Raw genomic sequence first — 54,991 nt, 5'->3', positions numbered from 1 at the left:
CACGCAGTCGCGGGGCAGTTCGTACGTTTCCAGGGGCACCGAGTCCGGGAAGATATCGATCCCGATGATCGCCAGCCCTTCCCCCTGCGCCCACTGGACAAAGTCCTCGACGGTGGGGTGGTGGCGAACATGCTGGTAGCGGTCGGTGACCATGGCGCCGCGCCGGTTCCACCGCCGTCGACCGATGATGTGAACTTCCTTGGCGAGGAAGGCGTTGGCGGTGCGGACCACGGTGCCGATGTTCAGGTCGTGCTGCCAGTTCTCGATGGCCACGTGGAAGTTGTGCCGCCGGGAGTCCAGTTCCGCGACGATCGCCTCGTGCTTCCAGTAGCGGTATTTGTCCAGGACGTTGCGCCGGTCGCCGTCGGCAAGGAGGTCGGGGTCCCAGTGGTCGCCTTCGGGCAGTTCCCCTTCCCAGGGCCCGACGCCGACCTCCGCCTTTGCGGGTTCGGCCTCCCCGGGCGCGTGGTCGGGTTCGTCTGTCATGCCGGGCGTTTGGTTCACCCTTCAACACTAGACTGGACTCTTCGGGCAACCATCACAGGCGGAGGCAGGCATGGCAGAAGCAGACGAGGTAACAGGCAACCCGGCGGTATACCGCAGCGGCCAGGAGATCGAGTGCTGGCTGACGGACATGGACGGCGTCCTGGTCCACGAAAACCAGCCCATCCCGGGAGCCGCGGAACTGATCCAGCGCTGGGTGGATACCTCAAAGCGCTTCCTGGTGCTGACCAACAACTCCATCTTCACTCCCCGCGACCTTGCCGCCCGCCTCCGCTCTTCCGGCCTGGAGATTCCGGAAGAGAACATCTGGACGTCGGCCCTTGCCACGGCCCAGTTCCTGAAGGACCAGGTGTCCGCCGGGGGCTCGGAATCCGGGAACCGCGCCTACACGATCGGCGAGGCAGGGCTGACGACGGCGCTGCACGAGGCGGGCTTCATCCTGACCGACCAGAACCCGGACTTCGTGGTGCTCGGCGAGACCCGCACGTACTCCTTCGAAGCGATCACCATGGCTATCCGCCTGATCCTCGCCGGTGCCCGGTTCATCGCCACCAACCCCGATGCCACGGGCCCTTCCAAGGACGGCCCGATGCCCGCCACCGGCGCCATCGCGGCCCTGATCACCAAGGCGACGGGCCGCGAGCCGTACATCGTGGGCAAGCCGAACCCCATGATGTTCCGCTCAGCGATGAACCAGATCGACGCCCATTCCGAAACCACCGCCATGATTGGTGACCGGATGGATACGGACATCATTGCCGGCATGGAGGCAGGGCTGCACACGGTCCTGGTCCTGAGCGGCATCACGCACAAGGACGACATCGCTGCATACCCGTTCCGGCCCAACCAGGTGCTGAACTCGGTGGCGGACCTGAAGAACCAGATCTAGAAGATGCTGACCCGGGAACCGCCCCGGGGCAAGGGGAAGTACTCGTCCAGCAGTTCCGTCAACAGGGGCCGGTAGATCTGCGGATTCCAGCCCGGGCTGGCGTGCGCGGGGGCAGCCCCGATGGTCTGCAGGTTGCTGGAAACCATGTTGTCCTTGAACACCACGGCCCAGGTTTCGGACGCGGTCTCGTAGTCCACTGTGCCGTCCTTGGGGTTGCCGATGTAGGCCATCTTGGCTGTGCCAAGATGGCCGGCAAACTGGCTTCCCTCGAAGTGGTAGATGTAGGCGGACTCCGTCTGGACCAGGACATTGGACGGGGCGATCGGCGACAACTGCTCCAGCGTCTGGTTCAGGATCTGGCGCCAGCTCCGTTCGTCCTTGTGGATGATCCGTTCCCCCAGTTCATACCCGCCACGGAGGGTGGACGGGAACCTGACACCGCTCTCATAGAGGAACACCACGCCGTCGAACCAGCTCTGGTCCAGGACGTCGTGCGCGCTGTAAGGGCTGGAGTCCAGGAGGATGAACTGTACCTGGATTTCCTGCAAGGCCAGCAGCCGCGCAGCCACCTGCGTTGCCAGCATGCCGCCAAAGCTGTGTCCGTAAAAGAACAGCTTGGTGATCTTCTCCGCGGCAACGTAGTCGGTGATGGCGTTGACCACCTCGGTGATGTTCAGGCCCAGGTTGGAATATCCGACGGCGGCGAGCCGGGCCCGCTTGTTCAGCGAGCCCCGCATGGTGTTGAGGATCCACTGAGCCTCTTCCCAGCTGGTTTTGTAGCCCGGGAACAAGAACCAGCTGGCGTCCGGATAGTAGGCGTCGGCGAAGTCGTCGGCCACCGTGAGGATCCTGGTGCTGCGGCGCTGCGACTGCACTTGGCGGGTTACCAGCATGTCCGCCGCCAGCAGTCCGGACGCCCCCGCACCGGCCAGGAAGCTGCGCCGCGAAAAGCGCTTCAGGGCAGCCGCGTCCGCCAGCAGCCGGGCGTCTGAGACCCAGCGCCGGCCCTGCGGACCAACCTCCCCCTCATACGGCACACTCCTACCGTAAGCCCAGGGAAAGTTACCGCCGCAACGGGCGGAGGTAAACGTTTAGTGACGGGAGGTCAGCTGGCAGCTCGCCCTTCCGCAGCGGGGAACGGCGCGTGGGGTTCCTGCCGGCGGCGGAGGATTTCCAGGCCGATGTCGTTGTAGCGGCCCAGCAGGTCCGCGCCGTCGAGGGCTCCCGGGGTGTCCAGGAGCGCGAAGACCGCGTCACTCCCCTGGAGCAGTTCCTCGTCCGTGTATTCGGCCAGCGGGCGGCCGTACAGTTCCTCGATCCACATGACGGGCAGCTGGGGGAACTCGCCGGCAAAATCGCCGCCGGGGAAAAGCTCACGGACGTCGTCGTCCATCAGGAGCGGCTGGCGGCTGCCGGCGTCCTCCGGGGCCCAGTCATGCGCGGCGGGCGCGAGCTGAAGTCCCACTGAGGCGGAAGGAGCCCCCAGCAATGAGTTGGTGGCAATAGCGTTGAGATCTGTCCGAAGCCCTGCCAGTGCGGAGGACTCAATAAGCTCGGCCTGCGAAAGGTCAACGCAGATGCGGCAGCGGATGCCCATCCTCCGGACACGGCGGATGATGCGGACCAGTTCAGCACGGGTGTCGTGGTGAAGGGCCCCCCGGACTTCAATCCGGACGATGTCGGCAGGGACATCCAGGTTAACGAGTGCGTCTAATGCGCGGTCCATAGGTACTCCAAAAGAGGTCTATGGCCGACGGCTCAACCTCCGCAAGCGTAACCCCCGTGGGAGCCCCCGCACAACCCGCCCTCACGCGCCGGGGCCCGACCCGACCTTTCCCGGCTCCTGGTAGTAGGTGCGCGTTCCGGCGCCGCCCACCGAATCAACCAACGACTTGGCGATGTCCCGCAGCTTGGTGTTGCTGTTGCTTGACGCCTCGGTGAGGATTTCCACGGCGGCCTCCTGGCTGCAGCGGTTCTGCGCCATGACGATGCCCACTGCGATGTCGATGATGGTGCGCGATTCGAGGGTGGCTTTGAGGTTGGTCGCGCTGTCCGCGTGCAGGGAGAACCTGACGGCCAGGCGCAGGGCCTGCGAGATCTCCCGGGTGAAGTCCCTGGCCCTCTCCGCCGCCTGCCCGTCGAACTTGTGGTCGACGTCTGAGTAGAGGTTCAGGGCTGCCCTGGCTTCCCCCTGCAGGTTGAAGGGCAGGGAAAAGACGGAACGCAGCCCATAGGAGGCAACCGCCGTCGCGTAATCGGGGCCCCAGCGGTCCTCCTGCAGCAGGTCCGGAACGTAGACTTCCCGTTCTTCCTTCGCGGCAGTCAGGCACGGACCCTGGGATAGCGAGTACTGGATTTCGTCCACTTCCCGTGCGGAGGGGCTGCTCCAGCCAATGGTGGCTGCCTTGCGGTCGCGGAGCAAAGTGATGCCGCACAGGGCATCGTCACCGTCCCCTGCCATCTGGTGGGCAGAGAACCGGGCAAGTTCGTTAAGGAAATCCTCAAAATCAGCGCTTTCCAGGATCAGGTTCTGCACCTGGTCGGTCGCGCTCAAGGGCTGTTCTGGGGGGAGCAAGATGCGTGGTCTCCAAGCAACTGAAAAGTGTTAACGCACATCATAAATCAGCGCCAACACAGCAGCCAATGGCTGGCAGCGTGCGCCCACGCCTCTGGCTAGTCCAGACCCAGTTCGTCCTTGCCGAACGCGAACAGGTAGGGCACACCGGTCTCGGCTTCAATCTTTTCCTTGGCGCCGGTGTCGCGGTCCACAATCACGGCTACCGCCACGACATTGCCGCCGGCTTTCCGGACGCCTTCCACCGCCGTCAGCGCGGACCCGCCCGTGGTGGAGGTGTCCTCCAGGACCAGCACTTTGCGGCCCTCGACGGACGGGCCTTCAACCTGGCGGCCCATGCCGTAGGACTTCTGCGCCTTGCGGACCACGAACGCGTCAACGGTGCGGCCGGCGTCGGCGGCGGCGTGCATCACGGCGGTGCCCACGGGGTCCGCGCCCATGGTCAGCCCGCCGGCGCACTCAAAGTCGATCCCGGCGTCGTCCGCCAGCGCCAGCATGACCTGGCCCACCAGCTTGGACGCCTCGTGGTGCAGCGTGATGCGGCGAAGATCGATGTAGTAATCGGCCTCGGCCCCGCTGGAGAGGATCACCTTGCCGCGGACCACGGCGAGTTCCTTGATCAGTTCGAGCAGTCGGGCGCGGGCAGCTGCGGTGTCTACCGCAGTGTCAGTGGGCGAAGTCATGGCTTCAAGTTTAGTGGGTGGCCGGGCCGTGAGCGGGCGCGCGAAGGCCGGCGCATGCTCCGGTCGCGGTCCGAACGCGATGACGCGCGGGAGGAGACGCTTCACTACGGGGTTGTGGCGCAGGATAAAGAAGATCGCACGCTGGATCAGGAACCTGGCGCCCGACCCCTTGCCGGCCAGCATGTCGCCGGACAGCTTCCCGTCGAAGAGCGGAACGAACACCACCCGGTGCATGATGCGCTGCACGGTCTGCACCACCACCGTGGGCATGCGGCGGCGGCGCTGGATGGCTGCCAGGGTTTTGGTGCGCACATAACCCCGACGAAGGTCCGGGGCCAGCCGCTCCGCTGCCGCCACCGCATCCTGGATGGCGAGGTTGATGCCCACTCCTCCGGCTGGGGACATCGCGTGCGCGGCGTCCCCAATGCACAGGAAGCCGTCCACGTACCAGCGCCGCAGTCGGTTCAGTTTCACGTCCAACCAATGCAGGTCCTCCACGCTGCTGATGGAATCGACGCGGTCGGCAAGGTCCGGGCGGAGAGCCGCCACCCGCTGCCGGAACCGGTCCACCCCGTCAGCCCTGATCCTGGCATCAGAACCCTTCGGGGCAAGGTATCCCATCTGGTAATAGTTGGTGCGGTTGAGGGCAATCATGGCATCCCGGTTACCCAGCGAGGGCACCACTCCCGCCACTTCGCCCCTTTCTGAGGCGTGGCGCGGGAGCCTGAACCACCAGGTGTCAAAAGGCACCGGGTATTCCCGGGGGCGCATTCCCGCCGCCTGGCGCAGCACCGAATGCCGGCCGTCCGCCGCCACCACCACGTCCGCGTGCAGGACGTGCTCACTGGAAGTACCGACCTCCCGGTAGCGCACTCCGGTGACCCGCCCGCCGTCGAACTCCAAACCTGTTGCCTCGCTCTCCATGAGCAGCGTGAACGTTGGTTCCTCGGCGGCTGCTGAGGCGAGGAAATCCAGGAAGTCCCACTGGGGCATCATGGCCACGTAGTTGTACGGGGGCTTCAGGGAGTCAAAGGCCGCAAGGGTGACCAGTCCGGCGCCGGGCACCGGGACGGCGACATTGCTCAGGCGGCTTTGCGGCAAGCTGCGGAATCCTGCCCCCAAACCCAGTTCGTCGATCAGCCGGACGGTGGACGCGTGCACCGTGTCGCCGCGGAAATCCCGCAGGAAGTCACGGTGCTTCTCCATGACCGTCACGTTCACTCCGGCCCGCGCCAGCAGCAGGCCCAGCACCATTCCCGCCGGGCCGCCGCCCACCACGGCACACCCCGTCCGCTCCATGCGATTACGCTACGCCGCACGGGACCTTCCTGGAACAGTTGAGGGTTGTTGACAGTGCTGGCTAGGCTGGACCACATGCGCGAACTCCAGGCCAAGATCATTGAAGAAATGGGCGTTCAGCCCCGGATCGATCCCGCAGGGGAGGTGCGCAAACGCGTCACGTTCCTCAAGGAATACCTCAAGGCCACGGGCACCAAGGGCTTTGTCCTGGGCATCTCGGGCGGCCTGGATTCATCCCTTGCCGGGAAGCTTGCGCAGCTGGCAGTGGATGAACTCGAGGCTGAAGGTGTTGAGGCCAACTTCGTGGCCGTCCGCCTGCCCTACGGGGTCCAGCACGACGAGGAAGACGCCCAGGCGGCCCTGGACTTCATCAAGGCCAAGACGGAGTGGACCTTCAACATCTCCGCGGCGGTGGATGGTTTCGAGGACGAGTTCGAGAAGACCGTGGGCTCGGAGATTTCCGACTTCCACAAGGGCAACACCAAGGCCCGCACCCGGATGATCGCCCAGTATGCGCTGGCCGGGGAGTTCAACTACCTGGTGCTCGGCACGGACCACGGCGCCGAGTCCGTCACGGGGTTCTTCACCAAGTACGGCGACGGCGGCGCGGACATCCTGCCCCTGTTCGGCCTCAACAAGCGGCAGAACCGGGCCCTGCTGGCCGAGCTGGGAGCGCCGGCGCGGGTCTGGGAGAAGGTCCCCACGGCCGACCTGCTCGATGACCGGCCGGGCCGCACGGACGAGGACGAACTGGGCCTCAGCTACGACCAGATCGACGACTACCTTGAAGGCCGCGAGGTTCCGGACGCCGTGGCCGAGTCCATCGAGCAGAAGTACCTGCGCACGCGCCACAAGCGCACGGTGCCGGTGACCATCTTTGACACCTGGTGGAAGGAAGAAGGCCCGGAGGAGCCCCGCGCGGGACTGTAACCATCCCCCGGCACTGAATTTTCACCACCTTTGGGGAGTACGACGGCGGGCCGCGCCGAAAAAGTGCGGCCCGCCGTCGTCGTTCGCTGCCATAGTTGGGAAGACTCAGCGGGTGCGCCGGCCGCCGTCGCCCCCGCCCAACTGTTGGGTAATCCGGTGCGCCTCCGCCATCAGCAGGCCACCCAGCTCCTCCTGCCGCTCGGGCTTAAACCTAGGCTCGATGCCGGTCAGGGACAGCGCCCAGGCCGGCTTCCCGGACCGGTCGAACACCGCGGCGCCCATACCCCAGCTGCCCTCCAGGACCAGCCCGGGGTTCACCGAGTAGCCGGCCAGCCGGGTGCGGGCCAGGTTTTCCCGCACCAGCTGCGGAGTGTGGTGCGCGGCGAAGGCGCCGGCGTGTTCGCTCCAGCGGCCCAGCAATTCCTCCTGTTCGGCTTTCGGCAGGAAGGCCAGGATGGCCGTCCCCGCCGACGCTACTCCCAGCGGGAACCGCACCCCCTCGTGCAGGACGAAGGACCGGACCGGGAAGGTGCCTTCCTCACGCAGCAGGCATACCGTCTCCGCCCCGCGGCGGATCGAGAAAAAGGCGCTCTCGCCCGTTGCCTGTGCCAGCCGGCGCAGGCTGGGCCGGGCAATGTCCTCCATGGGAAAGCGCGCCGAAGCCACCGAACCCATCAGCAGTATTTCCGGCCCCAGCACCCAGTTGCCCGTCACGGGGTCGTGGTCCAGGAGGCCTTCCGCGGCGAGGGATGCCAGGAGCCGGTGGACCGTGGGTCGGGTGAGGCCCGATTCGCGGACCAGGCCTGCCAGCGGCATACCTTCGGCGCTGCGGCCCACCAGCCGCAGCAGCCCAGCAACGCGCGCCACCACCTGGGCACCCTGTACCGGCGTGCCAGCCATCAATCCTCCTTGTTGTCCACAATATGGATGCTTTTCATTCTAGTGTCCATACTGTAAGGCCGCAGCCAGTGATTCTTGACACTCTCGGCCAACCGCCCGTAGTCTCCAAACTCAGATCCCAGGCGTCCACTTAGTGGACGACCGCCGCGCTCAACGAGGAGACGTCATGAAGAAACTCCAGGCTTCTGCTGCCACCGCCCTGGAAGGAGCCCTGCAGGACGGCATCACCCTCGCCGTCGGCGGGTTTGGCCTGAGCGGCATTCCCGCCGACCTGATCGAAGCCGTCCGGGACTCCGGTGTCCGGGACCTCACCGTGGTGTCCAACAACATGGGCGTGGACGGCAAGGGCCTGGGCATCCTGATCGAGGCAGGCCAGGTCCACAAGGTGATCGCCTCCTATGTCGGCGAAAACAAGCTGTTCGCCGAGCAGTACCTCGCCGGCAAGCTCGAGGTGGAGTTCACCCCGCAGGGCACCCTCGCCGAGCGGCTCCGCGCCGGCGGCGCCGGTATCCCGGCCTTCTACACCAAGACCGGCGTGGGCACCCTCGTGGCAGAAGGCAAGCCGCACGAGGTGTTCGACGGCGAAACGTACGTCCAGGAGCGCGCCATCCGGGCCGACGTCGCACTTGTCCACGCCCACACCGCGGACACGGACGGCAACCTGACCTACCGCTACACTGCCCGGAACTTCAACCCCGTTGTGGCGACCGCCGGAATCCTCACCGTCGCCGAGGCGGAAGTGATTGTGGAGTCCGGCCGACTGGACCCCAACCTCATCGTCACGCCCGGCGTCTTTGTCCAGCGGCTGGTGCAGGCAACGGACCGGGTCAAGGACATCGAGCAGCGGACCGTCCGGCAGCGCGCCGGGCTCATCCCGGCCTGACCGCCGTCTAAAGCGCGCCGCGCGCCCCACACCACGACTCGATGGAGAGAATCACCCTCATGACCGCCGTGCAATTCAACGACCAGGATGTCCGCCAGAAGGGCTTGGCCCGGATGGCTGAGAAGCTGGCCGGGTGGACACAGAAGTGGTTCCCTGACGCGTACATCTTTGCCCTGGCAGGCGTACTGCTGGTGGCCATCGCGGCGCTGGCCATCGGCGCCTCACCCAAAGCCGTGGTGGATTCCTTCGGCAACGGGTTCTGGGACCTCACCGCCTTCACCCTGCAGATGGCCATGGTGGTGCTGACCGGCTACGTTGTGGCCACGTCCCCGCCGGTGGCCCGGCTGATCGAGCGGCTGGCACAAGTTCCGAACTCGGCACGTTCGGCCGTCAGCTTCGTAGCCGTCCTGTCCATGTCCGTTTCCTTCGTCAACTGGGGATTGAGCCTGATCTTTGGCGGGCTCCTGGCGCGCGCGGTGGCCCGGCGGGCGGATCTGCATGTCGATTATCGGGCCCTTGGTGCCGCGGCCTTCATGGGGCTGGGCGCAGTCTGGGCGCTGGGCATGTCCTCCTCCGCCGCCCAGCTGCAGGCGACCAAGGCCTCCATCCCGCCGGCGCTGCTGAAGATCACCGGCGTCCTGGACTTCGGAACCACCATCTTCACCTGGCAGTCCCTGCTGACCCTGGCCATCCTGATGCTGCTGACCACCGTCATTGCGCACTTCTCCGCCCCAACGGGAGCCGGCGTCAAAACGGCAGCCGACCTCGGCGTCGACCTTGATGACCAGCCCGAACCGCCGGCCGAAAAGTCCCGGCCAGGCGAATGGCTCGAATACAGCAGGGTCCTGCCCATCCTGGCCGGCGTGCTGACCCTGGGCTGGCTGGTGTCCCAGCTGCTCACCCTGCCCATCCTGAGCGTTGTCAGTTCACTCAACGGATACCTGCTGGTCTTCCTGATGCTGGGACTGGTGCTGCACGGAACGCCGCGCAAGTTCCTCCAGTCAGTGACCAAAGCCGTCCCCGCCACTGCAGGAATCCTGGTGCAGTTCCCGCTCTACGCGGCAATGGCCGCCATCCTGACCAAAGCCACCGGCGCCGGCGGCCTCTCGGTGTCAGAACACCTGGCCCACTTCTTCACCAGCATCGGCGGCAACGGGGCATTCGCCGTCATCATCGCCATCTACACCGCCCTCTTGGGGATGTTCGTCCCCTCCGGCGGCGGAAAGTGGCTGGTGGAGGCACCCTACGTCATGCAGTCCGCCACGGACGTGAACATGAACCTCGGCTGGACCGTACAGATCTACAACATGGCCGAGGCGCTGCCCAACCTCATCAACCCGTTCTTCATGCTGCCGCTGCTGGCCGTCCTGGGCCTGCGCGCCCGGGACCTGGTGGGCTTCACCTTCCAGCAGTTCCTCTTCCACCTTCCGGTGGTCCTGCTGCTGGCCTGGCTGCTGGGGATGACGTTCGAGTTCGTGCCACCGGTAATACCCAACTGAGTACAGCTAACAAGACTAAGGAGAAACCCCATGGGATGGACCAGGGATGAAATGGCCGCCATCGCGGCGGAGGAACTGAACGACGGCGACTACGTGAACCTGGGAATCGGCATCCCCACGCTGGTGGCCAACAACCTGCCCGAGGGCGTGCGGGTGGTGCTGCAGAGCGAGAACGGCCTGTTGGGCATGGGCCCCTTTCCCTTTGAGGGCGAGGAGGACGCTGACCTGATCAACGCCGGCAAGCAAACCGTCACGGTCCTGCCCGGCGGGAGCATCTTCGACTCGGCCACCTCCTTCGGCATGATCCGCGGCGGGCACGTCAAGGTGGCCATCCTGGGCGCCATGCAGGTCTCCGGAAACGGCGACCTGGCCAACTGGACCATCCCGGGCAAGATGGTCAAGGGCATGGGCGGTGCCATGGACCTGGTGGCCGGCACCCCGCGCGTCGTGGTCCTCACCGAACACAACGCCAAGGATGGCACGGCCAAGATCGTGCGCGAATGCACGCTTCCGCTGACCGGGCTCAGCTGCGTGGACAGGATCATCAGCGACCTCGCCGTCTTCGACCTGAACAAGACGGACGACGGCGGGCGGCAGCTCACGCTGACCCGGCTGGCTCCGGGGGTCACGGTAGAGGAGATCCGGGAAAAGACCGAAGCCGGCTTCGAAGTCCGGCTCGATGAGAAGGAAGTGGCGGCATGAGCCTCAAGGAACAATTCGGCAAGGATGTCCTGCTTACCGGCTGGGGCCACAGCCGGTTTGGCAAGCTGACGGAGGAAACCCTGGAGTCCCTGATCGTGCAGGTGGCTACCGAGGCCATCAGCACCGCCGGGATTGAGCCCGGCCAGATCGACGAAGTCTACGTGGGCCAGTTCAACTCCGGCATGATGCCACTGGCGTTCCCGTCCTCGCTGGCGCTGCAGGTCTCACCGGACCTGGCCAACGTCCCCGCCACCCGGGTGGAGAACGCCTGCGCCTCGGGTTCAGCCGCGTTCCAGCAGGGCACCAAGTCCCTCCTTGCCGGCACAGCAAAGACTGTCCTGGTCATTGGCGCGGAGAAGATGACCCACGCCGGCGCCGACGTGGTGGGCGCCGGACTGCTGGGCGCGGACTACGACATGGCCGGCAAGCCCTCCACCACAGGTTTTACCGGCCTCTTCGCGGAGGTCGCGAAGCACTACGAGAAGCGTTACGACACCGACGGGAAACTGGGCGACGTCCTGGGCAGTATCGCTGCCAAGAACCACCGCAACGGCGTGGACAACCCGTACGCGCAGCTTCGGAAGGACCTTGGCGAGGAGTTCTGCCGGACTGTTTCGGACAAGAATCCCATGGTGGCCGATCCCCTGCGCCGCACCGACTGCTCCCCCGTGTCCGACGGCGCTGCCGCCGTCGTCCTCTCTACGTCCGCCACCGGCGGCACCAACCCTGCCGTGCGGCTCGCCGGCTTTGGCCAGGCGAATGACTTCTTCCCTGCCGCCCGCCGGGACCCCACCGCCTTCGAAGCCACCCGGGTTTCTTGGCAGCGCGCCCTGGCGATGGCCGGTGTTGGCATCCATGACCTGGACCTCGCAGAGGTCCACGACTGCTTCACGATCGCCGAACTGCTGATGTATGAGGCCATGGGCCTGGCAGAACCCGGCCAGGGCGCCCGTGCGCTGGAGGAAGGCTGGGTTTTCAAGGACGGAAAGCTGCCCGTCAACGTGTCCGGCGGCCTCAAATCCAAGGGCCACCCGGTTGGCGCAACCGGGGTATCCCAGCATGTCCTGGCAGCCATGCAGCTCACGGGGACCGCCGGCGACATGCAGCTGGCGGCTCCACGGCGGGCAGCCGTGCAGAACATGGGCGGCGCGGGTATCGCCAACTACGTCAGCATCCTCGAAGCCGTCTAGCTGGGGATATCCGCCCGTCGCGGGGCACTTTGATGCGGTACACCGGCCGTCCGGGGAATTACGACGGCGTGTCCGCGCCAAAGTGCCCCGACTCGGCATGGGAAGGGGCGGGTCAGGCGGAAGGCTGCGATTGACTTCCGCCTGAACTGCCGCATCCCTGCAGCCTACTTTCCTGCAGCCTACTTCCCTGCGCCAGCGATGGCTTCCGCGCCGGCGGTGGCGCAGGCTTCATCCAACGCGCCATCGGGAGCACCACCGACGCCGATGCCGGCCACCGAAACTCCGTTGACCTTCAGCGGGACACCTCCCGCCAGGAACAGGGTGCCTGGCAGGTCTGTGATGGACGGGCCGTTCCCATTGATCCGCTTGGCCAGTTCGCTCGTGGGCGCACCGAACGCCGCGGCGGTGTATGCCTTCTGCTTTGCGGCTTCGATGGTGTGCTCCGCCGCGTTGTCCCCCCGGAGCAGGGCCTGGATGGTGCCGAACCGGTCCACGAGGGCCACGGTGACAAACGGGAGCTTATCCGCCTGGCATTTGGCGAGGGCGGCGTTCACCGCGGTGAAGGAGGCGCCAACGGAAATACGGTTCTGCTGGACAACAATCCCGGGCGCAGGCTGGACGTCGACGGCGGGAACGGCCGCGGGCGCGGGTCCCGGCCCGGCGTTGGCGGCCGCCGTGGCCCCTGCGGTCAGGACGAGCGCGCCTGCTGCTGCGGCGGCGAATACTTTGTGGGACTTCTTCACGGTGACTCCCTGGGATCGGATTGGCTGGAGGATACGCATCAATCCTTCCGGGGGCGGCGTCGCCTGCCATCGGGCCTTGGGCTGCTTCCCGTTCAGACCAAAGGCCAGCCGTATCAGCCAAAAGGCTGAGGACCAGCAGGGGCGGGGGCAATAGCATGGAGACAGCGTTCCCACCACGAAGAACAGGCGGCGTCCCATGCCTACCGGAGTTCCCACCGCCACGCCTGCTGAAGACATCGGGCAAGGGGTCCGGCCCCACCGTGCCGCCGGCACCAGCCTGGGCAGCATCGGTACAGCGGTGCACCTCGGGTTCGCGGTGCTCCTGGTTGCATCCCTGGTCAGGTACATCATGCGTCACAGCCCGCGGATAACCTGCTGGTCCTGGGCCTGGCGGCCGCGGCAAGCCTGCTGTATGCCGCCGTCGCAGTCCTGGCCAGGCGGGGCAGGCCAGGGCTGCCGTGGATGTTCACCCTGGTGGCTGTATGGGCGGTGCTGGTGGTGCGGCACCGAGCTTCGCCTGGTGCTCGTTCGCGCTCTTCTTTCTGTGCCGCAGTGCCCTTGCCGGAACGGCTGCGTACGTTGCGGCGGGGACAACGGCGGCTGCTACGGCGGCAGGCCTCTTCAGGTTGAGCGGTGGCACCGATCTGGCGATGCTTCTGGGGCCGGTTGCGGTGGGCCTCATGCTCACACTGGTGTACGACCGTATCCAACACGATGCGGAGGAGCAGCGGCGCCTCAACGCCGAGGTTTCGCTCGCCCAGGACCAGCTGGCGGCCAGCGAGCGTCGGGCCGGCACCATCGCCGAGCGTGAGCGCGTGTCCCGGGAAATCCACGACATCGTCACCCAGGGCCTGGCCAGCAGCCTGCTCCTGCTCGAAGCGGCGGACCGTTCCTGGCCTGCCCCTGGCGCACAGGCGGATCTCAGGCAGGCCACCGCCCTGCTGCGCATCAACCTGTCCGAGACCCGCAGCCTGGTGCACGACCTGGCCTCACCGGGAATTGACGCGACACCCCTGCCGGACGCACTGTGCCTCGCCGCCCGGCAGTACGTGCCCGGAGCCACCCTGCTGGTGACGGGCGAGCCACGGCAAGTCCCACCAGAGGTCCGCCACGGCTTGCTTCGGGTGGCGCAAAGCGCAGCGTCAAACATTGCGCTCCATGCGGACGCCAGGACAGCAGCGGTGACCGTGGGCTTCCTGCCGGACTCCGTCACTTTGGATATCTACGACGACGGCGCCGGCTTTGATCCGTCAGCGGCAACTCCGCCATCGAATGCAGGAGGGTACGGCCTGCGGGCCATGCGGCAGCGGGCAGAGCAGCTGGGTGGAAGCTTCTCGGTGCAAAGTGCCCCGGGCGAAGGAACCATAGTGGCGGCGCAACTGCCGGTGGAAGGAGGCAGATGAGCACCATCACGGTCCTGCTGGTGGACGACCATCTGGTGGTGAGGAGCGGCCTGCGCGCGCTGCTGTCCACCCAGCCCGACATCGAGGTGGTGGGTGAGGCTGCGTCCGGCGAGGCAGCCGTGCAGCTGGCCCAGATCCACTCCCCCGCCGTGGTGGTGATGGACCTGGCCATGGGGCCGGGCATGGACGGGCTCGAAGCGATCAGGCGGATCAGGGACCTTAACGGCCGGCAGGCCATCCTGGTGTTCACCACCTACGATTCCGACGCCGACATTGTCCGTGCAGTGGACGCCGGCGCGATGGGTTACCTGTTGAAGGATGCTGCCCCGGAAGAAATCTTCGCCGCCATTCGGGGCGCCGTCCAAGGCAAAAGCGTCATGAGCCCGCCGGTGGCATCCCGGTTGTTTCAGCAGCTCCGCAACCCGGACGAAGTCCTGACACCGCGCGAAGCCGAGCTGCTGAGCCTGCTCACCGAGGGGCTCAGCAACCGCGAACTGGGCCGCCGGCTTTTCATCTCCGAGGCCACGGTAAAAACCCATCTGGCACACATCTACGCCAAGCTTGGAGTTGATACCCGGGCGGCAGCCATTGCCACCGCAATCCGCCGCGAAGGCATGCGTTGAGGTGGCTTTATCGCGAATACCCTTGCACCCAGGCCCTCCGCCCCGTACGTTTGGGGACAGTGGGGGATTACCTCCCGCGCACTCCGGGACGATCCCCGGGGAGAGAATCAGAGTCACATGAAGGAATGCAGCCATGGCAACAGGCACAGTTAAATGGTTCAACGCCGAAAAGGGTTTTGGCTTCATTGCCCCCGATGACGGGTCCGCTGACGTTTTCGCCCACTACTCGGCAATCGCCACCAGCGGTTACCGCTCCCTGGACGAGAACCAGAAGGTCGAATTCGATGTGACCCAGGGCCCCAAGGGCCCGCAGGCAGAGAATATCCGCCCGCTCTAAGTCTTCGGCGGCCTCCGGCAGCTGCCGGGACCCCATTCAGCGGCCCCTCCACCCCAGGGTGGAGCGGCCGCTGTTTTCATGCACCGCCTTGGCTGCCCAGCCCCCCCTCCGCTTCTACAGTTTGGGATAATGGGGGCATGACGGGACAGGACCAGGACCGGGATCCGTGGGAGGAGTTCGACTCCCTCGGACCTGCCGCGCAGGACCGCGTCCCCGGCCAGCCCGGCGGGGAGCCGCACGGGTTCGGGTTCCGGACCGGCGTACGCAGCGCGCGGGTTGCGGTCGGCTTCGCCGTTTACGCGCTCGCCCTGGGAACCATCCTGGCCTTGACCGGGTGCATAGTCTTCATCACCCGGCAGCAGTGGCTGCTGATGGGCCTCATGCTGCTGTTCGAGGCAATCTTTGTTTTTGCGTTCACGCGCCTGGTTGCCCAGGCCAGGCACCGTACACCCCGGGACCGGCACGCCAGGTGACTCCGCTGGCGCCTGCCGGCCATTGCAGGGTTCAGGCTGCGGGGTGCGTCAGCTGCCTCCGGCTCCAAAGCACGACGACGGCCCCCGCCACCGTGCCTGCGGCCACCATCCTGCGCCGCGCCGTCCGCCGCCTCCCCTGCCAGCCGCCGCTGACTGAAGCCTTGCGGCTGTGGCCTGACGGCTCGTAGAGGGTTCCCGTCGTGGCAGCTGCCGGCTTCTTCCGTGACAAGTGGGTCTTATCCACCTGCGCGGCCATGGCGGCTTCCACCTTGGCCGGCGTGAGCTTGTGCTGAAGGACCATCAGCCGTCCGGCGGGGCCCACCACTGCCTCGCGCCGGGGCTTGGCGGCCAGGCTGACGATGGTTCCTGCCACGCGTTCCGGGGTGTAGACCGGCGGCATCGCTACCACTTTCCGTCCGGTGTAGTTTGCCGCATGTTGGAAGAAGGGCGTGTCGATGGCCGCGGGCAGCACCGTGCAGACCTTCACTTTCCGCACTCCGTCCAGCCGCAGTTCGGACCGGATGCTGACGCTCAGGGCCCGCACCGCAGCTTTGGACATGGAGTACGCGGCCGTGTAGGGCTGGGATTTCTCGCCCACGATGGATGCGACGTTGATCAGCACCCCTGATCCCTGTGCACGAAGCCGGGGCAGCGCGGCGCGGGCACCATGGATGTAGCCCCCGATGTTGACGTCCAGCACGCGCCTGATGTCTGCAAGAGGAATATCGGTGAGGCGGCCAAAAACTCCGACGGCGGCGTTGTTCACCCAGATGTCCAGCCGCCCAAACTCCTTCACGGCCCGGTCCGCAAGTGCTTCAACGCTTGCGGCGTCCGTGACATCCGTCGGGACGGCAATGGCCTTGCCTCCCCGCCTCCTCACCTCATGAGCCAGGCTTTCCAGGGCAGCGGCGCTTCGTGCGGCGAGGACCAGCCGGGCACCCTTGTCCGCGAAGGCCAGCGCCGTTGCACGGCCGATGCCGCTTGAGGCTCCGGTGATGACCACAACTGCCTTTTTGACCCGCATCCCGACTCCGTTCCGTGCCCCCGCAGACACGGCCATCAACACTAAGTATGCTTACCAGTGCGATGGTACCGAGAGGCCCCAGTCGCTGACAACCTTTCAGACGCCAGTTGTCAGCGCCTGGCCTTGGCGCGTTTGGTCCGCCGGACGACGAGCAGGACCACGGCAACGGCCAGCGCGGCGTAGACGGCGTAGTTGAGGTAGTGCGAGTACTCCTCGATGAGCCTGTACTGAGTGCCCAAAAGGTAGCCCAGGCCGATGAGGGCGCCGTTCCAGAGGCCGCTGCCGGCGAGGGTGAAGAGGCTGAAGGTTCCCACGGGCATGGCTGCCGCTCCCGCCGGCAGGGAAATGAGGCTGCGTACCCCGGGCAGCAGGCGGCCGAAGAAGATGGAGGACCTGCCGTGGCGGCGGAACCAGCCCGCCGCGTGCTCAAAGTCCTCCCGGTCCACCAGCGGCAGCTTGGACAACCATCGGATGGATCTGTCCAAACCCAGTTTGGCGCCCAGCCAGTAGAGCAATAATGCCCCCAGGTACGCACCAAGGGTGCTGGTGGCGAAGACGAGGAAGAGGTTCAGGGAGCCCTGCTTGGCGAGGTAGCCCGCCAACGGGAGTATCACCTCGCTGGGGATCGGCGGCACCACAGTCTCGGCGAGCGTAAAGGCGCCAACGCCCCACTCGCCCAGGGTATCAATGGCCCTCGCCGCAAAGCCCACGAGTCCCGTAAGCCCCTCCGTGGGGCTGGCTGCACCGGTCATGGTTGTCCACACTACCGGTGCTTGAACTCGGGCTGGCGCTTCTCGGTGAACGCCGCCATGCCTTCCTTTTGGTCCTCGGTGGCGAACAGGGAATGGAAGAGCCGCCGTTCGAACTGGACTCCTTGGGCCAGGCCGGTTTCGAAGGCCGCATTGACGGCTTCCACGGCTGCCATCGCCGCTGGCTTGGATTTGCCGGCTATCACCCCGGCCACCGTGAGTGCCTCGGACACCACGTCCGCCGCCGGAACCACGCGCGACACCAGCCCGCACCGGTCCGCTTCCTCGGCGTCTATGAACCTGCCGGTGAGGATCATGTCCATGGCCTTGGCCTTGCCCACAGCCCGGGTGAGCCGCTGGGACCCGCCCATGCCCGGGAGGACGCCCAGGTTGATTTCGGGCTGCCCGAATTTCGCATTGTCGCCGGCAATGATGAGGTCGCACATCATGGCCAGTTCGCAGCCGCCGCCCAGGGCAAAGCCCGACACTGCGGCGATGGTGGGAATCCGCAGCCGGGCGAAGTCCTCCCAGCCCCGGAACCAGTCAGCCAGGTACATGTCCATGTAGCTCTGGTCCGCCATCTCCTTGATGTCGGCTCCCGCGGCGAAGGCCTTGCCCGAGCCCGTGATCACTACCGCCCCCACGCCCGGATCGGAGTCCATGGCGGTGACGGCTGCCACCAACTCTTCCATGGTGGCTTTGTTCAGCGCGTTCAGCGCGGAGGGCCTGTTGAGCGTCACCAGCCCTACCCTGCCTTGCTGCTCCACCAGGATGTTGGCGTACTCCGTCATTCGGGACTCCCGTCGTCGTGTGCTGTTGTACTGTGCCTGCCGGGCGACTCCCCGGGGGAATGCTCCCCGGCTACCGCGTCCCGGGCAGGCTTGCCGGATGCCCGGCGGATCTCGGTGATGATGGCGGAAAAGTCACGGCCTGCGCCGCCCTCCGCGGCAAACCTATCGTAGATATGGGCGGCGAGCGCCCCCATTTCCCCCGCCACCCCCGTGCCGTTAAGGGCGTTGACCGCGAGGTTTAGGTCCTTGGCCATCAGTGCTGAAGCAAAGCCCGGCTGGTAGTCCCGGTTGGCAGGGCTGGCGGGGACCGGTCCCGGCACCGGGCAGTTGGTGGTCAGCGCCCAGCACTGGCCGGACGCGGCGGAAGCGACGTCGAACAGCGCCTGATGGGTCAGGCCCAGCTTCTCGCCGAGGACGAAGGCCTCACTGACCGCGATCATGGAGACGCCCAGGATCAGGTTGTTGCAGATTTTGGCGGCTTGGCCGGCGCCGTGTCCGCCGCAGTGCACCACCCGCTTGCCCATGACCTCCAGCAGGGGCCGCACGGCCTCGAAGTCCGCGTCGTCTCCGCCGGCCATGAAGGTCAGGGTGCCGGCCTCGGCCCCCACCACACCGCCGGAAACGGGGGCGTCGACGGATCGGTGGCCTGCTTCGATAGCCAGGCGGGCAGCTTCGCGGGCCTCATCCACGTTGATGGTGGAGCAATCCAGGAACATGGTTCCCGGCTGTGCTGCTGCCAGCAGGCCAGGTCCCCCACTGGCGCCCCGGTAAGCGTCCAGGACGTGTCTGCCGCTGGGAAACATTGTCAGGACCACATCGGCGCCAGCCAAGGCGTCAATGGTCGATCCTGCCACTGGAACGCCCTGGGCCTGCGCCGCTTCCAGTGCCGCCGGCACCACATCAAAGCCGGTCAACCGGTAACCGGCCCTGATCAGGTTTATGGCCATCGGGTTCCCCATGTGCCCCAGCCCCAGGAAAGCAACGCGGCGTGTGTCAGGCATGGTCCGTCGCCTTCACCTGCAGGTCCAGTTCCCCACCGTCCAGCGGCTGGAAGAACCGGTCCACATCCTGCGGAAGCACCTCGGCGAGGGTGGCCGGTTTCCACTGCGGGTTCCGGTCCTTGTCCACCACCTGGGCCCGGATTCCCTCACGGAAATCTGGTCCTCCCAGAAAGCGGATTCCTACCCGGTACTCCTGGGCCAGCACTTCATCGAGGGTCAGGCTTGAAGCGCGGCGCAGGGACGCCAGGGTGACCTTGACCGACGTCGGCGATTTGGCCTCGATGGTGTCTGCAGCCGCCGTGGCATCGTCCTGCCCGGGCCCGGTCCACGCGCGGAGACGGGCGACAATGTCCCCGGCATCGTCCGAGTCGTAACAGGCATCAATCCATTCCCGCTGGCCGGCAAGCACCGAGGCAGGGGGTTGCCCGGCGTAACGTGCGACGGCGTCTTCCGGGCTTTCGGTTTCCAGCGCCGCCATCAGGCTGGGCACCGAGGATGACGGAACGTAGTGGTCTGCAAGGCCCAGGAACAGGGCATCTCCGGCGCCCAGGTGTGCGCCTGTGAGGGCCGCGTGGGTTCCCGTTTCTCCCGGTGCGTGGGAGAGCAGGAAGGTCCCGCCGACGTCGGGGGCAAACCCGATGGTGGTTTCCGGCATCCCCATCCTGGTCCGCTCCGTGACGACCCGGACGTTCCCGTGCGCCGAGACACCAACCCCGCCGCCGAGGACCAGGCCGTCCATCAGCGCAACGTATGGCTTGGGGTACCTGGAGATCAGGGAGTTCAGGCGGTACTCGGTTTGCCAGAAACCCGCCGTCGCGTTTCCACCTTGCAGCATGTCCTGGTAGATGGCCACGATGTCTCCGCCCGCGCACAGGCCCCGCTCCCCGGCGCCCTGCACCAGGACGGTGGCCACGCCGTCGTCCCCTGCCCAGGTGGTGAGTTGGCGCAGCAGCAGGTCCACCATTTCCGCGGTGAGCGCGTTGACCGCCCGGGGCCGGTTGAGGATTGCCACCCCCAGCCTGCCGCGCCGTTCAAAAAGTACGTCCGCTCCCCCGTTGCCTGCCGTGCTGTCCGTTGTATTCCCCGTGGCTGCCGTCATGGGCTGGGTGCTCCTTCGCATGGTGGCCGGATGAGTGATCCAAGTCATTCTGTTGGCGAATATACCCGCCCCTTCCGGTCCGTAACCAACCGTACGGGCACCATGGGGCGGGGCCGGCGAAGGCTTTACCCCGCGTGCAGCTGCCAAGGTAAGTTAGGAACCGTGAAGATAGCTACCTGGAATGTGAACTCGCTCCGTGCCCGCGCCGACCGCGTCGAAGCGTGGCTGCAGCGCAGCGACTGCGACGTCCTGGCCATCCAGGAGACCAAGTGCAAGGACGACAACTTCCCCTGGGAACTCTTTGAGCGAATGGGTTACGAGGTGGCCCACTTCGGCGTCAACCAGTGGAACGGCGTGGCCATCGCCTCCCGGGTGGGGCTCGAGGACGTGGAGCGGACATTCCTGGACCAACCGTCGTTCGGCAAGGCCGGCAAGGATCCCGTGCAGGAAGCCCGGGCCATGGCGGCCACGTGCGGCGGCATCCGCGTCTGGAGCCTTTACGTCCCCAACGGCCGATCCCTGGACGATGAGCACATGCCGTACAAGCTGAAGTGGCTGGAAAGCCTCAAGACCCACGCCCAGGCCCTGATCACGGACGATCCCCAGGCTCAGGTGGCCCTGATGGGCGACTGGAACATCGCACCCTTCGACGAGGACGTCTGGGACATCGACCTGTTTATCAACAACCGGTCCACCCACGTCAGCCCGCCCGAGCGGGAGGCGTTCCACGCATTCGAAACCGCCGGCTACACGGACGTGGTGCGGCCCTATACCCCCGGCCCCGGCGTCTACACCTACTGGGACTACACCCAACTCCGGTTCCCCAAAAAGGAGGGCATGCGGATCGACTTCGTCCTGGCCTCCCCCGCCCTGGCAGCCCGCGTCACCGGCGCCGCAATCGACCGCGAGGAACGCAAGGGCAAGGGCGCTTCCGACCACGCGCCCGTGCTGGTGGAACTGGCGGACTGATGACCGTGGCCTGGACCCATGCAAGGAGACCGCAATGACGGGAAACCTCTACCGGGGCCAGGCCGGCCTGCCTTTCTCCTCCACCCTGCGCGTCTACGAACCCGTGGAAGCCTTTCCGGAGGAACAACGCCCGGCCATCGAGGCAGCCGGGGCGCAGGCAGTCTCGCGCGCCGCCGTCGAAAACGCTGAACTGCTGGCTTCGCTGGGACGCATCACCCGCTCCGGCGGGGACCCCTTCCCCACCGGACGCACCGACCTGGTCCGCGTCACCACGGCGCCGTCACCGGAAGGCGGAACGGCCGACGACGGCGCTGACGCCGACTCCGAGCCCGTCCTGCTGTACTGTCCCAGCCAGTTGGTCCTGCGCGCTGGCCTGGCAGCCAATGCCCTGATGGAAGGCATCCACGGTCCGTTGGCCGAGCTGCTGATCCCGGAGGAACAGCGGGACCGGCACCAGGAGCGGATCGACCTGGTGAAGGCCAGGGACGGTTCCGTCCGGGTGCACACGCGGGCGTCAACGTGGGGCATCCCGTTCAGCTGGTTCTCACTGTTCGCCGAATCCGACCGCAAGGATGTGGTGGAAGCCGGCGGGCGGATCCTCACCGTTCGGGTTTGGACGCCCATCACCGAAGCCCTGGAACGGGCCCGCTATGCCGTGGCCAACCTGGCCCTCGCCGCCCCGGACCTGGACATGCTTGACGACCTGGCCCAACTGACGGAATGGCTTGAGCTGTTCCACGTGAACTCCATGGTGGAGCTGGACTACGGCGCAGTGGCGGACAAGGTCTACCCGGACGAGTCGCCGATGGATATCAGGCTGGGCATCGAGTGCCTGGCGGAGGGTGACATGACCGGCGCTGCAGCGGCCTACCGGCGGCTTGCCTCGCGCTGGATCCCCATCCGGCAGCTGGCCCGCGCCTCATAACGGTTCCCTGGCTGTTAGAGGTGCAGTGCCCGTACAGGTCGTGGGCTGTTAGAGGTTTTGCGGCGGCGCCGTGGTGCGCCGGACAATCAGTTCATGGGGTGCCACCGCGGAGCGGACAGCTCCTGCCTGGCCATCCAGTTCGTCGAGCAGCATCTTGGTGGCCAGTTCGGCCTGCTCGTCCGGCCGTTGGCCCACGGTGGTGAGGCCCATGGCTTCTGCGAAGTCGTGGTTGTCGATACCCACCACTGACAGGTCGCCCGGAACACTGACGCCGGCGTGGTTGGCTTCGAAGATCACTCCCATGGCCATCTCGTCCGAAGCGCAGAAGATCGCCGTGGGCTTCTGCCCGGGCCGGGACCACAACCGGCGGAAGGCCTCCTGGCCGCTGCGGACGGTGAAGTCTCCCCATTCGTCCCATTCCGGCCGCGTCGGCAGGCCGGCCGCCGCCATGACGTCCTTGAACGCCAGGATGCGGACCCGGGGGACGTCGAAATTCAGGTCGGTCTCGTCGTCGCCATGCAGCAGGGCGATGTCCCGGTGCCCCAGGTCGATAAGGTGCCGGACGGCGGTGGAGGCAGCGGCGTAGTCATCGATGCCAATGTAGGGGCATTCCTCCACATGCCCTCCCACCACAACCAGCGGGATATCGATCTTCTGCAAGTGCTCGATCTCTTCATGGGTGAGCGCCATACAAAGGACCAGCAGGGCGTCAATCTGCTTGTAGACCATGGTCTTGCTGAACAGCCGCTCCCGGTTGCTGCCGTGGCCGCCGAGGTTGAACAGCGAAAGGTTGTAGTGGCGGGCATGCAGTTCGCGGTCAGCACCCTCGATGGCTTTGGAAAAGAACCAGCGGCTCACGAACGGAGCCAGGACGCCGATGGTCTTGGTCCGTCCGGTGGCCAGCCCCGAGGCTGAGGAGGATGCCACGTAGCCGAGATTCCCGGCCACTTCCAGGATCTTTTCCCGGGTGGCGGGCGAAACCCGCGGCAGTCCACGGACTGCGCGGGAGACGGTGGCTGTGGAGACTCCGGCGGCCGCCGCAACGTCCTCGATGCTGACGCCGTTATGGCCGCCCCGCTGGGACCTTTCCGTTGTCCGTGCCACCGTGTCCCCTCTGTAACTCCTTTTCGGCGTAGAGCCAGCCGGCCCTGCGTGTACCCTGGCCCTGTATTTTTCCATTGCGCGGCCAGGGAATGAAAACTTAGACAGCGCAAATCCACGCAGTTGCCGCGAAGGCGGATGCGCGCGTCAACGCCTACCTGCGGGCCGGCAGCTTCCTGCGCAGCCGCACCATGCCATACAGCGCCAGCAGTGTTGCCAGCAGGCCCAGCGCCCAGCCAAGGGCCGGTTGGGCGGTAACTTCCATCCACACGGTGACCACCAGCAGGACCAGTGCCCAGAACGCGAGGAAGCCGATGATGATGTCGAAGTCCTCGCCCGATCGGACCAGCCGGCTGCGGTTTCCCGCCCCCGGAGTGCGGGGGCGGGAACCGTTGTCCGTCACTTGACTGCACCTGCCGTGAGGCCGGCGACAATCTTGCGCTGGAAGACCAGCACCAGGATCACCAGCGGGATGGTGACGATGGTGCCTGCGGCCATGATGGCCGTGTAGGGGATCTGGTTGGGCTGGGCGCCGGCGAAGTTGGCGATAGCCACCGTCACCGGTTGGGTTGCGTCACTGGACAGCTGGCTGGCGATCAGGAACTCGTTCCACGAGGAAATGAAGGCCAGGATTGCCGTGGTGAAGATAGCCGGTGCCGCCAAGGGCATGATGACCTTCCGGAAGGCCTGCCCCTGCGTGCAGCCGTCCACGCGGGCCGATTCTTCAAGCTCCCACGGCATTTCCCGGAAGAACGAGGTCATGGTGTAGACCGTCAGCGGGAGCACGAAGGAGATGTTCGGAATGATCAGCGCCTGGTACGTGCCCATCCAGCCGATGTTGGTGAACAGCTGGAAGAGCGGGGTGATCAGGGCAACGCCGGGGAACATGGAAGCCCCAAGGATGAACCCGAGCACCAGGAACTTGCCTCTGAAGTTCAGCCGGGCCAGCGCGTAGGCCGCGAACACACCGATCAACAGGGACACGATGGTCACCACGCCGCCGATAAACACACTGTTCAGCAGCGCTTGGCCAAACCGGTTCCCGAAGGACGTATCAAACGCCGTTTTGAAGTTGTCCAGGGTGACATGCGTGGGCAGGATCGAGGTGTCGTAGGTGAACCCCACATCGCGGAACGCCGTGACCACCATCCAGTACGCCGGAGCCAGGCACCAGAGCAGGATGATTGCTGCGCTGAGGTAGGTGCGTCCCTGGGCCCACTTCTCACGGTTCTGCGCAGCCTTGCGGCCCTTGTCCTGCCGGGCGCGCAGCGCAGAGGCGTCTGCTGTTGCCGTGGTCATTTCTTCCCCTTTCCTGTGGCGCCGCTCTGTTCAACCACGTTCGCCCCGAGGAAGCGAACGAAGATGAAGGCGACGAGGAAGATGATGATGAAGGTAATGGTGGACAGTGCAGCTGCCGAGTTGAAGCCTTGCCTGATCTGGTTAATCACCAGGATGGACAAGGTGGTCGTATTGTTCGCGCCGCCGGTGAGGATGTAGGGCAGGTCGAACATGCGCAGCGCATCCAAGGTACGGAACAGGATGGCCACCATCAGCGCCGGCTTTACCAGCGGCAGGGTGATCAGCCGGAACCGCTGCCAGGCAGTGGCGCCGTCCACTTTGGCGGCTTCATAGACTTCCGCCGGAATCATTTGGAGACCGGCGAGGATCAGCAGCGCCATGAACGGCGTGGTCTTCCAGACGTCCGCAATGATCACGGCCCATTTGGCCGGCCACTCGCTGCCCGTCCACAGGATGGTGGTGTTGAACAGCTTGTTGGCGATGCCTTCGAACGCGAAGATGAAGAACCAAAGCTTGGCCGTAACGGCGGTGGGGATGGCCCAGGGCACCAGGACGGCTGCACGGACCAGGCTGCGTCCGCGGAACGTCCGGGCCATGATCATGGCCATCCAGAAGCCCAGGACAGTCTCCAGTGCCACCGTCACTACCGTGAAGAAGAAGGTAGTGGCCGTGGCAGACCAGAACTGGCCGCCCAAGGTGCCGGGGGGACAGGCGACGGTTCCGCCGTTTGGTGCTGCACACTGCTGCGCCAGCCAGTTCACGTAGTTCTGGATGCCTGCCGGGCCGCCCTGGGTGAAGAGGCCGGTAGCGGGGTCCAGGCCGGCGTCCTTCTGGAAGGACATGACGATGGCGCTGATGATCGGGTAAACAATCACCACCGCGAGGGCCACGATGGTGGGGGCGAGCAGCCAGGAAGCCCAGCGCCCCTGGCTTGCGATCCTGTTGTCCTCCCCTACGCCTTTGGGGGCGTGATGGACGGGGGTACCGCCCGACGCCGGTGACTTGACCGGCGTCGGGCCTAGTTCGGTTGCCATGGCAGAACTACGATCCCGCACCAGCGGATTCGATGGACTTCTGCATGTCAGAGAGTGCGCTTTCCACTGACTTTTCTCCCTTGATTGCCGGGTATGCGTTGTCTTGGATTGCTTTGGTGACCGCCGGGTAGAACGGTGTTACGGGACGCGGCACGGCGTTCTCGATGGACGTCTTCAGGACCGGCAGGTAGGGCAGCTTGGCAACCAGTTCCTTGTCCTCATAGAGCGAACCAAGCACCGGAGCCAGCGAACCCTGGGTAGCGTAGAACTTCTCAGTTTCCTCGGAGGTCATGAACTTCAGGAAGTCCAGCGCGGTGGCCTTGTTCTTGGAGTAGACGCTGACGGCGAGGTTGTGTCCGCCAAGCGAGGAGGCACCGGGGCCGTCCTTGCCGGGCAGGGCGGCCAGGCCCGTCTTGTCCTTCACTGCGGACGAGCCTTCAGTGGTGATCAGGTTGAAGGCGTAGGGCCAGTTGCGCAGGAACAGGAGCTTTCCGCTCTGGAAGGCCTGCCGGCTGTCCTCTTCCTTGTAGGTGATGGCTTCCTTGGGGATGTTGCCATCGGCGTAGGCCTTCGCCAGGTTTTCCAGGCCGGCTTTGGCCTCGGGGGTGTTCAGGTTGGGCTTGCCATCCTTGTTGAGGACGGAGCCGCCGGCCGAGTTGATGGCCTCGGAGGCGTTTACGGTGAGACCCTCGTACTTGCTGAACTGGCCGGCGTAGCAGCCGATGTTGTTCTGCTTGGCGATGGAGCACATGCTCATCATCTCGTCCCACGTTTTGGGCGGGGTGGGAACGAGGTCCTTGCGGTAGTAGAGGATGCCACCGTCAGAGGTCTGCGGGGCAGCGTACAGGGTGCCCTTGTAGGTTCCGCTCTCCACGGTTGGCTTGAGCATGGCGCTGGTGTCAATCGCCATCTTGTCCTTCAGCGGCTGCAGCCAACCCTTGGCCGCAAACTCCGCGGTCCAGATAACATCCACATCCACAACGTCGTAGTCGGACTGCTTTGCCTGGAAGTGCTGGACGAGGTCGTCGTGCTGCTGGTCGGCCTGGTCGGTCTGTTCCTTGAACGTGACCTTTTCGTTCGGGTGCGCGGCGTTCCACTTATCGACCAAGGGACGGACCACGTTGCTGTTGTCCTTGCCCTGGACGTAGGTGATGGGCCCGCGGCCGTCGAGGTTGGCGTCAGCGTCACTGCCTCCACCGCCCGTGGTGCCCCCTCCACCTCCGCCGCCGCAGGCGGACAACGTAAGGGCCAGAATGCCGGCCGTGGCAGCCGGAAGCAGGAATCTCGGGGTTTTCATTAGCTTGAAGCTCCTCGCTGAGTGACAAGTAAGTCGACAGTGCGCTTGCTAGGTGAGGTTGATGTGGTGACAGTCACACTAGTAAGGTAGCTGTCGGGAATGCAAGCGTTTACATCAAAAAGTTATCAGAGGGGAACCAAATGCCAGACCCGACCGTTCCGGCACCCAGTCCAAGTCCCTCTGCCTGGTGGGCCGACGCAGTCGTGTACCAGATCTACCCCCGTTCCTTCGCAGACGGCAACGGCGATGGCATGGGAGACCTGCGCGGCGTCCTGGACCGGCTCCCCTACCTCGAACGGCTGGGTGTGGATGCTATCTGGCTGTCGCCGTTTTACAAGTCACCGCAGGCCGACGGGGGATACGACGTAGCGGACTACCGTCAGGTCGACCCGCTTTTCGGGTCTCTGCCGGACTTCGACGCCATGTTGCAGGAGGCTCACCGCCGGGGCATGAAGGTCATTGTGGACCTGGTGCCCAACCACACTTCCGACGGACATGTCTGGTTCCGCGAGGCGCTGGCCGCAGCACCGGGCAGCCCCGAACGGAACAGGTACATTTTCAGGGACGGCAAGGACGAGGTGCCCGGATCCGGCGACGGCAGGCGGGCGCCCAACAACTGGAAGTCGGTGTTCGGCGGCCCGGCGTGGAGCCGGGTGGCCAACCCTGACGGGTCGCCGGGACAGTGGTACCTGCACCTTTTCGACACCAAGCAGCCGGACCTGAACTGGGACAACCCCGAAGTCCACGAGGAGATGCGTTCGGTGCTGCGGTTCTGGCTGGACCGGGGCGCCGACGGTTTCCGCGTGGACGTTGCCCACGGCCTGGTGAAGGAGGCGGGACTGCCTGACTGGGACGGAGTCGCTGCCATGGTGGAGGGAACGTCCGTTCCGCACCCTGAAAGCCACCTCCCAGGGGATGCACCCCATGCCCACACCGATGCCGAGGAACCGCACAGGGCAGTCTCCCCGATGTATCCGCCGTCGCCGTTCTTCGACCAGGACGGTGTGCACGCGATCTACCGCGACTGGAACCAGGTCCTGGCCGAATACGGCGGAAACCGGATGATGGTTGCCGAAGCATGGGTGGAACCGGCTGAGCGGCTGGCTCGCTACGTCCGGCCCGATGAGATGCAGCAGGCCTTCAACTTCGATTTCCTGCTGGCCGGCTGGGATGCCGAACGCATGGCTGACGCCATTGACGCCTCGCTGGCAGCGGCAGCATCAGTAGGTGCTCCCTGCACATGGGTGCTCAGCAACCACGACACGGTGCGTCATGCCACCCGGTTCGGGCTGACGGATCCCACCACTTTTCCAAAGGGCATTGGCCCTGACGACGAACAACCGGACGCATCCCTGGGCCTGGCCCGGGCCCGGGCCGCCACGCTGGTTGCACTGGCCCTGCCGGGTTCGGCCTACCTTTACCAAGGTGAGGAGCTGGGACTTCCGGAGCACACTACCCTCCCTGCGGAGGCCAGGCAGGACCCGACGTTCTTCCGGACCCACGGCGCAGAAATCGGGCGCGATGGTTGCCGGGTTCCGCTGCCGTGGGCAGGGGAAGAACCCGGTTATGGTTTTTCCCAAGGCGCTTCCGCAAAAGCGCCCGAACCGTGGCTCCCGCAGCCCGAAAGCTTCGGCCCTCTAGCCGCCGACAAACAGGACGGCGAGGACGGCTCAACGCTGGAGCTCTACCGCGCAGCGTTGGCGTTCAGGGCAGCCCAGCGCCTGGGCAGCGGCACCGTGGAGTGGACCGATGAACACTCGCCGGGCACCGGGCTGCTGGCTTTCCGCAATGGGGAAACAGTGGTCTTGTCCAACATGAGCTTCGCCTCGGCCCCCGTGCCCGAAGGTTATGCCGTGGTCCTTTCCAGCGGTCCCGAACCCGCCGAAGAGTGGGCCGCCATCCAGGAAATCCCCGTGGACTGCACTGTTTATCTTCAAAGCAGGCAGCGCCTTGAAATCGGCCGGCATCTTCACGGCGGTCGGTAACCGGGAAGGGCGTGCAGTACCGGCAGCAGCGCCCGCCGGCACCAGGGGCAACCTAGCGGACGCGCTCGGCCCGGCTGAAGCGCGTCCGCGCCCCTGCCCCGATGTGGATGAGGACCGGCACCTCCTTGCCCACAACGGACTCCAGCGCGTGCACGAGTCCTGACACCTCGGCCGCGAGCAGATGCGGTGCGACACCCTGGCGCGGAAGAAGACGGACCTTCAATGCGGGCGAGCCCTTCACGTCATAGGCAGTGACCGTGGCACCGGCCAAGTCCGGTCTCCCCTCCAAAGCCTGCTTCAGCGCCTGTTCCGCTACCCCGCCGCCGATGCGGACGTCGCCGGGGGTGTCACCGGGATCGTATTCGGCTGCGAGGAGGTTCGACCGGCCTTTTCCTTGCTGGGCGATCCAGGCCACCATGAGGCCCATCAGCCCCAGCAGCGCCACTGCCACGACAATCCACAACCAGCTTTCCGACCGGCCAGGGAACCGCGTGGACTCGAAAAGCCGGGTGAGCCCGCCCCAGACCCCGCCGGACCAGGCGTGCCACCAGGAAGCAACGGGAGGAACGGCCGCCAACAGCACCAACAGGATCCCTGCTCCAAGCAGGGCCAGGCCCAGCACAGTGAGCAGGATGCGGTTGAGCAGTGCCGGGGTGCTGTTCATGCCCCAACCACCCCGGAAGCAGTGACGTTGACGCGCGGAACGGGAGCAGGTTCCAGCAGCATCTGGTCCAGCTCGTCGCGGATTGCGTCCAATACCCTGTCCTGGTCCACGGGGATTCCGGACGTGGGACGCACGTTGACCAGCACCTGTCGCTGGGAAACAACCACCATGACCTGTTCAGGCGTGACGTTGGCGGCCAGGCGCGCGCGGCGGGCAAGCGAGGATGCAATGACCTCGTCATCCACCACCACGGCCGGGAGGCCCTCGCCGGGTGCACCGGCCAGCAGGTGGCGGGCGCGTTTTCCTGGGAGGACCCCATTAAGGAAGAAGATCAGGCCCAGCATGGCAAGGACGGCGCCAATCGCTGACAGCAGCAGCGGGGAGATCCCGGCCGGAAGGTCCACGATGCGCTGGGCGGCAACCTGCGGCTCAATGAGCCAGGCGGGCTGGCCCACGGCGTGGACCCCGGATTCCAGCACGCCGTAGGCAGCCAAAATTAGGACGAGGGCAGCGGCGGCAATGGACACGGAGGCACGGGAGGAGTGGGTCTCACGGTAAAGGACCCTGCGCATGAGGGTCCCGGTGCTCCCCCGGGTCTCCTCAGCCGCCCCGCGGTCTTCCACGCTGCTGCTCACCGCACCCGCCCTCCTGCACTGGTCCTTGCTGTGCTGATCCTTGCCCCGCTGATGCGGATATCCACGCGGCTCAACCGGGAACCGCTCAGTTCGGAAACTGTTGCCAGGATGGTTGCCTTGGCCCTGACGGTGCGGTCCCAGACGGACCCGCCGGCCGCCTGCACCCGTGCCGGCTCCAGCACCACGGACTGCAAAGGCGGGATGCTGATGGGGGCAACGAGGGATAAAGCCAGCAGGCCGTCGTCGTCCGTCCAATCCGCCCGAACATCCTGGGCGTCGACGCCCAAGGCCTGCGCCGCCGCCACCCTGGCAAGGCTGGTCAATGCCTGGGTGCTGATCCGGTTGTGGCCGCCGAGCACCTGCCCAGGCATAACGGGTGCGGGTGTTGTCATGAGGAGGAACGCCGGCCGGTGATGGCATCTAAGACGCCGCGCAGGTCCAGTTTCCCTTCCGCAGCCCGGCCCAGGAGCGCTCCGATGGCCATGAAGAGCAAGGAGACAAGGAAGCCCCACAGCCCGAATTGCAGGGACATGAAAGCCACGAAGGCGCCCATCGCCACGCCTGCCACCGTGAGGCTCACAGCAGTGCCTCCCGTTCGGCCGTTGCGGGCGGGGTGGTTTTGACGGGCGGGGGCACGTAGACGTCCGCTATTTCCACGTTAACCTCGATGACCTGCAGGCCCACCAGTTCCTCGACGGCGCGGTAGACAGCGGCGCGGACCGCATTGGCCAGTGAGTGCAGGGGTGTTCCATAGCTTGCCACCAGGGTGATGTCCACTGCTACCTGGGTTTCGCCCACTTCAGCACGGACACCGGCGGCGTGGTCGGAGCTTCCGACGGCGTCGCGGATGGCGCCCAGGGCACGGGACGGACCCGACCCAAGGGAATAGACGCCCGGAACTGCCCGCGCGGCGATTCCTGCGACCTTGGCCACCGCAGTCTCGGAGATGACGGTCCGTCCGGGGCCCGGGGCCGGGCTTGCGGCGGGACGGCTTGGCACCACGGGTTGTGGGTTCTGGTATTCCATCAGGCACTCCCCCTTCTGTTGCTTCCACCCTATCCCCAGCCTGTGACACTGCGCTGGAAGAGACATCAGGGGTTAAAGCAGAAAAGCACCAGTTCCGAAGAACTGATGCTTCCCAGTGGTGGCTCCGACCGGCGTCGATCCGGTGACCTTTCGATTTTCAGTCGAACGCTCTACCAACTGAGCTACAGAGCCTAGGTGACTAGTCACCATGACAGCCGGAATCTCTTCCAACAATCAGAGCGACCCTGACGGGACTTGAACCCGCGACCTCCGCCGTGACAGGGCGGCGCGCTAACCAACTGCGCTACAGGGCCTTGCGTTTCTTGCTTCGCAGTATCTCTACCGCTTTTTTCAAGGCTTCCAGCCTACCAGACTTTTTTAGCCTGCTTGACCAGTTCCTTGAGTACCCCCAACGGGATTCGAACCCGTGCCGCCGCCGTGAAAGGGCGGTGTCCTAGGCCGCTAGACGATGGGGGCCAGAACCTGTCCGGAGCAAAATAAAAGGCGTCAAGCGGGGCTTTCCGTCTTTGTCCTTTGCGTTCTCCGAACGGGACTCCACAACTATAGGGGGTAACCGGGAATATTCCAAAATTGGCGCATGACCCCACTTTTCCAGCGCCTTACGGGTAAAGATGGACGGATGGATGCCGTCGCAGCGCTCAACGAGATTGCTTTCTGGCTGGAGCGCGGACGCGCCGCCACCTTCAAGGTCCAGGCCTTCCGCAAGGCGGCAGCTGCCATCAACCCCCTTGGCCCTGACGAAGTGGCATTGCGGGCCCGCACCGGCCGGCTCAAGGCCATGAAGGGAATCGGCGACCGGACCTACGCTGTCATCCGGGAGGCCGTGGACGGGCAAGTGCCCGGCTACCTGGCAGACCTCAGGGAGAAGGGCACCCAGCCGTTGGCATCCGGTGGGGCAGACCTCCGGGCGGCGCTCCGTGGCGACCTGCACAGCCACAGCGAATGGTCCGACGGCGGCTCCCCCATTGAGTTGATGGTGGCTGCTGCGGAGGTGCTGGGCAGGGAGTACCTGGCCCTGACCGACCACTCCCCCAACCTCACCATCGCCAATGGACTGTCGGCCGAGCGGCTGGTGGACCAACTGGACGTAGTGGCGGGCATCAACAGCAACGGCGGGGCCACCCGGCTCCTGACCGGGATCGAAGTGGACATCCTGGAGTCCGGCGAGCTCGATCAGGAGCCGGAACTGCTGGACCGCCTGGACATTGTGGTGGCCAGCGTCCACTCAAAGCTGCGCGCCGACCGGAAAACCATGACTACCCGGATGCTCGGCGGCATCCAGGATCCGCAGACCAACATCCTGGGCCACTGCACCGGGCGGCTCGTCGAGGGCTCGCGCGGAACCCGGCCGCCGTCGGACTTCGACGCCAAGGAAGTGTTCGCAGCGTGCGCGGAACACGACGTGGCCGTCGAGATCAATTCCCGCCCGGAGCGGCAGGACCCACCGGACGCCCTGATCCAGTTGGCGCTGGAGGCGGGCTGCCTGTTCTCCATCGACAGTGATGCCCACGCGCCGGGGCAACTGGACTTCCTGCAGTACGGCGCGGAGCGGGCAGCCCGCAACAACGTGCCGCCCGAACGGATCATCACCACCTGGCCGGTGGATAAGCTGCTCGCCTGGGCTGGCGGACAGTAGGGACGGCAAAAGTAGTCGCTGGGGAAAGAAAGGGTCGGCGTAAATACAGGGCGGCCTTCCCGCCACGGCAGCACCAGCCCGCTGCAGCTCCGTTATTTGGCGGCGTCGGCCAGCTTCTGCCGGAAATCCGCTTTGGTGTTTAGCGTCAGCTTCTCCCCGTTAAGGAAGAAGGTGGGCGTGCCGTTGACACCAAGGGCATTGCCGTCGGCGATATCGGCCAGGATGCGGTCTTCGGTTTCGGGGTTGGCGACGGCGGCATCGAACTCCGCGAGGTTGAGCCCCAACTCCTGCGCGTAGGTGCGGAACAGGGGCGCCTGGGATTGCTGGTTTCCAGCCCACTGGGACTGGTGTTCGAACAGCTTGTTGGCCATCTGCTGGTACTGGCCCTGTTGCGCGGCCGCCTCCACAGCAAGCGCTGCCTGGCCGGAGTTGGGGTGGGCGGACAGCGGAAAGTACCTGTTGACGAACGTGATCCTGTCCCCGAACTCCGCTTTGAGCTCCTCCACAAAGGGGTGCACGGCCCCGCAGGAGGGGCACTCGAAGTCGAGGAATTCCACTAGCTGCCCCTTCTCCTCGGGGGGTGCGGTGAGCCGGTGGCTGTCCGCGCGCACGAGTTGTTCCTGGCCGGCTGCCGGGGATGCGGACTGCGGGGGCTTGGTGGCAGCGAAAAGGGCATACCAGGCCACCCCGCCCAAGACGATGACAGCCATTGCGATCCACATGATTCTCCGGATAAGGCGCGGGGTATCACGGGCGGGAACCTGGGGGGAGACCATAGTCCGCATCCTAACCGAGGGCACCGACGTGGCCGATTCCCGCCAGTCCGATGCCGGCATCCGCCGTAGATTTATCCCATGCCTTCCACCAGTCCCGCGCGTCAACCTCTTCCTCCGCAAGCTCCAGCGGCTGCTCCCGTCAAGGCACTGGGCGTGGCGGCCATGGTGGTCACCGTGGTCCTGTGGGCCTCAGCGTTCGTGGGCATCCGGGCCATCGGCCCGCACTTCTCCCCCGGCTCCCTGACACTGGGCAGGCTGGCGATTGCCGCCGTCGTCCTGGCTTTCCTGGTGGTGCCACAACTGCTCAAGAGCCGGCTGTTGCCCCAGGGCCGCGAATGGCTGCCCATCCTCGCCTACGGGGTGATGTGGTTCGGCGGGTACAACGTGGCATTGAACGCAGCGGAGCACATCCTGGATGCCGGCACCAGCGCCTTGCTGATCAACGTCAACCCCATCCTGGTGGCCATCATGGCGGGCGTCTTCCTCAAGGAAGGCTTTCCGCGCTGGCTGCTGATCGGCAGCACGGTGGCGTTTTCCGGGGTCGCGTTGATCGCCTTTGGCTCGGGCCGGCCGCGTGTACCAGGGGAAAGTTCGACGGCGGACCTGGCGGGTGTGGCGCTTTGCCTCCTTGCAGCGGTGCTCGCCGCGGTCAGCGTCATCATCCAGAAACCGGTGGTGCGGAAATTCCCCGCGGCCCAGGCAACGTGGTTCGGCATCGTGGTGGGAGCCCTGTGCTGCCTGCCCTTCGCGGGGCAGCTGGTGTCCGAAGTGCAGGCCGCCCCGCCGCAGGCCACGCTGGGGCTGGTGAACCTGGGCGTTTTCCCGACCGCCATCGCCTTCACCACCTGGGCTTACGCCTTGTCGCTGGTCGATGCCGGGAAACTCGCCGCCACCACCTACCTGGTCCCCGGCACCACCGTCCTCATCTCCTGGCTGCTCCTGGGCGAGATCCCCACCGCATGGGGGCTGGTGGGCGGGCTGGTGTGCCTGGTGGGAGTGGGGCTGACCCGGCGCAGGGCGCCGGCGGAACGCATCCGGCATCAACGCTTCCAGCGGTAGGGTCTGGGCATGACAGCCAACCTGCCGCCGGGCCTGCCGATCGTTCCTGACGGAGGGCATGAGCCTTCCGGTTTCACTATGTCCCCCGACGACTTTGAGGCCGCTGTCCAGGACGCCCTCGACAGCATTCCGGAGCGGCTGGCCCGCGCCATGGACAACGTTGCGGTCTTCATCGACGACGATTACGTTCCCGGGCCCGGGGAAGACCCGGACACCGTGCTGCTGGGACTGTACGAAGGGGTTCCGCTGACGGAGCGCGATTCGTGGTGGGACGCCGGTTCCCTCCCGGACCGGATCACGATCTTCCGCGAACCCATCCTGGAAATCTGCGCCTCCCGGGACGACGTAATCCACGAAGTTGCCGTGACCGTGGTCCACGAAATAGCGCACCACTTCGGCATTTCCGATGACCGACTGCATGAACTGGGCTGGGGCTAGCCTTGTAAGCATGGGACATGACCACAGTCACAGCCACGGGATCACCGGCACCGGGCGGCACCGGAAGCGGCTTGTGGTCGTCCTGGGGATCACCCTTGGCGTGGTGGCCATCCAGATCGTGGGTTCCATTTTCTCCGGGTCGCTTTCCCTCCTGGCGGACGCCGGACACATGCTCTCCGACGCGGCCGGCGTTACCATCGCCCTGCTGGCTGCGTGGATCGCGGGCCGCCCCGCAAGCGATCAGCGGACCTATGGCTTCCAGCGCGCGGAGGTTCTCGCGGCACTGGCCAATGCGCTGATCCTGATCGTGATTTCCGTCGTCATATTCACCGAAGCCATCAGGCGGTTCGGCGCACCCCCGGAAGTGCGGACGGACATCATGCTGTTTGCCGCCGTCCTCGGCGCCGTCGCCAACCTGGTATCGCTGCTGGTCCTGCGAACGGCGCAGGAGGAGAGCCTGAACATCCGCGGCGCCTACCTGGAGGTGATGGGCGACCTCTTGGGCTCGGTGGCCGTCATCATCGCAGCGGTGGTGATAATGCTGACCGGCTTCCAGGCAGCGGACACCATTGCCTCCGTCCTGATCGCGCTGATGATCCTCCCGCGGGCCTGGAGCCTGCTGCGCGACGTGGTGGACGTCCTCCTGGAAGCCAGCCCCAAAGGAGTGGAGGTCCAGATGATCCGGGAACACATCCTTTCCGTGGCGGGTGTGACGGACGTGCACGACATCCATATCTGGACCATCACGTCAGGCGTACCGGTGTTCTCCGCCCACGTGGTGGTGGAGGACGGAGTACTCAACGCCCGCGGCGCCGACCAGCTGCTGGACAAGCTCATCACCTGTCTGGGCTCGCACTTTGATACCGACCACTGCACCTTCCAACTGGAGCCCGCCAGTCACTCAGAACATGAGGAACGCCAACACGCCTGATCCGACACACCCCGCAAATTTTGCCCGTAATGACACTGTTGTGGTTTATGTTATTGATGTGACTGCTGTTGCTAATGTGCAAACGGTCACGTAACCTCGGACTGCTGGCGAGCAGCTGAGGGGCACGGTTGTGCCACATCCAGAACCTCACTCCCAGCCTTACCGTTGCGAGGTCTCTGCAGATGGCTTTATCCGGATCCGGCCGCAGGACGGCCGTGCTGTGCGCCGCCGTCGTCCTTTTTGCTTCCGTGGCAACACCTGCAGCCGCGGTCCCGGCGCCATCCCTTCCCTTGACCGTTCCGGCGTCGCCCGGGATTCCCTCGCCCGAGGACATTGCCGCGGCCAAGGCCAGCGAGTCCGCGACGGCGGATAAGGTCACCGACATCGAGCGCATCCTGGCCGACGCGTCCACCGCCCAGCAAGCCGCGTTCGCCGTGGCCATGCAGGCCAATAACGCCTACAGCGAGGCATTGGTGGAACTGCAGCAGCGGACCGAAGCGGCGTCAGTGGCCTCGGCCAAGGCCGGATCCGCCCGGGAACAGCAGGACAAAACCCGCAAGCAGGTGGGCCAGCTCGCCGGTGACCTATACCGGAACGGCGGCCTGAACCCCACCCTCGGAACCCTGGCCAGCGGCGGTGAAAGCCTGCAGCAGGCCGCTACGCTCGAGGCCCTCTCTGCCAGCCGCAGCCGGGCCTTCGAAGCTGCCGACGCCGCAGCCACTGCCTACCGTTCGCTGACCGCGGCTGCGGAGGACGCCACCAAGGCCGCCGACGATTCGGCCAAGACTGCGGAACAGCGGAAGTCCCAGGCGGAACAGGCGAATGCCGCGCAGGCGAAGGCAGTGGCCGACGCCAAGGCCCAGCGTACCGTCCTGGTGGACCAGCTCGCACAGCTCCGCAACACCACGGTGGCGCTAGAGTCAGCGCGCGTAGATGCTTTGGACCGGCAGCGCGAGGAGGCCCGCCTCGCCGCGCTGTCCGCCGCCGCGGACAAGGCCGCAGCGGACAAAGCCGCCCAGGATCAGGCAGCCCAAAACCAAGCTGGGCAAAACCGGGGTGCCGGCCAGAACAACCGCAGCCAGGACGTGGCACCTGCGGCTCCCGCTCCGGCAGCAGCGGCCCCCGCAGCGCCTGCCGCACCGGCACCTGTTGCCCCCGCACCGGCGCCTGCTGCGCCGGTTGCTCCGGCACCTGCCCCTGCTGCGCCTGCACCTGCCCCTGCTGCCCCCGCACCCGCGCCCGCTGCTCCGGCACCCGCACCCGCGCCCGCTCCGGCGCCGGCGCCGGCACCTTCAACGGGTTCGGGCACGTATGAAGCAGCAATCTCCGTGGCCCTGGGAAAGGTGGGCGCTCCGTATTACTACCAGTGGGGCGGAACCGGCGTCTATGGTTTCGACTGCTCCGGATTAGTGCAGAACGCCTTCGCCGCAGCCGGCACCTACCTGCCGCGCACCGCTTCCCAGCAGTACGCGGCCGCCCCGGTCCACGTCCCGATTTCACAGGCCCGCCGCGGCGACCTGCTGGTCTGGGGCTCGGCACCGAACTTCTACCACGTGGCGATCTACCTGGGCAACGGCCAGGTGGTGCAGGCCCTCAACCCGCAGGAAGGCATCACCGTTTCCAGCATCAGCTCCATGGTGGGCATGGAGCTTTACCCGTACGCGGCCCGCTACTGATCCTCACCCACGCGGACCGTCCGCCGGGCGGCGCGGCATTGAAATCCGCCGCCGCCGTCGTCAGCTCAGAATGTCCTTGGTGACGAACCGGCCGTAGGCGAGCGCCCCGAACACTGCCACGTAGCCTGCCTGGAGCAGCGCGTTGCTGGCGAAAGAATCCCACACCACCGGCTGGCGCAGCATGTCGCCGAAGCCAAGCCAGTAGTGGCTGAAAAGCCACGGGTGCAGCCACTCCAGCTGCGGCAGCTGGTCGGCGATCTGCGACACTACCGAGACAACCACGGTGGCGGCCATTGCCCCGACGGGAACCACTGTCAGGGTGGACAGGAACAGCCCAATCGCGGAAAGGCCCGCCAGGGATATCGCCAGGTAGGCGGCGATCAGCACGATGCGCAGGGCAGCTTCGCCCGGCTGGACCACGCCCCCGGAGAGCAGCGTCACCGGGCCTACCGGGAAAAGCGCGGCTCCGATGGCCGCACCGGCTGCGCCCACCGTTAAGGGTGCCGCGACGCAGAAGGCCAGCGCGCCTGCGTACTTGACCAGCAGGAGCCGCACCCGTCCCGCCGGCGCCACCAGCAGGTACCTGAGGGTTCCCAGGTTCGCTTCCCCGGCGATGGTGTCCCCGGCCACCACGCCCACCGCGAGCGGCATGAACAGCGGTACGGAGACCAGCATGGCGGTGAAGGCAACGAACAGGCCGTTTTGGGTGATCCGGTCAAGGAAGGCGGGACCCCGGCCAGGCGGAACGTTGGAGGAGACCCTCACTGCGATGGCGATGAGGACCGGGATGGCGGCCAGGGCCAGGAGCAGCGCCCAGGTGCGCCGGCGCCCGAACAGGACCTTGAGCTCGGACCCAAGCAGGGAGAATCCGGAGCTTCGCGGGGCTGCTGCCGGCCGGGCCGTTCCGGCGGCTTCGGGCATGTCGGCGGGCACGCTACTGGGCAACGTCGAATCCTTCCCCGGTAAGGGCAACAAAGCGGTCTTCAAGGCTTTCACGCTCGACGACGAAGCCCCGGACCCGGACGCCGGCCTGCACCAGGTGCGCCACAACGTCCTCCGGGAGCACCCCCGGCTGTTGGGCGCCGGTTTGAAGCACCGCTACAACAGTCTCCCCGTCGGGTTGAGAACTCGGTCCAGCCTGTCCGGGTTCAGGCGCCAGCCCGAGGCGGGCCAGGACCTCCCGGGCCCTCCCGCCGTCGGGTGTCACCAGCCGGAGCCGGGTGGACCCGGCTTGCCGCAGTTCAGCGAGCGGCCCCTGCGCCACGAGCCTGCCCGCGCTCATGACGGCGGCGTGGGTGCACATCTGGTCCACCTCGGCCAGCAGGTGGCTGGAGACAAAAACGGTGGTGCCCTCATGCGCCAGCGACCGCACCAGGTTGCGGACTTCCCTGGTGCCCTGCGGATCCAGCCCGTTGGTGGGCTCGTCCAGCACCAGCAGGTCCCGCGGCGAGAGCAGGGCGTTGGCAATGCCCAGCCGCTGCTTCATTCCCAGCGAGTACGCGTGCACCCGTTTGCCTGCGGCGTGCTCCAGGCCAACGCGTTCCAGCGCCTGCTGCACGCGCGCCTTCCGGGTGGCGGGCACAGTATGCCGGCTGGCTGAATCCAGCCGGTGGAGGTTGGCTGCGCCGGAGAGGAAAGGGTAAAAGGCCGGCCCTTCAACCAGGGCCCCCACGCGCGGCAAGACCTCGTGGAGTTTGTCCGGCATCTCGCGGCCCAGCAGGCTTACCGTCCCGGCGGACGCAGCCGCCAGACCCAGCAGCATGCGGATGGTGGTGGTCTTGCCGGATCCGTTGGGCCCCAGGAAGCCGAAGACTGTCCCGTGCGGAACGGCCAGGTCCACGTGGTCGACGGCGGCCTGCTGGCCAAAGTGCTTGCTCAGGCCACGGGTTTCAATCGCCAGCGCGCCGCTCACCGCACAGCCCCCGCCCGGCCACCACTCCCCGTCCGGCCACCACTTACTGGGCCGCTGCTGCTGACTGCAGCCGTTCCGGCGGCACCATTCCCGCGAAGATCCGTCCGTCGTCGGTGACCAGGACGTTGACGAGTGCCGTGGAGAGCAGCCGGCCGCCGGGTACGGCGACGGCAGCCTGGGACAGCAGTGGATCCTTCAGGACGGATTCGGCAGCCGAGGCATTGCCATGCGCCGTGCCCACCACGGTTTCCCAACCGGTGCCGGTGACGGACACCTGTCCCTTGGCACCCTTGTGCATGGCGTCCTGGTGGGAACCGTCCGGACGCTCACGGGACTTGTCCGGAACGGGGAGTTCCTTGACGGTGCTGCCCGGCGGCGGGGTGAAGGCGAAGACGGACTGGTCGGGGACGGCCAGGGAGAGGCTGGTGAAACCAGAGCTGAAAGCGGGCTTGTCCGCTCCACGTGCGGTCACCTGGACGGACAGGGGCAAGCCGTTGCGACCGTCGACGGCGATGGCCACCTTGCCCACCAGGGTTGCGTCGCTGCGTGGTTCGATCAGCAGGTTGTATGCTGCCCGGCCGGCAACGGAAACGTCCGGCCCCACGGAAACGGCGGTGGTGGGGTCAACCTTGGACAGGAACTGCTGGGCCACCTCGGCCGGGGTATGCACCCCGCCCGCCCCTTGATGGTCTTTTGGCTGTGCAGGGTCATGGGCGGGCAACGCCAGGTGCGCCGCCGTGTTGTCCTTCGACGAATAGAACCACACGTCGCTGCCGTGGCGGACCACGTCCCGCTCGGCCAGTTGGTCCATCACCTGGACCCGGGCATTGTCCTTTCCATCCAGGAAGACCCGCGCACTGTGTTTGCCGGACAAAAGCTCAATCACCGAAGCTACGCTGCCCGGGGAGGCAGGCGTGGACGGCTTTCCGGCGGCAGGTAGCTCTGGCAGCCCCAGGTCGGCCGACTGCTCCACGGTCCCCGAGAATGCCTGGACCTGGTGGCTGGCTGCCAGTTCCAGGACCTGGGCGGGCGTCTTGGCAGGCAGGGGGTCGCTGGCCCCTGCCGGGAGGGATCCAGCGAGGGCGCCCGCGGCTATGACTGCCGGGGCCGCCACGGCAGGCAGCCACCGCAGCCACACCCGGCGACCTGGTGCTGTTTTATTGACTTGCAAGCGTCCGCTGGAACCCAGCCTGTTGGAGCCCATAAAGAAAGACTACCCCTGTGCTGGTGGCTCCGCGCCCCTTGGCAGCCCTCCATCCCGGAGCGTTCCTGGATGTTCCGGCACCACGGTTCCCGCGCCGCCGTCGACCGTTATTCTTTGGCCTGTGCTGATGCGCGCGGTGGCGTCCGCCACTCCCACTACGGCGGGAATGCCGTACTCCCTTGCCACCACGGCGCCGTGTGAGTTCGCTCCGCCCATCTCCATCACCAGCCCTCCGGCCGTGAGGAACAGCGGTGTCCAGCCGGGGTCCGTGGAGGGCGCCACCAGGATCTCGCCCGGCTCGAGGCGGGCGCCGACCGGATCCAGGATGACCCTTGCCGGGGCAGTGACCATACCCGCCGAAGCCGGGCTGCCGGCCAGAATTCCATTCCCGGAAGCTCCGTCCCCGGAGTTTCCGACGGCGGCCCGCACCGCTTCCGGTTCGGTCCCGTCCGAGAGCAGCACCCTGGGGATGTGCCGGCGCCTGAGCTCCCTTGCGTACTCCTGGCGGCGGGCTGCGACAACCCGCCGAAGGCCCTGGCCCGGCCCTTCGGTGTCCCGGGCGTTGTCCGCCAGTGCTTGACGGGCCTCAGCGAAGTCCAGGAAGAAGACGTCCTCCCGGCACTCAATGGTGCCCGCCTGCTCCAGCTCCCTGCCCACCAGGAGCAGCTGCCTGCGGACTTCCCCGAGGCCGGTCACCAGCAGGTACTTTGGCAGCTCCCGAAGGCCGGCAAACAACCGCGCCCTCCGCAGCGCAGCAGCCATCAGCATGCCCCTGATCCTGCCACGGGCGGCGGCCTGGGCGACCAACCGGGCCACCTGCTCTTCCGCGTCCTCGGCTGCCTTGCTGAACTGGGCATCAGGTGCCAGGGCCGGGTTATCCAGCCGGAGGTAGTTGGCAAGGACTCCCAGGATGTGTGCCGGCTCCTCCAACCATCGCGGCAGTCCGACGTCGATTTCACCCACTGCCCGCTGGCCGTACCTGTCCAGGAACCTTCCCAGGCCGGCGTCCAGGCGAGCCGGCAGCTCCCCGGCATGGAAAGCGGCCGCCAGGTCGGAAGGATTCTCCGTCAGGAGCGCGGTGCGTGAGTCAGCATCTTCCTGGATGGCCGTTGCGAGGCGCCACAATTCCAGGTCCATTTCCGTGGTGACATTGTGCGGCAGGCCGCGGATCACCGGCTGCAGTTCGTCCCACGCATCCCCGCCAAGCAGCTTTCCGGCAAGGCCCAACATGGCGAAGCCCAGGGCGGGAAGGGGCAGGATGGCCGGCACAATCAAGAACAGTCGTGACCCAACCAGCGATTCGGCGTGGTCGAGGCGCGCCATGGTGTCAGCGCCCGTATCGGGAGCCAGTGAGGCCTCAAAGTCCCGGGTGAACTGGTCCAGCCGGTGCAGTGCCGCGCGGGGCCGGAGGAGGGCATGGACGAGAGTGGTGGGAACCTTGGCGCGGATCGCCACTGGCGCGACGTGGCGCAGCAACCCGAACGGCGTCCTCCTGGTTACCGAAAAGGCCGGGTCCTCCATCAGGCGGCGCATGACGGCGGCGGTCCGCGCTTCCATGATGTCGAAGACCCGGGGAATGATGCGCCGGCCTATGGCGCTGCGGATGGGGGTGGTGAAGTCGACGTAGATCCGCTGCCCGGCCTCGGCATAGGGTGACGGTCCGCTCCGGGGATCAGGAACAGGAAAGCCGGCGGCCGTGGCCACGGAGGAAGCAATCAGGCGGACAGCCGCGAGCCCCATGGGGGTGAGCGGCCGGGTCAGCCCCTGGGCCAGGCTGAAGCAGAGGTACGCCCTGGTGCCGGCAACGGATTTCGCCCGCGGAGCCAGGCCCGCGGCACCGTTGCTCCTCGGAACCGGGTACAGCGTGGTGATCGGCCGGGACTGGGTGAGCCAGAGGACGCCTGCGTGGTCTATGGCCCACTCAGTGTCCTGCGGGGCGCCGAAGTGCTCCTGGGCCTGCAGGCCCAGGCTGGCAAGCGCACGCAACTGGCTGCCCGTCAGGCAGGCAGCAGCATGGCCTTCCGGCAACTCCCGGATCTGCGTCCCGCCACCAGGAAGTGGCCGCACCTCGATGCCCTTGGCGCCCAGTTCCTGTTCCACCACCCTGCCGGTCAGCGCATCGACCACGAAGTGGTCCGGATTGACCGCGCCGGAGACCACCGCCTCGCCCAGGCCTGGACTGGCATCCAGCATTACCTGCCGGCGGCTGCCGGTGAGGGGATTCGCCGTGAACATGACACCCGCGGTCTCGGCATCCACCATCCGCTGCACCACCACCGCGAGCGCCACCCCCGCAGGGTCAATCCCCAGGCTAGCCCGGTACGCCGTTGCCCGGTCTGTCCAAAGCGAGGCCCAGCAATGCCGGACAGCCTCCAGCACCGCAGGCATTCCCACCACGTTGAGGTACGTGTCCTGCTGCCCGGCAAAACTGGCGAAGGGCAGGTCCTCAGCGGTGGCCGAAGACCTGACGGCGACCGGTACGTCGGGACCGAGGGCGGCGTAAGCCTGTTCCACGGCTTGGGCAACGTTGCCCGGAATTGGAGCTGCCAGGATTGCTGCCCGTGCCGTTCCGGCCAGACCGGCTATGTCGGGTGGATCCTCGGCGCCGGCCCGTGCTGCCTCCTCCAAGGCTGCGTAGACCCCTGCCAGCGCGGGAAGCAGGGTGTCTGAAGCGCCGATGGCCTGCCGGTATCCGACGGTCGTCAGGCAGAACCCGTCAGGGACCGGCAATCCGGCGGACAACAGCTCACCGAGGTTGGCTGCCTTGCCGCCCACCAATGACAGCATTCCGGCGCCGAGGCCGCGCAACTCCAGCACCAGCGCATCCGCGCCGGTGCCGGCCAACGGCGGCCCTTGCTGCGCCATGTTCCAGGTGCCGTTTGCCTGAAAGCCGTGCTGCCTGGCAGTCCCGGGCCTGGCCTAGGCGACGTCGCCCAGGATTGGGCCGAACCGTCCCCGGTCCGCCATGCGCGGGTCCTCCCTGTCCGGGACCACCATGACCGGTCCCTTGGCGTGGTGGAGCACGCCGTCGGACGTCGAACCCAGGAGCATCCCGGTGAAGCCGCCACGGCCGCGGGTGCCCACTACCACCAGCTCCACGTGGCGGCTTTCTTCAACGAGCACGTCAACCGGCGAACCGTCCTTCAGCTCGTACTCGGCCTCAAGGTGGGGGTAGTGGCTGCGAAGCCAGGCCATGCCGGCCTCCAGGGTGACCCGGATGTCGTCGAACAGGGCCTTGCGGTCCATCGGCGCCGGCACCCAGGCCAGGGAACCGCTGTACTGGGGTACGGCGCACACCACGCGCAGGGAGGCGCCAAGACGTTCGGCCTGGTCAGCTGCTTCGAGGACGGCAACGCGCGCCTGCTCGGAACCATCCACCCCGACCACCACGACGTTCTCCACTTGCCGGTGCCCGGACTTGGCCTGCTCAGCCTTGACCCGGCGGTCCTCAGTGGTCTCGCCGAGCCGGTCCGAGCAGAACAAGGGCACCGTCACTGTGGGGCATTTGGCATGGGCGGGAAGTGCACTGCTGACCGAGCCCAGGAGCCGGCCCACGAAACCGCCGCGGCCGCGGGTTCCCACCACCAGCAGTTCCGCGCTTTCGGAGATCTCCAGCAGCACTCCTGCCGCGTCACCGTTTTCTACGGAGGAAGTCACGTCCACGTCGTACGGCGCAATCTTCTCCAGCGCCTGCTTGAGGATGGCCTCGGCACCTTCACGGATGACGGAATCGTCCACCGTGGCGTAGCCGCCGTCCAATCCGGACGCGGCGAAGATCGGGACAGAGTAGGCGGTGACGATATGGAGGGGACGACGGCGGCGCTGGGCTTCCCGTGCGGCCCACACCAGGGCGCACTGGCCATGGTCCGAGCCGTCAACGCCCACCACGATGCCATGGGGAGCGTCAGACGCACCGCCACCATCCCGGGCCGGGTCCGGATGCAACTCTCGTGAGCCCATGGGGGCCGCCTCCTCGCGATACGCCTAATGTTGCGGCTATTCTGCCAGAAAACGGCCCCTCCCCCGCACATCCCGATTCCGGGCTGCACCGGCAGGAAAAGACTGTTTCCCGTTTCCCACTATTCTCCGTCCCCACAGGCTTAGCAAGCCTGTTCAGAGGCGATTGAACCCGGTTATCCACAGGCTCGGCCAGGCTGCTCAGGGGTCGTTGGCTCCAGCTATCCACAGGCTTTCCGGCGGCCGCCGGTAAGCGCCTTCACGGCCGCAGGAATGTTTTCTCCATTGGGCTATTCACAGCCGCTTTTGTTCTGTAGTCTTCAGGACATTGTTGGTCCGGGACGCCAAGCGCAACTTCCTGCCAGGACGTTTCCGGCCATACTCTGCGTCCGGACTTTGGGAGTACCGGGACGCGGGCCGGCGAGGATGCCGGCGCCTGCTGAAAGCTTCGAAGGAGGGAAACTGTAGTGTCAAGCGTGCCTGGGGATGCGGGGACCGAACAGACCACCACGGTGATCATTGGCACGGGCCTGTCCGGGCTGGCCGTGGCCGCCGAACTGAGCCGCCACGGGGTGGACTCCATCGTGGTGGACGGGCTGGACATCCTTGGCGCCAACCAACCCGCCAACACCTCCTCACTCCAGCGCTGCGATGCGGCAGACAGCGATACCCTCCGGGAACGGAACGAGATCCTCCGCCATCTCCGCAACTACGCAGCAAGCCATCGTGTCGATGTCCGGAACACCACCCGCGCCGTGCAGCTGACCATGCTGGAAGGCCCGGGACATGAATCGACCCCGCAGTGGCACGTGCACACCCCCACAGGCGTCCTGGTGGCCGACCACATTGTGCTGACCCGGTGCGCCCACAGCCAACTGCGGCGCATGCTCAATGACTTCGGCATTACGGTTGGCCGCAATGTGGCCGCGGCTATGCGGGCCATCGGCATCTACCTGGTGGGCGTGGGCGAACTGATTACGCCCTCGCCCAAGGAAGTACTGCGCCAGGCCAAGACCGTGGGCCAGGCAATCTCCGCCAAGGTCAACAAGGGCACCGCCCAACTACCAGGCGGTACCTTCCCGGCAACGGGGAGCCTTGCGGTGCTGAGCTGCTGACGCTCCACCCCCTTCCCGCCGTCAGGCCCGGGCCTTCCGGCCCTGCTTGCGGCAGCTACTCCCCGCTTTTCCCTCCCGCGTCCCCGTCGCCGTTCAGCCGGCGCCGGGCCAGCACCCCAAGGGCCACCAGCAGCCCCACCGCGACGAGGGCAAAGATCACAATGCTCCATTGGAAGGGCTCCCCCGTCTTAGCCGGCCTGGATGGCTCTTCCGTTACTCCGGGCTGTGCCGTGCCCATGCTCGGTACCGTACCCGCCGCCGTCGAACTTTTCGCCGGGGAAGTTGCGGAGGGGGCAGCACCAGCTGCGCCGGCGGCCACGGTGAAGGTGAAGGTGCCTTCGATGGGGTGGGAGTCCGAGCCGACCACGCGCCACGCAACGGTGTATGCACCCGACGGGCCGCCCTGCCGAAGTTTCTGGGTCGCCACGTTGTCGACAATCCGGACGGAGCCGTCAGCCCATTCCGTGCCGCCCGAATCCTTGATTGAGAAGGACGATCCGATGCCCAGCGGCGTGTTGCTGAAGGTCACGGAAACCTCCTCCGGCGGCGCGGCGAGCGAAGCGCCCTGGGCGGGACTGGTGGACTCTGCAGCATCATGGGCTGAAGCCGGGCCTGCCAGCCCCAGCGCTGCGGCGGCAAAAACAAAGGATCCGAGCACGAGGCCCAGCAACTGGCGGCGGATTTGGCGCATGTTTGGGCTGCTCCTTGTGTTGGCTTCCTTACAGACTAGGCGAATTTGGCGCCCCGCCCCGGGCCGCACCATTAGGATGCAGGTATTCCCACACACTCCCCCGGAGGACTAATGCTTAAGCAAGGCTCTGCCCTGGACCGGTATTTCAGGGTCACCGAGCGCGGTTCAAACCTTTCCCGCGAGGTCCGCGGCGGGTTCGCCACGTTCTTCGCAATGAGCTACATCGTGGTTCTGAACCCCCTGATCCTGTCCGGGCCGGACTCCAACGGCACAACGCTCGGCTTCACCGCGGTTGCCGCCGTGACGGCTCTCGTGGCCGGCGTCCTGACCATCCTCATGGGGGCGTGGGGGCGGCACCCCTTCGCGCTGGCCACCGGCCTGGGCGTCAACGCTTTCGTCGCGGTCACCGTGGCCACCAACCCCGGCCTGACGTGGCCGGACATGATGGGCCTGGTGGTCCTCTCCGGCCTCACCATGCTGATCCTGGTCCTCACCGGTTTCCGGACCGCGGTCTTCAAAGCCGTACCGGAGGGACTCAAGACCGCCATCGTCGTGGGCATCGGGCTTTTCATCGCCTTGATTGGCCTGGTTAACGCCGGCTTCGTGCGGCGCATCCCGGACGTTGCAGGCACCACCGTTCCGGTCGGCCTGGGCTTCGAAGGCAAGCTTCTGGGCTGGCCCACCGCCGTGTTCGTGTTCGGCCTGATCCTGACCATCGCCCTGGTGGTGCGCAAGATCAAGGGCGCCATCCTGATCGGCATCATCACCTCCACGGTGCTGGCCGTCATCCTTGAGACCACCCTGCACATCGGGCCCAGCTTCGACGGCAAGAACTTCAACCCGCAGGGCTGGTCCCTGGTGGCGCCCGCATTCTCCGGCTGGGCCGCACCTGATCTCTCCCTGATCGGCAAGGCGAACCCCTTCGGTGCCTTCGGGCACCTTGGTTTCGTGGCCGCCACGCTGCTGGCCTTCGTCATCCTCCTCAGCATTTTCTTCGACGCCATGGGCACCATGGTGGGCCTGGCCAACGAAGCCGGCACGGTGGACGAGCATGGCAACATCCCCGACGTCGACCGTGTGCTCCAGGTGGACGCACTCGGCGCCATCATCGGCGGCGGCGCCTCAGTATCTTCCAACCAGATCTACGTTGAAGCCGGCGCCGGCATTGGAGAGGGTGCCCGGACGGGCATCGCTTCGATCGTGACCGGCCTGCTGTTCCTCGTGGCCATGTTCTTCACCCCGCTGATCAACCTGGTGCCGTTCGAGGCAGTGGCTCCGGCCCTGGTGGTAGTGGGCTTCATGATGGTGTCCCAGGTGGGCAAGATCGACTGGCAGGACTGGGGCATCGCCATCCCGGCGTTCCTGACCTTCGCCCTGATGCCGTTCACCTACTCGATCGCCAACGGCCTGGGCGCCGGCTTCATCAGCTACGTCCTCATCCGCACCGTTCAGGGCCGCGCCAAGGACATCCACCCCCTCATGTGGGCCGTGGCGGCAGCCTTCCTGCTGTTCTTCTCCATCGGAACCATCGAGGCCGCACTGGGCATGAAGTAACCCTTGCCTGCAGAAGGGGCTGGTGCGGCGGATGCCGTACCAGCCCCTTTGTGTATGACCGGGTTTCTGCAGGCGCGCCTACACCGGGGTGTTCGGGGCCAGCCCCTCGTCCCCGGATACTGCCAGGGCTTTGCGCTGCCGCAGCCGGTCGAGCCGGTTCATCAGCGGTGATGTGGTGGCACCGTGGATCACGATGGACAGCGCAATGACCAACCCAATGAAGGACCAGAGCCAGCGTGCCTGGTCCGTGAAGTGGCCCTCCGCCAGCGCAAACGCAACGTAGTACACGGAACCGATTCCGCGGATGCCGAAGAAAGACAGTGCCACGCGTTCCCGCGGGCCGGTCTTGCCGCCCAGCAGGCCCAGCCAGCCTGCCAGCGGCCGAACCACCAGCAGGAAAGCCAAGGCCACCAGCACTTCCGCAGGGCCGACGCCGGCAAGCAGCCCCCGGGCAATGGCTCCGCCGAGCAGGACCAGGATCACCACCGTCAGAAGCCGTTCCAGCTGCTCAACGTAGGAGTGCAGCACCCGGTGGTAGCCGTGGGTGCGTTCTGCAGCACGGATGGTCACGGCGCAGACAAACACTGCGATGAACCCGTAACCCTCCACCATGTCCGTCAGCCCGTAGGCCAGGAACGTCGCCGCCAGTGCCACGAACCCTTCCGAGTGGTTTGACAGCCGCAGGCTTTCGGCGCGGGCTGAAAAGAACAGCTTGGCCAGCAGCTTGCCGGTGAGGAAGCCGCCGAGAAGCCCGATGGCCAGCCGCCACAGCACGTCCAATCCAAACCATTCACCGAACCACGCGGACGGGCTGGCCCCGGCGACGCTGATGGCAATGGCAAGGTACACGAACGGGAACGCCAGGCCGTCGTTGAGCCCGGCTTCCGAAGTAAGGCCGAACCGGACCTCATCCTCCTTGTCCGCGTGCTCGTCCTGGTCTGCGGGCTCGCCCACCTGTACCTCCGAAGCGAGCACGGGGTCGGTGGGCGCGAGGCTGGCGGCCACCAACAGCGCCGCGCCCAGCCCCAGGCCCAGGAACCACATGCCCAGCAGGGTGAGTCCCACGATGCACAGCGGCATGGCGATGCCCAGGAGCCGCCAGGTGGTGGCCCAGCGCTTGCGTCCCACCGGCCGGTCCAGGGCAAGCCCGGCACCCATCAGCGAGATGATCACGCAAACTTCGGCAAGGTGCATCACGAAGTCGCTGTGTTCCACCGGGTTCGGGTCCGGCAGCGAGGGGATCAGGGCGAAGGCACCCATTCCTGCGCCAAGGAAGACCATCGGCATGGACAGCGGCATATTGCGCAGCAGCTTGGGTAGTACCGCGGCGATGAAAACGGCCAGGCCGGCCGCAGCAAAAAGGATGTCGGGGGGTTCAAACATGGGCTCTCCAGCCTGGAATTGTTGGGTTGACGGCCGGCAGGGATTGCATGCTGCCGCGGACCCGCTGGGTCTCACCCTATTCCCTGTACCCATCGGGGGCGGTTTCCCGCCAATGCCTGGCCACCGGCAGGGTTCTTGGATCCCGGACAGGACGACGGCGGTATTGCTGGTTTTCGCCGCCGGCATGCGGTGAGCTTGGAGAATGTCGTTCCAGCTCTCCGCACTAGATGTCCCGCCCCAGCCTTGGACAGGAAGGTACGACGGCGACGGTCCCGGCCACCGCCGCTGGTGGCAGGCTGTGAATTCCGGCAGTGCGTCGTGGCAGGGAGCGGCCGGGGCTCCGGACAAGGGGTTGCCTCAGCCTGCCAGCCGGAAGCCTGCCGCCTTGCTGGGTTTCGCCAGCGATGAGGGCGTACGGCGCAACAAGGGCCGTACCGGGGCCTCCGCGGCCCCGGCTGCCCTGCGGAAAGCCCTTGGCCCGCTGGCCTTCCACCTGGACCGCGCGGTGGCTGACGTTGGTGACGTGGTGGTGTCAGGGGAAGGCCTGGAAGCCGGCCAGGAACGGCTTGGCCGGGCGGTGGCGGCCCTGCTCGACGCCGGGCACCAGACTGTCGTGCTGGGCGGTGGCCACGAAACTGCCTACGCCAGCTACCTCGGCGTCGCCGCATCGTCCGCCGTCCAAGGTGGGCAGCGCCTCGGCGTCCTGAACCTTGACGCCCACTTCGACCTCCGGGACGAGCCCATTCCCAGTTCAGGGACCCCGTTCCTCCAGATGGCCCGCGCGGAAGCGGACGCCGGCCGCGGATTCCGTTACGCCGTCGTTGGTATCTCGGAACCGAACAATACGCAGGTCCTGTTCGACACCGCCGACAAGCTGGGCGTCCGGTACCTGCTGGACGAGGAGTGCGACGCGGACCGGGTGCGGGACTTTGTCGACGGCTTCCTGGCAGACATTGACGTCCTGTACCTGACCATCGACCTGGACGTGCTGCCTGCCGCCGTCGCGCCCGGGGTGAGCGCACCTGCGGCCTACGGCGTGCCGCTGCCGGTCATATCGGCGGCGTGCCGGCAGGTGGCGCAAAGCGGGAAGCTGCTGCACCTGGATGTAGCGGAACTCAATCCTGCGTTCGACATCGACGGCCGCACCGCCCGCACCGCGGCACGGTTGGTGGACACCCTCCTGCGCTGACGGCCTGTCGGGCTTGGCAGCCTCTTCCCGTTGGCCCGGTCAGGCCTTGAGCACGTACCGGCGCTCCGGACGGCCCACGCCGTACTTGAGCCGCACGTCCAGCGTTCCTTCGTCATGCAGGTACTCCAGGTAGCGGCGCGCGCTGACCCGGGAGGTTCCGAGTTCCTCGGCCACTTCCGCCGCAGACACGTCGCCGGTGGCAGCGTTCAGCGCGGCCTCCACCAGCCTGAGCGTCTCGATGCTGCAGCCCTTGGGGAGTGGACGTTCAGCGCGGTCCAGGCCGAACACCCGGTTGACATCAGACTGTTCCGCAACGTCCTTGGACGCATCCAGGCTTTGGTAGGCGTTGCGGTAGTGCTCCAGCCGTTCCTGCAGGTCCGACTGCGAAAACGGCTTGATCAGGTAGTGGACAATGCCGCCGCGCAGGGCCTTCCGCACGGTTTCCACTTCCCGGGCGGCGCTGATCACCAGCACGTCCAGCTCGGGAGCCACGTCGCGCAGGCGCTGCATCAGGTCCAGGCCATTGATGTCCGGGAGGTGGATGTCCAGCAGCACCAGGTCGGGCTGGAGCCGTCCGGTTTCCGCGATGGCCTGGGCGCCGGTATGCGCCGCGCCCACCACGGTGAAGCCCGGCGTGCGCTGGATAAAGCCGGCATGCACCTTGGCCACCATGAAGTCGTCGTCGACGATCAGGACCTTGATCATGGCTGGTTGGTTCCTCGTTTCAGCACAGCGGTAAAGACAGCCCCATTATCGTTGGCCACGGTCAGGTTCCCGCCAGTCCGGCGGCAGACCACCCGGGACAGCGCCAGGCCAAAGCCGCGGCTGCCGGCGGGGCCCGGTTCCTTGGTGGTGAAGCCCTGGCGGAAAATACGGTCGGTGGAGCCACCCGGAACGCCGGGACCGTTGTCCCGCACCGTCACCACCACGTCTTCACCGGCCCTGCCATCCACCAACACCCTCACGGCTGCGTGCGGGAGGCCCGTGACGGCGTCGAACGCGTTGTCCACGAGGTTCCCCACCACTGTGGTGAGGTCCCGGGACAGCGCGTCATCGACCCTGTCCAGCACTGAGTCCGGGTCCAACTGCAGGGCTGCGCCGCGTTCGGCGGCAAGGCTGGACTTGGCGATCAGCAGGGCCGCGAGCGCCGGGTCCTTGATCCGGCCGGTCACCTCATCGTTGAGTCGGGTCCGGTCCACGGTGGCACCGTTGACGAACTGGACCACGGAATCGTACTCACCGATCTGGATCAGGCCTGAGATCACGTGCAGCTGGTTGGCGAACTCGTGGGCTTGGGCGCGGAGGGTGTCCGTGGCGGTGCGGGTGGTTCCCAGTTCCTGTTCCAGCTCGGAAAGTTCCGTGCGGTCGCGCAAAGTGGTGACGGAGCCGATCACGCGGCCCCGGGATTCGAACGGCAGCCGGTTCATCACCACCAGCCGGTCCCCCACCAGCAGCAGCTGGTCCGGGCCGGGCTGCTCGCGGGTGAGGACTTCCTTCAGGGCAGGTTCGACGGCGAGTCCCGCCACGCGCTTGCCCACACAGTCGGGCGGGAGGCCCAGCAGGGCACGGGCGCTGTGGTTGGCCACCGTGATCCGGTCGTGCAGGTCCAGCGCAACCACGCCTTCCTTGAGGCCGTGCAGCATGGCCTCGCGGTTTTCCACCAGGCTGGTGATTTCGCTCGGCTCCATGCCCAGGGTCTGCCGCTTCACCCGGCGCGACAGCAGCAGGGACCCGGCCACGCCCAGGACACTCGCAACACCCAGGTATGTCAGGAGGTTGGGGACGGCCTCGCCCAGCCGCTCAAGCATGGTGGGATAGCTGCGGCTGATGGAGGCGATCCCGATCATGTGCCCGGTGTCATCCAGGACCGGGACGTGCGCGGACAGCAGCGGGGCCGGCGTCCCGCCCACCACTCCGGTCCAGGCCCTGCCTTCCATCACCCTGCTGGCACCGAGCTCCAGCGGCTCGCCCAGCAGGCTGGGATCCGAGGACGCCACCACGGTCCGGTCGATTCGCGCCAGGGCCACCCTTGAGGAGCCCGACACGATGCGCACCGATTCCGCCACTGCCGGCAGCACGGCGCCGCCGCGCGGTTCCGTCTCGGGGAGGAGTTCACGCACCACCGGGTTTCCGCCCAGGGCTTCTGCAGCGGACAGGGCCCGCCTGCCTTCAGTGCGCTCGAAGGCGGCAGCGGACTGGGCCAGCGAGATGGCCACCACGCCCACCAGGACCGCGAGGACGATGAGCAACTGCAGCAGCAGGTATTGCCCCGCGAGGGACATTCCTCGTCGTCGAGTCACAATGGTCTTCCTGGTGGTGCGGCAGGGCGGGTTCTCCGGCACGGCGGGCTGGCGGGCGAAGTGCGCGCAGCAGCATGGGCGCAGGGCCGGGTGGTACCGGGAACTATATCCCAAAGCCGCGCTCCCGAAGCTCGGGCGGGGCGCCGTGGGGTTTTGGAAACGTGAACGCAATGAACACAACTTTCTCTGCGTACACAAGAGTGATCGGCGTCACGGCCGCCCCTAGCATCGGAACCGCAAGGCATCGGAAACACAAGTCAACTGATGCTGATCAGATTTGTTTTGAGAGAAGAGGAACACATGCGCCAGATCCGCGCATTGCGAATTGCCGCCGTTGCTGCCGGCATCGCCCTGATGGCAACCGGCTGCGGTGCCACCGGCAAGAGCTCCACCGGTTCGGAAAGCACCGGCGCCGCCGCCGGACCCATCACTGGCCTGCAGATCATGGTCCCCAACTCCCCGGGCGGCGGCTACGACACCACGGCCCGCGCCGCTGCGAAGGTCCTGGACGACGCGAAGATCTCCACCAACACCGAGGTCTTCAACCTGGCCGGTGCCGGCGGGACGGTGGGCCTGGCCCGGATCGTCAATGAGAAGGGCAACGGCGACCTGGCCATGCTCATGGGCCTGGGCGTCGTGGGTGCCAGCTACACCAACAAGTCCGAGTCCAAGCTGACCTCAACCACCCCGCTGGCCCGCCTCATCGAGGAACCGGGTGCCATCATGGTTGGCAAGGATTCGCCCTACAAGACCATTGACGACCTGGTGAAGGCCTGGAAGGCCGATCCCGGTTCCATCGCCGTGGGCGGCGGTTCCTCCCCCGGCGGCCCGGACCACCTGCTGCCCATGCAGCTGGCCGGTGCCGTGGGCATCGATGCCACCAAGGTCAACTATGTGGCCTACGACGGCGGCGGCGACCTCCTGCCCGCGATCCTGGGCAACAAGCTGGGCTTCGCCGCCTCCGGCGCCGGCGAGTACCTGAAGCAGATCGAATCCGGCGAAGTCCGCGTCCTGGCCACCAGCGGCGAGAAGCGGCTGGACGGAGTGGACGCACCCACGCTGAAGGAATCCAACATCGACCTGGTGTTCACCAACTGGCGCGGCGTCGTGGCCCCTCCGGGCATCAGCGACAAGGACAAGGAAGCACTGATCGCCGCCCTGGAGAAGATGCACGGCACCGACGGCTGGAAGGAAGCGCTGAAGACCCACAGCTGGACCGACGCCTTCATCACCGGTGACCAGTTCAAGACCTTCCTCACCGAGCAGGACAAGCGGGTGGCGGACGTCCTCACCAAGCTTGGGTTGGCGTGACCTCCCTGACCACAGGTCTCAAAGGCCGCTCCGAGCTGGGAGTCGCACTCCTGCTCGGGGCGGCCGGCGTCCTGGTCTTCCTGGACGCCAACGGCCTGGCAACCCCGTATTCGAAGTCTGACCCGGTAGGACCCAAGACCGTCCCGTTCATCGTGGCAGGCATGCTGGTGGTCTGCGCGGTCCTGCTGGCTATCAACGTCCTGCGCGGCGGCAAAGGCGAGGCCGAGGGCGGCGAAGACGTGGACCTGGACCACCCCGCCGACTGGAAGACCATCCTGCCGCTGGCAGGGGCCTTCGTTGCGAACATCCTGCTCATCGACTGGGCCGGATGGGTAATTTCCGGGACCGTCCTGTTTTGGGGCAGCGTCCTGGCCCTGGGCAGCCGCCGCTACATCCGGGACGGACTGATCTCCGTGGCACTGTCCCTGCTGACCTTCTACGGCTTCTACCTCGGCCTGGGCATTGCGCTGCCGGCCGGCCTCCTGGAAGGAATCCTCTAATGGACGTCTGGTCCTCCCTGATGGACGGCTTTGCCACCGCCCTGACCCCCATGAATTTCCTGTACGCCGTCATCGGCGTCATCCTGGGCACCGCCGTCGGTGTCCT

The 54,991-nt window shown here is 66.3% G+C and carries 55 protein-coding genes, 3 tRNA genes and 2 pseudogenes (2 of these 60 only partly in view); 24 read left to right on the top strand and 36 right to left on the bottom strand.

Annotated elements, in window-relative coordinates; genetic code table 11:
- On the bottom strand, positions 1–486 hold the 5' portion of the coding sequence (locus tag LFT44_RS02485) for a TrmH family RNA methyltransferase (protein ID WP_236800901.1). Its footprint begins 174 nt before the window's first position; the window shows 486 of its 660 coding nt (coding positions 1–486); its start codon is at positions 484–486; the stop codon falls past the left edge of the window.
- A 70-nt stretch (positions 487–556) separates the two neighbouring features.
- Between LFT44_RS02485 and LFT44_RS02480 the strand changes: the two genes are divergently transcribed.
- A complete protein-coding gene (locus LFT44_RS02480; protein ID WP_236800900.1) occupies positions 557–1,393 on the top strand; it encodes an HAD-IIA family hydrolase in 837 nt (278 codons plus the stop codon).
- Here the strand turns inward: LFT44_RS02480 and LFT44_RS02475 are convergent.
- The 5 genes and pseudogenes from LFT44_RS02475 to LFT44_RS02455 form a co-directional block, all read right to left on the bottom strand.
- Positions 1,390–2,430, bottom strand: a complete 1,041-nt coding sequence (locus tag LFT44_RS02475; protein WP_236800899.1) for an alpha/beta hydrolase — start codon at positions 2,428–2,430, stop codon at positions 1,390–1,392. The two genes, LFT44_RS02480 and LFT44_RS02475, sit on opposite strands and share 4 nt — an antisense overlap.
- Positions 2,431–2,498: 68 nt before the next feature.
- Complete coding sequence (locus tag LFT44_RS02470; protein ID WP_236800898.1) at positions 2,499–3,119, bottom strand: hypothetical protein; 621 nt, start codon at positions 3,117–3,119, stop codon at positions 2,499–2,501.
- Positions 3,120–3,200: 81 nt separating this feature from the next.
- Positions 3,201–3,947: a GAF and ANTAR domain-containing protein gene (locus tag LFT44_RS02465; protein WP_236800897.1), complete on the bottom strand. Its 747-nt coding sequence runs from the start codon at positions 3,945–3,947 to the stop codon at positions 3,201–3,203.
- A gap of 119 nt (positions 3,948–4,066) precedes the next feature.
- On the bottom strand, positions 4,067–4,651 hold the full coding sequence (pyrE, locus tag LFT44_RS02460) for an orotate phosphoribosyltransferase (protein ID WP_200830744.1): 585 nt from the start codon (positions 4,649–4,651) through the stop codon (positions 4,067–4,069).
- A gap of 96 nt (positions 4,652–4,747) precedes the next feature.
- Positions 4,748–5,905, bottom strand: a pseudogene (locus LFT44_RS02455) (FAD-dependent oxidoreductase); the annotation flags it as partial.
- A gap of 120 nt (positions 5,906–6,025) precedes the next feature.
- Here LFT44_RS02455 and nadE point away from each other — a divergent pair.
- Positions 6,026–6,880 (top strand): ammonia-dependent NAD(+) synthetase, encoded by an 855-nt coding sequence (nadE, locus tag LFT44_RS02450; RefSeq protein ID WP_236800896.1) that lies wholly within the window; start codon positions 6,026–6,028, stop codon positions 6,878–6,880.
- A gap of 105 nt (positions 6,881–6,985) precedes the next feature.
- Here the strand turns inward: nadE and LFT44_RS02445 are convergent, their stop codons facing one another.
- Entirely contained in the window at positions 6,986–7,780 is a 795-nt protein-coding gene (locus LFT44_RS02445) for an IclR family transcriptional regulator (protein ID WP_236800895.1), read from the bottom strand.
- Positions 7,781–7,946: 166 nt separating this feature from the next.
- Here LFT44_RS02445 and LFT44_RS02440 point away from each other — a divergent pair, with 166 nt between their 5' ends.
- Genes LFT44_RS02440 through LFT44_RS02425 form a run of 4 tightly spaced genes read left to right on the top strand, consistent with a single transcriptional unit; the run spans position 7,947 to position 12,054 of the window.
- Positions 7,947–8,663 carry a CoA transferase subunit A gene (locus LFT44_RS02440; protein ID WP_236800893.1) on the top strand — a complete coding sequence of 239 codons (717 nt, stop codon included), beginning with the start codon at positions 7,947–7,949 and terminating at the stop codon, positions 8,661–8,663.
- A 59-nt stretch (positions 8,664–8,722) separates the two neighbouring features.
- The gene (locus tag LFT44_RS02435) at positions 8,723–10,162 is read left to right on the top strand and encodes a short-chain fatty acid transporter (RefSeq protein WP_236800891.1); all 1,440 of its coding nucleotides are present in this window, start codon (positions 8,723–8,725) and stop codon (positions 10,160–10,162) included.
- 30 nt (positions 10,163–10,192) lie between these two features.
- Positions 10,193–10,864: a CoA transferase subunit B gene (locus LFT44_RS02430; protein WP_236800890.1), complete on the top strand. Its 672-nt coding sequence runs from the start codon at positions 10,193–10,195 to the stop codon at positions 10,862–10,864.
- Positions 10,861–12,054 carry an acetyl-CoA acetyltransferase gene (locus tag LFT44_RS02425; protein ID WP_236800889.1) on the top strand — a complete coding sequence of 398 codons (1,194 nt, stop codon included), beginning with the start codon at positions 10,861–10,863 and terminating at the stop codon, positions 12,052–12,054. Before LFT44_RS02430 ends, LFT44_RS02425 begins: the two co-directional genes overlap by 4 nt.
- A gap of 179 nt (positions 12,055–12,233) precedes the next feature.
- Here LFT44_RS02425 and LFT44_RS02420 read toward each other — a convergent pair whose 3' ends face one another.
- Positions 12,234–12,797, bottom strand: coding sequence for a GlcG/HbpS family heme-binding protein (locus tag LFT44_RS02420; RefSeq protein ID WP_236800888.1), 564 nt, complete (start codon positions 12,795–12,797; stop codon positions 12,234–12,236).
- Positions 12,798–12,993: 196 nt separating this feature from the next.
- Between LFT44_RS02420 and LFT44_RS02415 the strand changes: the two are divergent.
- From LFT44_RS02415 to LFT44_RS02400, 4 genes and pseudogenes are all read left to right on the top strand, one after another.
- Positions 12,994–14,200 (top strand): annotated as a pseudogene (locus LFT44_RS02415) (sensor histidine kinase).
- The gene (locus tag LFT44_RS02410; protein WP_236800887.1) at positions 14,197–14,823 is read left to right on the top strand and encodes a response regulator; all 627 of its coding nucleotides are present in this window, start codon (positions 14,197–14,199) and stop codon (positions 14,821–14,823) included. Before LFT44_RS02415 ends, LFT44_RS02410 begins: the two are co-directional and overlap by 4 nt.
- Positions 14,824–14,956: 133 nt before the next feature.
- Positions 14,957–15,160 carry a cold-shock protein gene (locus LFT44_RS02405; RefSeq protein WP_009357211.1) on the top strand — a complete coding sequence of 68 codons (204 nt, stop codon included), beginning with the start codon at positions 14,957–14,959 and terminating at the stop codon, positions 15,158–15,160.
- Positions 15,161–15,297: 137 nt separating this feature from the next.
- Positions 15,298–15,633, top strand: a complete 336-nt coding sequence (locus LFT44_RS02400) for a hypothetical protein (protein ID WP_236800886.1) — start codon at positions 15,298–15,300, stop codon at positions 15,631–15,633.
- 31 nt (positions 15,634–15,664) lie between these two features.
- On the opposite strand, the gene LFT44_RS02395 is transcribed toward LFT44_RS02400, so the two are convergent.
- From LFT44_RS02395 to LFT44_RS02375, 5 genes are all read right to left on the bottom strand, one after another.
- On the bottom strand, positions 15,665–16,657 hold the full coding sequence (locus tag LFT44_RS02395; protein WP_236800885.1) for an SDR family oxidoreductase: 993 nt from the start codon (positions 16,655–16,657) through the stop codon (positions 15,665–15,667).
- Between the two features lie 110 nt (positions 16,658–16,767).
- Positions 16,768–17,409, bottom strand: coding sequence for a DedA family protein (locus LFT44_RS02390; protein WP_236800883.1), 642 nt, complete (start codon positions 17,407–17,409; stop codon positions 16,768–16,770).
- Positions 17,410–17,420: 11 nt separating this feature from the next.
- Positions 17,421–18,197, bottom strand: a complete 777-nt coding sequence (locus LFT44_RS02385) for an enoyl-CoA hydratase (RefSeq protein ID WP_236800882.1) — start codon at positions 18,195–18,197, stop codon at positions 17,421–17,423.
- The gene (gene mmsB, locus LFT44_RS02380; RefSeq protein ID WP_236800881.1) at positions 18,194–19,198 is read right to left on the bottom strand and encodes a 3-hydroxyisobutyrate dehydrogenase; all 1,005 of its coding nucleotides are present in this window, start codon (positions 19,196–19,198) and stop codon (positions 18,194–18,196) included. The genes LFT44_RS02385 and mmsB overlap by 4 nt, the downstream gene beginning before the upstream one ends.
- Complete coding sequence (locus LFT44_RS02375) at positions 19,191–20,297, bottom strand: enoyl-CoA hydratase/isomerase family protein (protein ID WP_236800880.1); 1,107 nt, start codon at positions 20,295–20,297, stop codon at positions 19,191–19,193. Before LFT44_RS02375 ends, mmsB begins: the two co-directional genes overlap by 8 nt.
- 162 nt (positions 20,298–20,459) lie before the next feature.
- On the opposite strand from LFT44_RS02375, the gene LFT44_RS02370 reads away from it, so the two are divergent.
- Both LFT44_RS02370 and LFT44_RS02365 read left to right on the top strand, forming a co-directional pair.
- Complete coding sequence (locus tag LFT44_RS02370) at positions 20,460–21,266, top strand: exodeoxyribonuclease III (RefSeq protein WP_236800879.1); 807 nt, start codon at positions 20,460–20,462, stop codon at positions 21,264–21,266.
- 34 nt (positions 21,267–21,300) lie between these two features.
- Complete coding sequence (locus tag LFT44_RS02365) at positions 21,301–22,191, top strand: hypothetical protein (RefSeq protein ID WP_236800878.1); 891 nt, start codon at positions 21,301–21,303, stop codon at positions 22,189–22,191.
- Positions 22,192–22,239: 48 nt separating this feature from the next.
- On the opposite strand, the gene LFT44_RS02360 is transcribed toward LFT44_RS02365, so the two are convergent.
- From LFT44_RS02360 to LFT44_RS02340, 5 genes are all read right to left on the bottom strand, one after another.
- Complete coding sequence (locus tag LFT44_RS02360; RefSeq protein WP_236800877.1) at positions 22,240–23,295, bottom strand: LacI family DNA-binding transcriptional regulator; 1,056 nt, start codon at positions 23,293–23,295, stop codon at positions 22,240–22,242.
- A 151-nt stretch (positions 23,296–23,446) separates the two neighbouring features.
- Positions 23,447–23,695, bottom strand: a complete 249-nt coding sequence (locus LFT44_RS02355) for a hypothetical protein (protein ID WP_236800876.1) — start codon at positions 23,693–23,695, stop codon at positions 23,447–23,449.
- Positions 23,692–24,591: a carbohydrate ABC transporter permease gene (locus tag LFT44_RS02350; protein WP_236800874.1), complete on the bottom strand. Its 900-nt coding sequence runs from the start codon at positions 24,589–24,591 to the stop codon at positions 23,692–23,694. Before LFT44_RS02350 ends, LFT44_RS02355 begins: the two co-directional genes overlap by 4 nt.
- Complete coding sequence (locus tag LFT44_RS02345) at positions 24,588–25,625, bottom strand: carbohydrate ABC transporter permease (RefSeq protein WP_236800872.1); 1,038 nt, start codon at positions 25,623–25,625, stop codon at positions 24,588–24,590. The genes LFT44_RS02350 and LFT44_RS02345 overlap by 4 nt, the downstream gene beginning before the upstream one ends.
- A gap of 7 nt (positions 25,626–25,632) precedes the next feature.
- Complete coding sequence (locus LFT44_RS02340) at positions 25,633–26,922, bottom strand: ABC transporter substrate-binding protein (RefSeq protein WP_236800870.1); 1,290 nt, start codon at positions 26,920–26,922, stop codon at positions 25,633–25,635.
- 140 nt (positions 26,923–27,062) lie between these two features.
- Between LFT44_RS02340 and LFT44_RS02335 the strand changes: the two genes are divergently transcribed.
- Positions 27,063–28,907, top strand: a complete 1,845-nt coding sequence (locus LFT44_RS02335) for a glycoside hydrolase family 13 protein (RefSeq protein ID WP_236800869.1) — start codon at positions 27,063–27,065, stop codon at positions 28,905–28,907.
- 52 nt (positions 28,908–28,959) lie between these two features.
- On the opposite strand, the gene LFT44_RS02330 is transcribed toward LFT44_RS02335, so the two are convergent.
- From LFT44_RS02330 to LFT44_RS02295, 8 genes are all read right to left on the bottom strand, one after another.
- Positions 28,960–29,571 carry a hypothetical protein gene (locus LFT44_RS02330; RefSeq protein ID WP_236800868.1) on the bottom strand — a complete coding sequence of 204 codons (612 nt, stop codon included), beginning with the start codon at positions 29,569–29,571 and terminating at the stop codon, positions 28,960–28,962.
- A complete protein-coding gene (locus LFT44_RS02325; RefSeq protein WP_236800867.1) occupies positions 29,568–30,206 on the bottom strand; it encodes a hypothetical protein in 639 nt (212 codons plus the stop codon). Before LFT44_RS02325 ends, LFT44_RS02330 begins: the two co-directional genes overlap by 4 nt.
- On the bottom strand, positions 30,203–30,598 hold the full coding sequence (locus tag LFT44_RS02320; protein ID WP_236800866.1) for a hypothetical protein: 396 nt from the start codon (positions 30,596–30,598) through the stop codon (positions 30,203–30,205). The genes LFT44_RS02325 and LFT44_RS02320 overlap by 4 nt, the downstream gene beginning before the upstream one ends.
- Complete coding sequence (locus tag LFT44_RS02315) at positions 30,595–30,786, bottom strand: hypothetical protein (protein ID WP_236800865.1); 192 nt, start codon at positions 30,784–30,786, stop codon at positions 30,595–30,597. Before LFT44_RS02315 ends, LFT44_RS02320 begins: the two co-directional genes overlap by 4 nt.
- Positions 30,783–31,232 (bottom strand): Asp23/Gls24 family envelope stress response protein, encoded by a 450-nt coding sequence (locus tag LFT44_RS02310; protein WP_236800864.1) that lies wholly within the window; start codon positions 31,230–31,232, stop codon positions 30,783–30,785. The genes LFT44_RS02315 and LFT44_RS02310 overlap by 4 nt, the downstream gene beginning before the upstream one ends.
- Before the next feature lie 116 nt (positions 31,233–31,348).
- Positions 31,349–31,424, bottom strand: a tRNA-Phe gene (locus LFT44_RS02305).
- A 48-nt stretch (positions 31,425–31,472) separates the two neighbouring features.
- A tRNA-Asp gene (locus tag LFT44_RS02300) sits at positions 31,473–31,546 on the bottom strand.
- Positions 31,547–31,636: 90 nt separating this feature from the next.
- A tRNA-Glu gene (locus LFT44_RS02295) sits at positions 31,637–31,709 on the bottom strand.
- 163 nt (positions 31,710–31,872) lie between these two features.
- On the opposite strand from LFT44_RS02295, the gene LFT44_RS02290 reads away from it, so the two are divergent.
- Positions 31,873–32,889 (top strand): PHP domain-containing protein, encoded by a 1,017-nt coding sequence (locus tag LFT44_RS02290; protein WP_236802773.1) that lies wholly within the window; start codon positions 31,873–31,875, stop codon positions 32,887–32,889.
- A gap of 92 nt (positions 32,890–32,981) precedes the next feature.
- Here the strand turns inward: LFT44_RS02290 and LFT44_RS02285 are convergent, their stop codons facing one another.
- Positions 32,982–33,665, bottom strand: a complete 684-nt coding sequence (locus LFT44_RS02285; protein ID WP_236800863.1) for a DsbA family protein — start codon at positions 33,663–33,665, stop codon at positions 32,982–32,984.
- 78 nt (positions 33,666–33,743) lie between these two features.
- Here LFT44_RS02285 and LFT44_RS02280 point away from each other — a divergent pair, with 78 nt between their 5' ends.
- The 4 genes from LFT44_RS02280 (at position 33,744) to LFT44_RS02265 (ending at position 37,769) form a co-directional block, all read left to right on the top strand.
- Positions 33,744–34,724: a DMT family transporter gene (locus tag LFT44_RS02280; RefSeq protein ID WP_236800862.1), complete on the top strand. Its 981-nt coding sequence runs from the start codon at positions 33,744–33,746 to the stop codon at positions 34,722–34,724.
- Positions 34,725–34,733: 9 nt separating this feature from the next.
- Complete coding sequence (locus tag LFT44_RS02275) at positions 34,734–35,162, top strand: metallopeptidase family protein (RefSeq protein ID WP_236800861.1); 429 nt, start codon at positions 34,734–34,736, stop codon at positions 35,160–35,162.
- Between the two features lie 10 nt (positions 35,163–35,172).
- Positions 35,173–36,093, top strand: coding sequence for a cation diffusion facilitator family transporter (locus tag LFT44_RS02270; protein ID WP_236800860.1), 921 nt, complete (start codon positions 35,173–35,175; stop codon positions 36,091–36,093).
- Positions 36,094–36,275: 182 nt separating this feature from the next.
- Positions 36,276–37,769: a C40 family peptidase gene (locus LFT44_RS02265; protein WP_236800859.1), complete on the top strand. Its 1,494-nt coding sequence runs from the start codon at positions 36,276–36,278 to the stop codon at positions 37,767–37,769.
- A gap of 60 nt (positions 37,770–37,829) precedes the next feature.
- On the opposite strand, the gene LFT44_RS02260 is transcribed toward LFT44_RS02265, so the two are convergent.
- The 5 genes from LFT44_RS02260 to LFT44_RS02240 form a co-directional block, all read right to left on the bottom strand.
- Complete coding sequence (locus LFT44_RS02260; RefSeq protein ID WP_236802771.1) at positions 37,830–38,690, bottom strand: ABC transporter permease; 861 nt, start codon at positions 38,688–38,690, stop codon at positions 37,830–37,832.
- A gap of 13 nt (positions 38,691–38,703) precedes the next feature.
- The gene (locus LFT44_RS02255; protein ID WP_236800858.1) at positions 38,704–39,681 is read right to left on the bottom strand and encodes an ABC transporter ATP-binding protein; all 978 of its coding nucleotides are present in this window, start codon (positions 39,679–39,681) and stop codon (positions 38,704–38,706) included.
- 43 nt (positions 39,682–39,724) lie between these two features.
- Positions 39,725–40,804: a LolA family protein gene (locus tag LFT44_RS02250; RefSeq protein ID WP_236802769.1), complete on the bottom strand. Its 1,080-nt coding sequence runs from the start codon at positions 40,802–40,804 to the stop codon at positions 39,725–39,727.
- A 90-nt stretch (positions 40,805–40,894) separates the two neighbouring features.
- Positions 40,895–43,750 (bottom strand): PEP/pyruvate-binding domain-containing protein, encoded by a 2,856-nt coding sequence (locus tag LFT44_RS02245; protein ID WP_236800857.1) that lies wholly within the window; start codon positions 43,748–43,750, stop codon positions 40,895–40,897.
- Between the two features lie 54 nt (positions 43,751–43,804).
- Entirely contained in the window at positions 43,805–44,845 is a 1,041-nt protein-coding gene (locus LFT44_RS02240) for a universal stress protein (RefSeq protein WP_236800856.1), read from the bottom strand.
- A gap of 473 nt (positions 44,846–45,318) precedes the next feature.
- Here LFT44_RS02240 and LFT44_RS02235 point away from each other — a divergent pair, with 473 nt between their 5' ends.
- The gene (locus LFT44_RS02235) at positions 45,319–45,957 is read left to right on the top strand and encodes an NAD(P)-binding protein (protein WP_236802768.1); all 639 of its coding nucleotides are present in this window, start codon (positions 45,319–45,321) and stop codon (positions 45,955–45,957) included.
- A gap of 55 nt (positions 45,958–46,012) precedes the next feature.
- Here LFT44_RS02235 and LFT44_RS02230 read toward each other — a convergent pair whose 3' ends face one another.
- Positions 46,013–46,648: a copper resistance CopC family protein gene (locus LFT44_RS02230; RefSeq protein ID WP_236800854.1), complete on the bottom strand. Its 636-nt coding sequence runs from the start codon at positions 46,646–46,648 to the stop codon at positions 46,013–46,015.
- Between the two features lie 111 nt (positions 46,649–46,759).
- Between LFT44_RS02230 and LFT44_RS02225 the strand changes: the two genes are divergently transcribed.
- Entirely contained in the window at positions 46,760–48,202 is a 1,443-nt protein-coding gene (locus LFT44_RS02225; protein ID WP_236800852.1) for an NCS2 family permease, read from the top strand.
- Positions 48,203–48,280: 78 nt separating this feature from the next.
- Here the strand turns inward: LFT44_RS02225 and LFT44_RS02220 are convergent, their stop codons facing one another.
- Entirely contained in the window at positions 48,281–49,585 is a 1,305-nt protein-coding gene (locus LFT44_RS02220) for a cation:proton antiporter (protein WP_236800851.1), read from the bottom strand.
- Between the two features lie 202 nt (positions 49,586–49,787).
- On the opposite strand from LFT44_RS02220, the gene hutG reads away from it, so the two are divergent.
- Positions 49,788–50,774 carry a formimidoylglutamase gene (gene hutG, locus LFT44_RS02215; RefSeq protein ID WP_236800850.1) on the top strand — a complete coding sequence of 329 codons (987 nt, stop codon included), beginning with the start codon at positions 49,788–49,790 and terminating at the stop codon, positions 50,772–50,774.
- A 39-nt stretch (positions 50,775–50,813) separates the two neighbouring features.
- Here hutG and LFT44_RS02210 read toward each other — a convergent pair whose 3' ends face one another.
- Together LFT44_RS02210 and LFT44_RS02205 are read right to left on the bottom strand one after the other, a co-directional pair.
- Positions 50,814–51,479 carry a response regulator gene (locus LFT44_RS02210; RefSeq protein WP_236800849.1) on the bottom strand — a complete coding sequence of 222 codons (666 nt, stop codon included), beginning with the start codon at positions 51,477–51,479 and terminating at the stop codon, positions 50,814–50,816.
- A complete protein-coding gene (locus LFT44_RS02205; protein WP_236802766.1) occupies positions 51,476–53,056 on the bottom strand; it encodes a sensor histidine kinase in 1,581 nt (526 codons plus the stop codon). Before LFT44_RS02205 ends, LFT44_RS02210 begins: the two co-directional genes overlap by 4 nt.
- A gap of 318 nt (positions 53,057–53,374) precedes the next feature.
- On the opposite strand from LFT44_RS02205, the gene LFT44_RS02200 reads away from it, so the two are divergent.
- The 3 genes in view from LFT44_RS02200 to LFT44_RS02190 are tightly spaced (each overlapping or abutting the next) and all read left to right on the top strand, a layout consistent with a single transcriptional unit that may run on beyond the window.
- Entirely contained in the window at positions 53,375–54,385 is a 1,011-nt protein-coding gene (locus tag LFT44_RS02200) for a Bug family tripartite tricarboxylate transporter substrate binding protein (RefSeq protein WP_236800848.1), read from the top strand.
- Positions 54,382–54,885, top strand: coding sequence for a tripartite tricarboxylate transporter TctB family protein (locus LFT44_RS02195; RefSeq protein WP_236800847.1), 504 nt, complete (start codon positions 54,382–54,384; stop codon positions 54,883–54,885). The genes LFT44_RS02200 and LFT44_RS02195 overlap by 4 nt, the downstream gene beginning before the upstream one ends.
- A protein-coding gene (locus LFT44_RS02190; RefSeq protein WP_236800846.1) for a tripartite tricarboxylate transporter permease crosses the window boundary here: on the top strand, positions 54,885–54,991 show its 5' end (the start). The gene runs 1,432 nt beyond the window's last position; the window shows 107 of its 1,539 coding nt (coding positions 1–107); its start codon is at positions 54,885–54,887; the stop codon falls past the right edge of the window. Before LFT44_RS02195 ends, LFT44_RS02190 begins: the two co-directional genes overlap by 1 nt.

The sequence above is a fragment of the Arthrobacter sp. FW306-05-C genome (genome assembly GCF_021801725.1).
Lineage (GTDB): Bacteria > Actinomycetota > Actinomycetes > Actinomycetales > Micrococcaceae > Arthrobacter.
Note: the sequence above shows the minus strand (reverse complement) of the source record. Positions and strands in the feature narration are given on the sequence as shown.

Bases quoted from the DNA above. Each gene is read 5' to 3' on its own strand.
- LFT44_RS02310 (WP_236800864.1), bottom strand. From the start codon at position 31,232: ATGGAATACCAGAACCCACAACCCGTGGTGCCAAGCCGTCCCGCCGCA.
- LFT44_RS02425 (WP_236800889.1), top strand. From the start codon at position 10,861: ATGAGCCTCAAGGAACAATTCGGCAAGGATGTCCTGCTTACCGGCTGG.
- LFT44_RS02280 (WP_236800862.1), top strand. From the start codon at position 33,744: ATGCCTTCCACCAGTCCCGCGCGTCAACCTCTTCCTCCGCAAGCTCCA.
- LFT44_RS02470 (WP_236800898.1), bottom strand. From the start codon at position 3,119: ATGGACCGCGCATTAGACGCACTCGTTAACCTGGATGTCCCTGCCGAC.
- LFT44_RS02225 (WP_236800852.1), top strand. From the start codon at position 46,760: ATGCTTAAGCAAGGCTCTGCCCTGGACCGGTATTTCAGGGTCACCGAG.
- LFT44_RS02430 (WP_236800890.1), top strand. From the start codon at position 10,193: ATGGGATGGACCAGGGATGAAATGGCCGCCATCGCGGCGGAGGAACTG.
- hutG (WP_236800850.1), top strand. From the start codon at position 49,788: ATGTCGTTCCAGCTCTCCGCACTAGATGTCCCGCCCCAGCCTTGGACA.
- LFT44_RS02275 (WP_236800861.1), top strand. From the start codon at position 34,734: ATGACAGCCAACCTGCCGCCGGGCCTGCCGATCGTTCCTGACGGAGGG.
- LFT44_RS02390 (WP_236800883.1), bottom strand. From the start codon at position 17,409: ATGACCGGTGCAGCCAGCCCCACGGAGGGGCTTACGGGACTCGTGGGC.
- LFT44_RS02405 (WP_009357211.1), top strand. From the start codon at position 14,957: ATGGCAACAGGCACAGTTAAATGGTTCAACGCCGAAAAGGGTTTTGGC.
- LFT44_RS02375 (WP_236800880.1), bottom strand. From the start codon at position 20,297: ATGACGGCAGCCACGGGGAATACAACGGACAGCACGGCAGGCAACGGG.
- LFT44_RS02365 (WP_236800878.1), top strand. From the start codon at position 21,301: ATGACGGGAAACCTCTACCGGGGCCAGGCCGGCCTGCCTTTCTCCTCC.
- pyrE (WP_200830744.1), bottom strand. From the start codon at position 4,651: ATGACTTCGCCCACTGACACTGCGGTAGACACCGCAGCTGCCCGCGCC.
- LFT44_RS02205 (WP_236802766.1), bottom strand. From the start codon at position 53,056: ATGTCCCTCGCGGGGCAATACCTGCTGCTGCAGTTGCTCATCGTCCTC.
- LFT44_RS02320 (WP_236800866.1), bottom strand. From the start codon at position 30,598: ATGACAACACCCGCACCCGTTATGCCTGGGCAGGTGCTCGGCGGCCAC.
- LFT44_RS02230 (WP_236800854.1), bottom strand. From the start codon at position 46,648: ATGCGCCAAATCCGCCGCCAGTTGCTGGGCCTCGTGCTCGGATCCTTT.
- LFT44_RS02210 (WP_236800849.1), bottom strand. From the start codon at position 51,479: ATGATCAAGGTCCTGATCGTCGACGACGACTTCATGGTGGCCAAGGTG.
- LFT44_RS02200 (WP_236800848.1), top strand. From the start codon at position 53,375: ATGCGCCAGATCCGCGCATTGCGAATTGCCGCCGTTGCTGCCGGCATC.
- LFT44_RS02445 (WP_236800895.1), bottom strand. From the start codon at position 7,780: ATGGCTGGCACGCCGGTACAGGGTGCCCAGGTGGTGGCGCGCGTTGCT.
- LFT44_RS02345 (WP_236800872.1), bottom strand. From the start codon at position 25,625: ATGGCAACCGAACTAGGCCCGACGCCGGTCAAGTCACCGGCGTCGGGC.
- mmsB (WP_236800881.1), bottom strand. From the start codon at position 19,198: ATGCCTGACACACGCCGCGTTGCTTTCCTGGGGCTGGGGCACATGGGG.
- nadE (WP_236800896.1), top strand. From the start codon at position 6,026: ATGCGCGAACTCCAGGCCAAGATCATTGAAGAAATGGGCGTTCAGCCC.
- LFT44_RS02260 (WP_236802771.1), bottom strand. From the start codon at position 38,690: ATGCCCGAAGCCGCCGGAACGGCCCGGCCGGCAGCAGCCCCGCGAAGC.
- LFT44_RS02350 (WP_236800874.1), bottom strand. From the start codon at position 24,591: ATGACCACGGCAACAGCAGACGCCTCTGCGCTGCGCGCCCGGCAGGAC.
- LFT44_RS02220 (WP_236800851.1), bottom strand. From the start codon at position 49,585: ATGTTTGAACCCCCCGACATCCTTTTTGCTGCGGCCGGCCTGGCCGTT.
- LFT44_RS02440 (WP_236800893.1), top strand. From the start codon at position 7,947: ATGAAGAAACTCCAGGCTTCTGCTGCCACCGCCCTGGAAGGAGCCCTG.
- LFT44_RS02270 (WP_236800860.1), top strand. From the start codon at position 35,173: ATGGGACATGACCACAGTCACAGCCACGGGATCACCGGCACCGGGCGG.
- LFT44_RS02240 (WP_236800856.1), bottom strand. From the start codon at position 44,845: ATGGGCTCACGAGAGTTGCATCCGGACCCGGCCCGGGATGGTGGCGGT.
- LFT44_RS02395 (WP_236800885.1), bottom strand. From the start codon at position 16,657: ATGCGGGTCAAAAAGGCAGTTGTGGTCATCACCGGAGCCTCAAGCGGC.
- LFT44_RS02335 (WP_236800869.1), top strand. From the start codon at position 27,063: ATGCCAGACCCGACCGTTCCGGCACCCAGTCCAAGTCCCTCTGCCTGG.
- LFT44_RS02290 (WP_236802773.1), top strand. From the start codon at position 31,873: ATGGATGCCGTCGCAGCGCTCAACGAGATTGCTTTCTGGCTGGAGCGC.
- LFT44_RS02385 (WP_236800882.1), bottom strand. From the start codon at position 18,197: ATGACGGAGTACGCCAACATCCTGGTGGAGCAGCAAGGCAGGGTAGGG.
- LFT44_RS02435 (WP_236800891.1), top strand. From the start codon at position 8,723: ATGACCGCCGTGCAATTCAACGACCAGGATGTCCGCCAGAAGGGCTTG.
- LFT44_RS02480 (WP_236800900.1), top strand. From the start codon at position 557: ATGGCAGAAGCAGACGAGGTAACAGGCAACCCGGCGGTATACCGCAGC.
- LFT44_RS02245 (WP_236800857.1), bottom strand. From the start codon at position 43,750: ATGGCGCAGCAAGGGCCGCCGTTGGCCGGCACCGGCGCGGATGCGCTG.
- LFT44_RS02340 (WP_236800870.1), bottom strand. From the start codon at position 26,922: ATGAAAACCCCGAGATTCCTGCTTCCGGCTGCCACGGCCGGCATTCTG.
- LFT44_RS02400 (WP_236800886.1), top strand. From the start codon at position 15,298: ATGACGGGACAGGACCAGGACCGGGATCCGTGGGAGGAGTTCGACTCC.
- LFT44_RS02285 (WP_236800863.1), bottom strand. From the start codon at position 33,665: ATGGTCTCCCCCCAGGTTCCCGCCCGTGATACCCCGCGCCTTATCCGG.
- LFT44_RS02265 (WP_236800859.1), top strand. From the start codon at position 36,276: ATGGCTTTATCCGGATCCGGCCGCAGGACGGCCGTGCTGTGCGCCGCC.
- LFT44_RS02330 (WP_236800868.1), bottom strand. From the start codon at position 29,571: ATGAACAGCACCCCGGCACTGCTCAACCGCATCCTGCTCACTGTGCTG.
- LFT44_RS02410 (WP_236800887.1), top strand. From the start codon at position 14,197: ATGAGCACCATCACGGTCCTGCTGGTGGACGACCATCTGGTGGTGAGG.